Raw genomic sequence first — 57,671 nt, forward strand, 5'->3', positions numbered from 1 at the left:
GCCCGGCGGCGTTGTCGTCGGGCGCCGACGCTCCGCGTTGCCTTCCTCCTCCGCCTTGCCGGGCTTGCCCCTCGCCCCGCTCCTTCCTCCACCCCACCTATCCGCGCGGCCTCTTAAGACGGCGGCTATGCGCCTGCCACCCGGCCGTGGTGATCACGTCGTCTTCCGGCCACCCCCTGCTGCGAGCCTCCACAGATGCTCGCCCTGAACGCTGATGTGGACCCGAACCGATGCCGGACGCTGGGGCTCGCGGGGTCCGTCGCGCTCACCATCGGCGGGCTGACCGCGGGCGCTCTGCCGGTACGCGACGCGCTGCTGCCCTCTTCGGGCCGGGCCGCCCTGGGCGTGCTCTGCGCCTACTTCGGTCTCGTCCTGCTGATCGCGGCCTGGTGGTGGCTGGGCCGCGCGGTACGCCGGCCCCGCCCGCCCGCGCCCCGGGAACTGCTGGTGACGCTCGCGATCTGGGCGGCGCCCCTGCTGCTCGGACCGCCCCTGTTCAGCCGGGACGTGTACAGCTATCTCGCGCAGGGCGCGATGGTCGACGCGCGCATCGATGTGTACACCCACGGACCCGCGCAACTCGGCGGCCCGCTCGCCACCGAGGTCGCGCCCGTATGGCAGCACACCCCCGCCCCGTACGGCCCGGTCTTTCTCGCCGTCGCCGCCAAGGCCTCCGATCTCGCCCACGTCGACATGTCCGCCGGGGTGTTCGGTATGCGGCTGGTCGCGCTGCTCGGTGTCGCGCTGATGATCCTCTTTCTGCCGCTGCTCGCCGACCGCTGCGGCGTCGACCGGTCCGCCGCGCTCTGGCTCGGCGCGCTCAACCCCCTCGTACTGCTGCATCTCATCGCGGGAGCCCACAATGACGCCCTCATGCTGGGCCTGCTCGGCGCCGGACTCGTGGCGGCCCTCGGCGGCCGGCCGGCCGCGGCCGCGGCCGTCATCGCGCTCGCCGCGCTGGTGAAGGCGCCCGTGGCGCTGGGGCTGCTCGCGGTGGCCGCGCTGTGGTCGGGCCGGCTCACCGGCCGGGCACGTACGGTCAGAGCCACCGCCCTGACCTGTGCCGTCGCCCTGGCCACCACCGCACTGGTGACGGCCGCGACCGGCACCGGCTATGGCTGGCTCGGCACGCTCTCCACCCCTGTATCGCCCGACAACTGGTCACTGACCAGCGCACTCGGCCGGCTCAGCGGCGAACTGCTGGACGCCGTGGGCAGCGGACTCGCCGACCGGGCCGTACCGGCGTGGCGCTGGTTCGGCCTGCTGGCCACCGCCGCGGCCGTGGCGGCCCTCTGGCTGCGCCGGGTGCCGCTGGGGCCCGTCTACGCGCTGGCGCTGAGTCTGCTCGCGGTCTTCGCGCTCGGCCCGGCCTTCCGGCCGTGGTACGCGCTGTGGGGTCTGTTCCCGCTCGCCGCCGCCGCGCCCGACGGAGGGCGGGTACGGCGCTGGGCCGCGGCCGGCAGCGGCGTCCTCGCGCTGGGCCTGTTGCCCAGCGGATACCCGCCGGACGGCATGCAGCTGACACTCGCCGTGGGCGGCGGCGCGCTCGCCCTGATCGCGCTGTACTGGATGTTCGAGATGTCCGACTCCGGCACGGTCCACTCCCGGACGCGGGTGGCGTCATGAGACGGCTGCGTGACGCCCTGACCGCCACTGGGGGACGGCCGGCCCTCGCGGCGGTGCTCATCGTGGCCACCGGCGTCTTCCTGGCCACCGTTCCGCTGCACCGCGGCTTCTTCGACGTCGGCGTCTACTACGGCACGGTCAACGACTGGATCCACCACGACGGCCGGATCTACGACTACCTCCGGCCCGGCACGCACTACGGCTTCACGTACCCGCCCTTCGCCGCCGTCGTCATGCTGCCGATGGCGCTGGTCTCCTGGCATGTGGCCATCGCGATCAGCGCCGTGCTGAGCGCCGTGGCCTCGGCGCTGCTGCTGCGCTGGCTGGCCGGTCCGGCCGTGCGGCGCGTGGTCGCGCGACGCGCGGAACCGAACCGTCACGGAGAGCCGCCGCGACAGGAGCGGCGACCGTGGTTCGTGTTCGTTGTCGCCGGGTGTCTGTTCGCCCTGTTCGAGCCGGTCCGCGACACCTTCAGCTTCGGCCAGGTCAATCTGCTGCTCGTCGCGCTCGTCTTCGCCGACGCGCGGCTGCTCGCCACCGGGCGCGGCCGGTACGCGGGCATCGGCATCGGGCTGGCCACCGCGATCAAGCTCACGCCCGCGCTGTTCATCGGCTACCTGCTGGTCACCGGCCGCCGGCGGCAGGCCGCGGTGGCGACGGGTACGGCCGGGGCGGCCACCCTGCTCGCCGCCCTGATCGACCCCGGCGCATCCCGGACCTTCTGGACCGGCGCCCTGTGGGACACCGACCGGGTCGGCTCGCTCAGCTATATCTCCAACCAGTCGCTGCAAGGCGTCCTGGCCCGGCTCCAGCCGGATCATCCGAGCCGACTGGTGTGGCTGGTGTGCGTCCTGGCCGTCCTCGGGGTCTGGGTGTACCGTGCCCGCGCGGCGGCGCGCGACGGCGACGACAGGACCGGATTCGCCCTGACCGGCCTCGCGGCCTGTCTGGTCAGCCCCGTCACCTGGGTGCATCACCTGGTCTGGCTGGTACCGGCCCTGCTCGTACTGGCGGACTCCGCACTGAGCGGAAACCCCGGCGCGCGCCGGCGGCCGCTGGCGGTGTGCGCCGCGCTGTATGTCCTTCTGTGCAGCAGCGTCGTCTGGCTGTGGCGCTGGGACTCGACCGGCCCGGCCGCCTTCCTCGGCGCGAACACCTATGTCTGGATCACCCTTGGCCTGCTGCTCGTACCCGCGAGCCCCGAGGGGAGCGCGCGCCGCGTACCCGGACCGGGCCCCGGGCGGCTGCCCGGGGCGACGGCCGCCGTCGTCACGGAGGGGGCGGCCGCTCGATCAGCAGGAGCGTGGCGTCGTCGCGCGGTTGATCCTTCCGGCGGTCGAGGACCGAGTGGATGACCAGGCGCAGCGCCTCGGGGGCCCACTCCGCCGCCGAGGCTCCGCCCGGCCGGACATGGCGCGGACCCGGTGCCCCGGCCGCCGACGCGAGCGCTCCCCGCTTTTCCGGGTATACGTACGACGGGCCCGACGGGCATACGTGCGACGCGATGGGCAGGTGAGCAGAGTGTCCGATCACTTCCAGACCTTCAGGACGTCATCCCGGGAACAGGGCCGGGACAAGGACAGCCTCACGGACCGGGAAGCGGACAGGTCACGACCGGCGCGGGCCGGCCGGGTGTGGCGGAGGGGCGCCCTGGCGGCGTCCGTGACGCTGCTGGCCGTCGCGACCGCGGCGTGCGGAAGCGGTGGCGGCTCCGGCGGCTCCCCGGCGTCAGCCCCCGAGGGCTCCGGCGGGTCCGCGTCCTCGGCCCCGTCCGTTTCCGCCCCCGCGGAGAGCGGCGGGGACGGGGCCCCCGGCGTCTCCAGCACGCCGCCCTCGTCCACGGCCCCGGTCCAGGCGGCGCCCTCGGCGGGGCAGAGCGGCACCGGGCAGGCGGCCGCCGCGTCGTCGCGGTGTACGGCGAACCAGCTGGGGCTGAGTCTGAGCGCCCCGGACGCGGGCGCCGGCAATATCCGCTACGACCTGCGGCTCATCAACAAGGGGGCGGGAGCGTGCGTGCTGCGGGGCTTCCCCGGCGTCTCCCTGCTCGCGGGTGACGGCGCCACCATAGGCAGGCCGGCCGCGCGCGAGGGCGAGCAGCTGCCCGCCGTGACGCTCGCTCCCGGCGGCACCGCGGATGTCACCCTGCATACGCTGAACAAGGGCATCAAGGGTTCCTCCTGCTGGGCCGCGCCCAGCCTCCTCAAGATCTATCCGCCCGGCTCCAAGGACGCCATGACGCTGCGGACTTCGGCGCCGGTCGTCTGCGGCGACACCTTCACCGTGACGGCGGTGCGGTCCGGCTGAGCTGTCCGGACGGTCGTGGCTCTCAGGGTCAGGTCCGGCCGAAGAGCTGCGTCCAGTAGGTTCCCGCTGGGCCGCCTCCCGCGAAGCCGACTCCCAGGTGGGTGAAGTCGGGCTTGAGGATATTGGCCCGATGCCCCGGGCTGTCCATCCAGCCCCGGACCACCTCGCGCGGATCGCGCTGACCGCAGGCGATGTTCTCACCGATACCGCGGTGCGCGGCCCCCGCGGCGGCGGCGCGGTCCCAGGGCGCGAGCCCTTCCGGTGAGGTGTGCGAGTAGAAGGCGCGCGCGGCCATGTCCGTGCTGTACGCCTGCGCGGCCGCCGCCAGCTGTCTGTCGTCGGCCAGCGGACGGAGCCCGGCGCGGGTCCGCTCGGCGTTGGTGAGGGAAAGGACCTCGGCAACGGTCCGCAGCAGACCGGCCGCGGTGAACGGAGCCGCCCACAGCGCCGTCCAGTAGACGTTCCCGGAGCGGGAGTCGTGGTGATGGGCGATGCCCGCGTCCGTCAGGGCCAGGTCATGGAGCGGGCGGCGGGTCGCCCCGTCGGTCAGGCAGTAGTCGATGAACTCGGCGGCGGTACGCGGACCGGAGACCAACTGCTGGTCGATACGGAGGTAGCGGTAGCCGCCCGCGGTGATCCGCTGGAAGACCGAAGGACCGCCGGGGCCCTCCGTGCTCAGCCGCCGCTGTCCGGCCATCACCGCCGCATGGGCCCGCGCCGCGGCAGAGAGCCGCCCGTCGAGGGTCACGGGCGCGACCCCCGCCCCGAGCCGGGCGGCCCGGACGAGCCCGGCGAACTCCGCCTCCATACCGCTCGCCGGAACCGCCGGCACCGCGACGGCCGGCGCGGGAACGGTCCGCTGCGGCGCCGGACCGGGCGACGGCGGTACGGGGCCGGTCGCCTCCTCCGCGATCTCGACGCCGAAGTCACGGGCGATTCCGGCCAGTCCGTCCGCGTACCCCTGACCGAGGGCGCGCAGTTTCCAGGTGGCGCCGCGCCGGTAGATCTCGGCCAGCAGCAGCACCGTCTCATGGGTCGGGCGCGCGGGGGTGAACCGGGCCAGGACGCGTGCGCCGGCCCCGGTGACCGTCAGCGCGGGTGCGGGCAGCCGGCCGAGAGGAGTGCCGGGCTCGGCGGGGCTGACGACCACGGTGACCCGGCTCGCGCCCGCCCGCAGCCGCCGGGGATCCACCCCGACGCCGTCGGCGCGCAGCCGGGCGCCAGGGGCCGACGGCTGGTTGTAGAAGACGAAGTCGCCGTCATCGGCGACCCTCCCGCCGTCGCCGGTGATCAGTACGGAGAGATCGAAGGGGCCCGGGACCCGGAACCACAGCTCCGTGTCCGGCAGGGGCATATTTCCGCCGGGGACCAGCTCGCTCATCAGTACCGTCCGTCCGGCTCGGAACCGTCGGGCCACGTCAGCCCGGTGGTGACACTGTCCGGGGAACGTCGCGGGAGGGCCCGACGGTTCCGCGTGGGCGTGACCGGCGCGTACGGGGGAGAATGGGAGCGGAAGACGGGGCTCCGCCGATACCGGGCCATGGGGACAGGACCGTCGGCCCTTCGCGTTGAGCCACCGTGCAACTCAACGTGCAGTTCACTCAGGAGCTGATCATGACTGTGACCCAACAGCCCGCTCGCGCGTCCGGCACGTTCCTCCTCGGCGGCGATCTGCCGGTCACCCGGCTCGGCTACGGCACCATGCAGCTGACCGGCCCCGGCGTCTGGGGAGACCCCGAGGATCCGGCGGAGGCCGTGCGGGTCCTGCGCCGCGCCGTCGAGCTGGGTATCAACTTCATCGACACGGCCGACTCGTACGGCCCCTTCACGGCGGATCTGCTGCTCAGGAAGGCTCTGCATCCGTACCCCGACGATCTGGTGATCGCCACCAAGGCCGGATTGACCCGTACCGGGCCCGATGAGTGGGTACCGGTGGGGCGTCCGGAGTATCTGCGTCAGGAGGTCGAGCTGAATCTGCGTCATCTCGGCGTGGAGCGCATCGATCTGCTCCAGCTGCACCGCATCGACCCGAAGGTGCCGCTCGCGGAACAGCTGGGCGAGCTGGTGGCGTTGCAGGGTGAAGGCAAGATCCGGCACCTCGGACTGAGCGAGGTCTCCGTCGCCGAGCTGGAGGAGGCCGGGAAGACGGCGCGGATCGTGTCCGTACAGAACCGCTTCAACCTCGCCGACCGCGCTGCCGAGGACGTGCTGGAGTACGCGCGGGCCCAGGGGCTGGGGTTCATCCCCTGGTTCCCGCTGGCCACCGGCGCCCTCGCGGCCGCGGACACCCCGCTGTCGAAGATCGCCGCCGACCGTGGTGTGGCTCCCTCGCAGTTGGCCCTCGCCTGGCTGCTGCGGCGCTCGCCGGTCATGCTCCCGATCCCGGGTACCTCCTCGGTGGCGCATCTGGAGGAGAACACCGTCGGCGCCACTCTCGAACTGACCGACGACGAATTCGAGACGCTGTCCCGCGCGGCCGGCTGACGCCTGGGCGACCGGCCGGGCGGCCGGCACGGACCTGCTCAGTCGTGATTGTGGGTGGAGGACGTATCGGCGGGAGGGACGGTGCGACCGCCGTCCCTCCCGCTGAGGACGACCGCCAGGATCGCGACGACGACGCCGGCCACGGCGAGACGTCCGACGAGCCGCAGGGACCAGCCGGACCAGACGCGCAAGCCCGCGCCACCTGTGCCGGTTCCGGCGCCCGGACGTGACAACTGCTCGGAGCGGCGGGCGGGGCGCAGCAGCCGTACCAGCAACAGGGCCGCGATGGGCAGTTGCAGCAGCCAGACCGAGGTGCGGAACCACCCGTCGTACCAGACGTTCGTTCCGTACAGCAGGGTGTGCCAGACGCTCAGGATGTAGACGACGATCACGAAGCGGTGCAGTACGCGCCAGGTCTTGGGGCCGATGCGGTGTCTGACGTAGAAGAGCAGCCCCAGCGGGATCGCCAGATAGAGAGCGGCCTGGCCGACCGGCATCGCGATCTGTCCCGTGCCCGAGTCGTAGCCGCCCGGCACGAACGCCTCGATGAAGGCCGCCCACAGCCGGGAGTTCCATCGCGCGGTGTCGTGCCGTACCAACTCGGCGGCGAACAGCAGGGCGTGAGCGGCGATCAGCGCGATCGTGTTCAGGCTCGTCGTACGGTGCAGCCGTTCCAGCCGGGGGCCTGACAGCGGCAGCCGCTTCGGGCGGGGCCCGGAGAGCAGCAGACCGAGTATCACGGTGCCCCACGCCCACAGCAGCGCCGCCCAGCCGAACGCCTGGCTGAGGAAGTACATCCAGAAGCCACCCGCGTCCGCCATGAAGGGCATGACGGTGACGGTCGACGAGGTCTTCGCCCGGATCCGGGCGTAGAGCAGCGCGAAGACGGCGGCGGTCACCACCAGCGCGATCAGACCGTCGGGTATCGAGGCCCTGAGGTCGGACCGGAGCGTGGTCCGGGCAGACCGCCGGTCCGGGGCGGTGGCGGGCTCTTCGGCGGAGGCGGCCGAGGCAGCCGATGGGGCGGAGGCGGCCGATGGGGCCGGTTCGACCGGCTCGGCCGGCTCGCTCGGCTCGGGGGCGGCGGACGCGGGGGACGACTTCATACCGGAGCAGTCGGCCGCCGGACCCGAAAAGTTCCCGCACGCTTCATGTGGCATGGATCACATTTCTTGGTGTCGTTCTATAACGGGCGAACCGTCGACGTTTCCGGATCGGCGGCTCTGTTCCTCGGCTCGGCTCCGGGTGACACGATGTCAGCCATGGGAGCCGGGCCCGCATTCCGCTTCACACGTGCCGCGATCTTCGCGGTCGTGTGCGTAGCGGTGTCCGGTCTCGGACATGCCCTGCGCTCCGAAGCCCCGCTGCCCCGGCCCGCGTTGGCCCTCGCCCTCGTGGTGGCGGGCGGCGCGGGATGGTGGCTGGCCGGGCGGGAGCGCGGGGTTCTGGCCATCGCCGGGGCGAGCGCCGTCGGGCAGTTGACTCTGCACACCCTGTTCAGCTGGACCCATACGTTTCCGCGCCTCACCGGGGCGGCGCCCGCCATCGGCGTTCCGGGCGAGGGCCGCTCCGGTAGCGCGATGGCGCACGCCCACTCCGGGATGAGTGAGGCGCCGCCGGATGTCATGGCCCAGGCCCTGGCCTACGACGGCCATTCCCTGACCTCGGGCATGGCGGTGGCCCACTTCGTCGCGGGGCTGCTGTGCGGCTGGTGGCTGTGGCGCGGCGAGTCGGCGGTCCTCCAACTGGGCCGCACACTCACGTTGTTCGTCGCCGCTCCGCTGCTGCTCGCCTGGCGGGTGCTGACCGGCACCGGGTTCGCCCCGACGCGCACGCGGATCCGAACCCCGGGCAGACCGCGGCGCGGGCCGCGCCCGCCCGTCGTCCTGGGCGGCATCACCCGCAGGGGCCCGCCTGTCCTTCCGTCCCTTCGCTGACCCTTCGGCCGTCCGCGCCGTGCTCGCGCGTGTGGCCGAGGGTCCTTCAGGCACGTACGCGTGCCTGTTCACAGGCATGCCGGTCGCCAGCGCCGCTACCGCGGGGGACCGGCCACCGATGGAGCCGCGCGGACGCCGCGTCCGGCGTGGCTCCGCGAGGACACGAAGGATCACCGCCATGTGCCCTGCTCCGACGATGAATCCCCCTGCCCGCGGCACGAGACCCGCCGCTCCCCGCGCTTCCACCACCATGTCCCGCGCCCAGGAGGGCGGCTCACCGGGCATCAGATCCGCGCACCGCGATCTCCAGATCACCGCCTGGGCGCTGGCCGCGGGCACCGGCGACCGTGAGGCCGCCGAGCGGTTCGTGCACGCGACGTACGACGACGTACGCCGGTTCGTCGCGCATCTGAGCGCCGATGTGCCCGGGGCCGACGATCTCGCCCAGGAGACCTATCTACGGGCCCTGACCAGCCTGGCCAAGTTCGCGGGCCGCTCCTGCGCGCGCACCTGGCTGCTGTCGATAGCGCGGCGTGTGGTCATCGACCGCTACCGCGGCGCCGCCGCCCGGCCCCGGCTCGCCGACACCGCCGACTGGCAGCACGCCGCCGAGCGTGTCCAGCCGCGCCATCTGCCCGGCTTCGACGAGGGCGTCGCGGTGTTCGACGCGCTGGGCGCGCTGGACCCGGCGCGGCGGCAGGCGTTCGTACTGACCCAGGTGCTCGGGCTCTCCTACGCGGAGGCCGCCGACGCCGCGGGCTGCCCCGTCGGTACGGTGCGCTCACGCGTCGCGCGGGCGCGGCGGGACCTCACCGCCGTATGGCTGGCGGACCGTGACCCCGGGCTGCTGCCCGTCCGGGCGGCGTCCCGGTAACGGACGGCCCCGGTCCGCGCCGTCCTCACGCCCGGGTACGGCGCGGATCAGGCCCGGGACGGCGCGGATCAGGCCCGGGTACGGCGCGGACCGCCGTCGGCCGCCGTCCGCTTCTCCGGCCGGGTGCGGGAGCCGCCGTACCGCCGGCGCACCGCACCCGCCAGCGGAACCAGCAGCACCGGCAGGACCAGAGCCTGGAGCGCGACCGCGAACCAGAAGCCCCGCGCCGTCCCCACGTCCTCGGCCGCCCCGTACAACTGACCGCCCGCCACCCCGCTGGCGAACGCGCCGATCCCCGCCGCCAGCCGCTGCCGGCCGAACACCACGGCGGGCGCGGCGGACGAGCGGGCCAGCGCCTCCAGATCGTTCTTGAGGAAGAGCACGATCTCGCCCAGGCAGATCAACGCGGCGCCCACGCCGATCCCCGTCCGCCCACCGGCACCGATGACCGCCGTCCCGGCGGCCATCGCGCCGAAGCCCACCCGCATCGCGCGCCGGTAGGAGAGCCCGGCGATCCACTCCGACAGCAGGGGCTGCGCGACCACCAGCAGACACGCGTATCCCATCAGCACCCCGCCGTAGAACGACGCCGATGTCCGGGGGACGGCGTAGAGCGCCAGATAGTGCTGGAAGAACATGAAGACATAGACGCTCAGTACGGTCACCAGGAACGGCGGCCCGACCGTGCCGGGACTCCCGGCCGGGGCGGCGGGATCCCCATCCTTCCGCGGACCGCTCGCGCCGGGCCCGGCGGTCTCGGCGGACACGGCCGGCAGCAGCGCGTGCCCGAGCCCGACCACCGCGAACAGCACGGTGACAGCGGCGAACAGAGCGCCCGGCGAGGTCAGTACGAAGGGCGCGGCGGCCGGCGGGCCCAGCGCGATCCCCGCGTTGAACGCCGAACCGCTCGCGGACAGCAGCCGGGGCCGCTCCGCCTCCGCCGCACCCTCCACGAGATACGCCTTGTTCGCTGGGAGATACAGCGCCGCCCCGCACGACACCAGGAACAGCGCGCCGATCGCGGCCCACGGGCTTCCGAGCCCCGGCACGAACGCGGCGAACCCCGCCGTACGCACCGCCAGCGCGACCAGCATGGTGGCGCGCAGCCCGATCCGCCGGGCCAGGGCGCCGCCCGCCACCCCGCCGGAGAACTGCACCAGCGAGGCGACGGCGAGCACGAACCCGACCGTGCCCAGTCCGAGCCCCAGCCGCTGGTGCAGCAGCACCGACATGTACGGCAGTACGGCGAAGCTGCCCAGCGTGATCAGGAACGAGCAGACCAGCAGGAACGACCGCGGACCGCTCGGCCGCCATCTCCCGGCGACGCGATCGTGCCCGGCCCCGCGCGCCGGCCCGCGCTCATGGGCCGCCATCGGCCACCAGGACAGGGCGCACGCGCGCGGCGGCGCTCGCGGCCCGGTGCAGCGCCAGCTCGGCGGTCGCCGCCTCGGCCAGCACCATCCCCGTACAGCCGCGCTGGTCGGCCACGGTGTGGATGCCGTCCCCCGGCGCCCTGACCGGATACCAGCGCACCGCCCCCGGATAGGCACCCAGCTCGTCCAGCCCCTGCCAGCCCGCGAGCGTTCCCGGCCGGTCCGGATAGACGAGCACGAAACCGCAGGCGGCGCCGGAGTGGTCCAGTGGCTCATCCATGAGCCGGGGACGACGCCCGAGCGCGGCCTCGATCATCGCCTCGTACACATTCGTCCGCAGGGACAGGCACAGCGCCTCCCCGACCAGGGCGCCGCCGATTCTCCGGTTGATCTCGACCAGTTCGGGCCCCTGGCCGGTGAGGATGAACTCCACATGGGCGAAGCCGCCGTCATGCCCCGCCGTCCGCAGCACCCGGCCCACCCACGCCTCGATCTCACCCCGCTCGGCCGGGGGCAGTGCGACGGGAAAGGCGGCGGCCTCCTCCCGTACGGCGATGTCCCGAGAGGTCTGCCGGCTGAGCACCCCCAGCAGCCGGGTCTCCCCGGCCCAGCTCAGCGTCTCCGCGCTGTAGAGCGGCCCGGCGAGGAAGGACTCCGCGAACAGCCCCCCGGCCAGGGCCTGTTGGGCCGCCTCACCGAGCGCGGCGCGCAGCTTCTCCTCGTCCCTGACCACCCAGACGTTACGGGAGGAGGTGCCCGCCGAATCCTTGAGGACGAGCGGTGGCGTGAGCGTACGAAGCACCTCGCCCGCGCTGTCCGGATCCGGCGCCACCGGCACCGCGGGGCTCTTGCTCAGCCCGTGGCGGTGCAGCAGTTCGCGTACCCGTGACTTGTCGCGGAGCAGCCGGACCGCCTCGGGATCTGGCCCCGGCAGGCCGAACTCGGCCGCGAGACCGGCGGCCGGGACACTCCAGGTGTCCGTGGTGTTGATCAGACCCGCCAGTCCGGGCAGGGCCGTCAGCGCCCGCCGGGTCTCGGCCAGATCGAAGGTGTCGACCTCGACGACCGACAGCGGCGCGTCGTCCGGCAGTGTGTCCAGCTCGTGCCGGTACACGGACCGGTCGCGGGTGAGCAGGGTCAGCCCGTGCCCGGCACCGGCGGCCGCGGCGGCCATCCGGGCCAGTCCGAACGACAGTGACTCCAGCGCGGCGATGGTCACAGCGCATCCCCCTCCGAACCGACTTCTGCCACCACGGGCTCCTTGTGCGGGCGCCGTGCCCACTCCATCACCGACCACGGCGGACCGAGGTCGTCGAGGGCGTGGATTCTGCGCGGCCGCAGCGTACGCCGGTCCAGGGCCTCGGCGTGCCGGGCGAACACCCGCTCCACGTAACGGTGTCCGGTGTCCGCTCCGATGACGAGATGCTGCCGTCCGGGATCGCGCTCCGCCTCCCACGAGGCGACCAGATGCGCGGCGCCCGTCGACAGCCCGGCGAAGACGGCGTGTTCGCGCAGCAGCCCCACCGCGCCCGCCATGGCATGCCGGAAGTCCACCCAGTGCATCGTGTCGTACAGCTCGTGCCGGACATTGCCGAACGGGATCGAGCTGCCGATCCCCGCGATGATCGCCTCCGGATCGCTGAAGCGCTCGCTGCCGAACGTCACACTCCCGAACGGCTGGATGCCCACCAGCCGCACCTCCCGCCCGGAGCCGGTCCCCGGCTCCCGCAGCGCCCTGACCAGACCGCCGGTGGAGGCGCCGGTGCCGACGGCGCCGACGACGGTCAGCGACCGGTCCGGCAGCGCCGCCGTCACCAGCTCGGCGAACTCCCGGTAGCCCGCGTAGTGCACCGCGTCGTGGTACTGCCGCATCCAGTGGTAGTCCGGCCTGCGGGCCAGCAGCTCCCGTACGTGCCGCACCCGCCGCTCCTGGTCGAGCCGCAGACTCTCCGACGGGGGCATCTGGTCGACCGTCGCGCCCAGCACCTCCAACTGAGCCCGCATCACCGCGTCGACCGTGGTGGACGCCACGATGTGACACCGCAGTCCGTACCGGTGGCAGGCCATCGCGAGCGCCAGCGCGTAGATGCCGCTCGAACTGTCGATAAGCGTCTGACCGGGCACGATACGGCCGCGCCGGAGCAGCGTACGGACCGCGCCGAGCGCCGCGTAGACCTTCATCGTCTCGAAGCGCGCGAGGACCGCGTTGGGGCTCAGCCGGATCAGGTCCGGGGCCTTCATCGCGTCGGTGACATGCTCGTGCACGCGTACGTCGGTCACTTCCGTACCCCCCTGACGATCAGCCGGCGGGAGTGCTGGTCATAGACACCGCCGTCGAAGCCCCCGAAGCACTCGACATCCGTGAAACCGGCCGCCACGAAGAGATCGTGCAGTTCGGCCGCGCTGTAGAGAAAGGAGGTGAGCGACGCCGTACGGGCCGAGGTGCCGCGTACCAGCGTCCAGTCGGTGCGCAGCCGGCGCCAGCTGTCGAGCACCACATCACGCTGCACCACATAGGAGCCGTCGGGCAGATCCACGGCCTGGGGCCGCCCGATCCAGCCGGCCAGCACCTCCTTGCCCATCACATCCACCACGAGCCGGCCACCGGGGGCGAGGGATTCGCGGGCGTTGCGCAGGACCCGCAGATTGTCGTCGGGATCGTCGAAGTAGCCGAAGGAGGTGAAGACGTTCAGTACGGCATCGAAGGAGCCCGGCTCCGTGTAGTCGAGCATGTCGGCCCGCACCAGCCGGACGTCCGCGCCGGCCTCCGCGCAGGCCGCGCGTGCCCGTTCCAGCATGGACGGGCTGAGATCGACACCGGTGACGGTGTAGCCGCGCCGCGCCAGCGGCACCAGGAACAGCCCGGGACCGCAGCACAGATCGAGCACCCGGGAGCCGGGCGGGAAGTCGAGGAGCGGTGAACTCGCCACGATGCCGGCGGCCTGCTCGGCGCGGCCGGGAGAGAACATCGTGGGCGCGAAGTCGGACCAGAGGGAGTCGTCCTCGTACCACTGCAAACCGGCTGTCCTCCTCCGGAGCCGCAACGGCCCCTGACATGAGCGCTGGTACTCGCTTTCGTGTCAGTAGTCGGCCGTCACCCCCTGCTGGTTCCCGGAGAATCCGGCAACCAGCACACTGAGGGGATGGAGACAGTGGTGTTCATGACGCTTCCCGGGCTCGTCATCGTGCTGACCGCGGTGGCCTTCCTCGATCAGTTGCTGCTGCGCGCGGGGCGCGCGGGCCTGCTGCCGTGGCGCAACAGCGTGCGGCAGGGACAGATCTCGGCCACCGGGTTCGAGCAGCTGCACGCGAGTTTCTCGCCGGGCAAGCAGAACGAACTGAAGGAGCGGCAGTCGGCGCTGCTGCTCAGGGACGACGAGGAGGACGGCGCCCCGCCGCACCGGACCACGGTGGATCTGGACGGCGGGACGGCGGTCATACGGATGCCGGACAGGGCCTAGCAACTCAACCGCGGGTGGCGGCGGCCAGCGCCGTGCGGAGCGTCGCGGCGTCCGCGCTCCTGCCCGGGTCGTCGGCGAGGGCGAGACCCTGCGGGTCCTGCGCGTACGGCACGCCGTACGCCGGTGTGCCGGGCTGGAAGCGCCAGCTGTCGGCGAGGGTTCCCACGTCGACGGCGTCGAACCCGAGGAGATCGAGCAGCCGGGTCGCGGATGCCTTCGCCTCTGGGTCGTCACCGGCGATCGGGAGGGCCGTGCGGTCGGCCGCGCCCGTGGGCCGGGCGAGTGCGGTCAGATGCTTGAAGAAGATGTTGTTGAACGCCTTGACGACGTGGGCGTCGGGCAGATGCCGCTGGAGGAGTTCGCTGCTGGTGGTTTCCTCCGCGTCCAGCTCGGGGATCCGCCCGTCACGCTCGGAGTAGTAGTTGTTCGTGTCGAGAACGACCTTCCCCGCCAGCGGTGCCACCGGCACCTGGCGGTAGTTCTTCAGCGGGACGGTCACCACGACCCAGTCCCCGGCCGCCGCCGCCTCGGCGGGCGTCGCGGCCCGCGCCCGCGGTCCCAGCTCCGCCACCAGGTCGGCCAGGGTCTCAGGCCCGCGTGAATTACTGAGGACCACATCCAGCCCGGCCGCGACGCCGAGCCTCGCGAGGGTGCTGCCGATGTGTCCGCTGCCGATCAGTCCAAGAGTGCTCATGCTGGTCCCAGCCGGACAGCCGGCCGCGGTATTCCCGCCCGCCCGCGACCGGCACCTTCTGGCTCAGCAGTTCTTGTAGTCGTACCGCGTCGAGTTGTACGCGCAGGTGTCATGGACCGCACCCGAGGAGCGGCGCAGTGTGGCCGTGTCCTTGTCGTTGTTCCACACGTACGCGGCGCGCTGCTGGAACACGGTGGCGCCCGTGTTGGTGCCCTTGCCCGTCTTCACCGTGACGGTCTTGCCCGCCTTCAGGGTGAACGTCCCGAACGTGTATGTGTGCCGGGAGGCGTCCGTCAGGGTCCAGCCTTTGAGGCTCACCGAACCGCTCGTGGTGTTCTTGATCTGCACCCATTCGCCGTTGAGGCTGGTGTTGGAGCGGGTGTCCGTGCCGGGGGAGTCGTACCAGATCTTGGTGAGATGCACGGACCCGGCGGCCTGCGCCTGGCCGGGAAACACGATCAGGGTGGCGGCGGCCGCCGCGAGCGCGGCGGCGCCGGTTATACGGGCACGGGGCATGAAAGCGCGTCCTCTTCCGGAAGGGTGCCGGTGCCGCCCGAGCGGGCGGCACGAGATGCAGACATTACGCATCCCGTGCCGATGAAAGAGGGGGTTCTGTGAAATTCGTGAAGGAAACGCGTTCACGGCCTCAGCCGTTCATATCCTCCCCGGCCGTCCAAGCGGGGCTCAGACGCAGATACTTGATGACGCGGCGATGGAGGGTGAAGGCGATGTGCAGTGTCCCGTCGGGGGACCGGGCGACGGACGGATAGGACAGTTCCCGGTTGAGGCCGGCACGGGAGTTGTTGGTGAGGCAGTAGCCGTCGCCCGTCTCCAGATCGTGGCGCACCGGCCAGGAACGGCCGCCGTCCGACGAGAAGGAGAGGGTGAGCGGGGCGCGCGGAGCGCCCCAGAAGGCGGCGCTGTCCACAGGCGGGGGCAGGGTGCCGGTTACGGTCTCGCCCGGGGGCGCGGTGTCGCTCACACCGTCGTCGTCGATCTCGTCGTACAGCGACACCCGCCGCTCGGTGGCATCGGCGGCGCTGCTGTGGTTGTGCACCAGGGCGAGCCGGCCGTCGTCCAGCGGGACGTACTGGAGGGAGGAGTTGTTGTTGGGGACGGACAGTGGCTCCGGCGCCGTCCAGGTCTCCCCGTCGTCCTCCGACCGGCAGCGGTACACATGGTCCGCCCGGCGGCTGCGGAACAGCGCGAGCACAGAACTGTCCGGCAGGGTGTGGACGTTCATGTGCACCAGCCCGGTGGAGCCGGGCACCGGCCGTTCGTCCCAGGTCGCCCCCGCGTCGTCGCTGACCATGACCGAGCTGGTGTCCCGGCCGCCCGACCACCGCTCGCCCGGTGTGCTGACACAGCGGAACACGGGCAGCAGCCAGCGGCCCGACGGCAGCACGGCCACCGGCTGCCGTACGAAGACCCCGCTCCCGGCCGCGGCCGGGAACAGGACCCGCGAGGGGCCCCAGGTCACGCCGTTGTCCCGGCTGATCCGCCGCCGTACCTCCGCCGTGTCCTGATGGCCCGCCCGCTGCGCGGTGTGCAGCAGCCACAGCTCGCCGGAGGGCGCCGGGAACAGTACGGGGTTCTGCTCGGAGCGGGTGGCGTCGTCGGAGAGCCGGACCGGCGCGGACCAGCCGGCGGCCCGCGGAGTGAGCCGGGAGAACCAGACGGAGATGTCCGCGACGCCCTCCTGCGTACCGGCGAACCAGACGCAGCCCAGATCCCCGCCGGGCAGCACGGTCAGATTCGCGGCGTGGTTCTGCGCGGCGGGCGCGGCCAGCGAGGCTTCGGTACGGCCCGGTTCGCCGGGATGCGGGCGCAGGACACCGTCGGCGACCGGGTTCGTCATGGTCACCGGGCCTCTTCGACGCCACGGGCGGCGGCGAGGTGGCTGCCGGCGATCTGTGCCAGATGCGTCAGATCACTGGAGACGGTGGCGAAGGTGAAGCCCTCCGCCAGCCGCCGGGCCGCACTGGCACCGTCCGCGTTGTGGATACCGGCGGCGATCCCGGCGGCGGCCGCCGTCTCGCGTACGGTGACGAGCGCGGCCTCGAACCGGTCATCGACGGCGGGGTCGGTGGAGGTGGCGCCACCGAGGGCGATCCGCAGATCGGACGGGCCGACATAGACACCGTCGAGCCCGTCGGTCGCGCAGATCTCCGCGACATTGGCGAGGCCGTCCGCCGTCTCGATCATCGCGAGGACGACGGTCTGCTCATGCGCGTCGGCCGGGTCGGGCCCGATCCGCAGCCCGGAGCGCATCGGGCCGTAGGAGCGGCGGCCGAGCGGCGGATAGCGTACGGCGGCCACCGCGTCGGCGGCGTCCTGGGCGGTGTCGATGAGCGGGACGATGACCCCGGCCGCCCCCGCGTCCAGCGCGCGGCCGATCGGCGCCGGGTCATTGGCCTCGGTGCGCACCAGACCGACGGCGGTGCTCCCCTTGGTGTCGATGGCGGTGAGGGAGGCGAGCAGCCCCGCGTACTCGATCAGACCGTGCTGGGCGTCCAGCGCCACATAGTCGTAGCCGAGGCGTGCGATGCGCTCGGTGGAGACGGGGGAGTCGAGGACGGACCAGTAGCCGATGAGCTGTTCGCGGGCGCGCAGAGCGGTGGCGAAGGCGGCGGGCGTACCGGACGGGGGGCGGGTCATGGAAGTCCCTTCGAGGTGGGGCGGGATGGCCGGAACAACGTGGAATGGCCGGCGCAACGTGGAATGGCCGGCACAACGTGGAATGGCCGGCACAACGGTGGGCCGGGTCCGGGGTGCGGGGCCGGGGTCAGCGGTTGTACGCGGGCATCGGGCCCCGCAGCCGGGCACCGACCTCGTCGCAGGCGGCGCTCACCCCGGCGGGCAGCGGACCGGCCTGCGCGGCGGCGATATTGGCCCGCAGCTGCTCGGTGCGAGAGCCGCCGAGCAGCAGCGCGTCGGTGGAGGGCCGGTCGAGCAGCCAGCGCAACGCCAGTTCGGTGAGCGGGATGCCGGCCTCTGCGGCGATCCCGGTGAGCTGACCGACCGCGGCGAACAGCCGCTCGTCCCAGTAGCGCTGCCGGTACATCGCGGCGAGCTTGGAGTCCCCGAACCGGCCCGATTCCGGGGTCCGCCCGAACGTGTGACGCCCGGTCAGAAGCCCGCCGCCGAGCGGGTTGTAGACCATGGTGCGCAGCCCCGTGACGGCCGCGTACTCGACGTACTCCTCCTCCAGCCGGCGCGCGAGCAGATTGTGCAGCTGCTGGGCGACCACGGGGCGCGGTGCCCCCACTTCGCCCGCCGTACGGACGAGTTCGGCGATCTGCCAGGCCGCGTGGTTGGAGACCCCGAGCGCGAGGATCTTTCCCTCGGCGACGAACTCGGCGACGGCCGCGAGGGTTTCCGCGAGCGGTGTCGCGCGGTCCGGCTGGTGCAGATAGAAGAGATCGACCCGGTCGGTGCCCAGCCGCTTGAGGCTGCCCTCCAGCGCGGCACGCATCCCGGCGGCGGAGAGCGGGGCGTGCTCGCCCTGGTCGGGGTGGGGGATACCGGCCTTGGTGGCCAGCACGATCCGGTCGCGGCGGCCCGGCAGCAGCCCGGCGAGGATACGTTCGCTCTCCCCGCCCGCGTAGCCGTTGGCGGTGTCGACACCGGTGATGCCCGCGTCGAGCGCGGTATCGAGCATGGCTGCGGCGCCCGCGCGGTCGACGGTGTCGCCGAAGGTCATGGTGCCCAGGACGAGCCGGGACAGCGGGACGGGGAACTGTGGCGGATGGATGCCGGTGGTCACGGGCGGGTGCCTTCCGATGCGTGGGTGGCCGCGTGGCCGACTGTCCGGGTGGCTGAGCCGGTCGTGCCGCTGTCGGCCGCGGCGCTGAGCAGATGCCGGGGCTTCACGCCCCGGATCGCCGTGGGGTCGAGGGCGGCGCGGCGCAGCGCCCGGGTGTAGGGCTCGGCAGGTGAGGCGAGTACGGCGCGGGTCGGGCCGCTCTCGACGATCCGGCCCGCGTTCATCACCAGCACGTCGGTGCTGATCTCCCGCACCACCCCGAGGTTGTGCGCGATGACGAGATAGGCGATACCGGTCTCGGCCTGGAGTTCGCGCAGCAGCTCAAGGACCTGCGCCTGTACGGAGACATCGAGCGCGGAGGTCGCCTCGTCGCACACCAGCAGCTCCGGCCGGGACGCGAGCGCGCGGGCGATCCCGATGCGCTGGCGCTGGCCCCCGGAGAACTCGGGTGGCCGGCGGTGCAGGGCGGTGGCCGGCAGTCCGACCCGGTCGATCAGCTCGGCCGCGCGCCGCGCGCGCTCCCCTCTGTCACCGACGCCCGAGAGGCGCAGTGGCTCGGCCACGATCTGCTGGGCGGTCAGATGCGGGTCGAGCGAACCGTACGGATCCTGGAAGACCATCTGCACGCGCCGCCGCAGCGGGCGCAGCCGCCGCTCGGGCAGCCCGGCGATATCCGTACCGTCGAGGACGATCCGGCCCGAGGCGGGCTTCAGCAGTCGTACGAGGGCGCGGGCGAGGGTGGACTTGCCGCACCCCGACTCGCCGACGACCGCGAGCGAGCCGCCGCGCTCCAGCTGGAAGCTCACCCGGTCGACCGCGCGGAACGGGCCCCGCGCGGTGGGGTATTCGACCACCAGGTCATCGACGCTCAGAAACGGACCGGCGCCGGTGGTCTGCGTACGGGTCATGTCCGTGCTCCCCCCGTCGCGGCCGGCGCGAGGGAGTCCTCGTCCCAGGCGCCGAGCCGGGGCACAGCGGCGAGCAGGTCGCGGGTGTACGGCGCGGCCGGCCGGTCCACGATCCGCGCGGCGGATCCCGACTCCACGAATCTGCCCTCCCTCATGACATGGATACGGTCGGAGACGACCCGGGCCACCCCCAGATCATGCGTGATCATCAGCATCCCGAGGGACTCCTGTTCCTGTAGTTCCATCAGCAGATCGAGAACGCTCGCCTGCACCGTGGCGTCCAGCGCGGAGGTGGGCTCGTCGGCGATCAGCAGCTCCGGTTCCCCCGCGAGCGCGACGGCGATCAGCATGCGTTGCAGCATGCCGCCGGAGAACTGGTGCGGATACGCCTTCCAGCGGGTCTCCGGCCTGGGGATACGGACCTGGGCCAGCAGATCCGTGCCCCGCTCCCTGATCGCGGCACGGGACAGCCCGGGGTGCCGCAGCCGCAGCGCGTCGCCGAGCTGCCGGCCGATCGTATGGACCGGGCTGAGGGCCGTCATCGGGTCCTGCGGGATCAGCGAGACGGTGCGCCCGCGCACCTCGCGCGCCGCGCCGGGGGCGGCGAGGACGTCCCGCCCGGCGATCCGTACGCTCCCCGACAGCACGGCGAGGCCCTCGGGCAGCAGCCGCAGCACACCCATGGCGGTGGTGGACTTGCCGGATCCGGACTCGCCGATGAGTGTCACGGTCTCGCCCCTGCCGACGGTGAAGCTCACCCCGTCCACGGCGCGGACCACCCCGTGCGCGGTGATGAGTTCGATCTGCAGGTCCTCGACGTCCAGCAAGGGACCATCCTCCGGTGGAGCGTCCTTCGGCGGAACATCCGTCATGGCTCAGGCTCCCTTCTTGAGGCGTGCGGCGCGCGTGCCACGCGGCACACGCGCCCCGCGCGGCGCCTTCGTCGTACGCGTACGGTCGCGCAGCCCGTCGCCGAGCAGATTGACGCCGACCACCAGCAGGGCGATGACCAGCCCCGGCAGGGTGACCAGCCACCAGGAGGTGGTGATGTAGTCCTGGCCGTCGGAGATGATCCGGCCCCAGGTCGCGAACGGCCGCTGAGGCCCCGCGCCGAGGAAGCTCAGCGCGCTCTCCAGCAGGACGGCCTGGGCGAGCAGCAGCAGGACCACGAGGCTCGCCGGGCGGATCACATTGGGGATGACATGCCGGCCGAGGACCGACCAGCCGCGCAGTCCCAGGACCCGGGCGGCGGCGACATACGGTTTCTCCCGTTCCACGAGAACGAGGGAGCGGGTGAGCCGCGCGACCTCGGGCCACTGCGCGACCGCGATCACACAGGTGATGACGGTGACGGACGGACCGAACAGGGCGACCACGAGCAGCAGCATCATCAGCAGGGGCAGCGCGAGCTGGGCCTCCAGCAGCCGGGAGACGACCGTGTCGACCCAGCCGCCGAAGAACCCGGCCGCGGAACCCGCCGCGATACCGATCAGTCCGGAGACGAGGACGGCGAGGATGCCGACCGTCAGCGAGACCTGGCCGCCGTGCAGTACACGGGAGAGCAGATCGCGGCCGAGCTGGTCGGTGCCGAACAGATGCCCGTCACTGAGCGGGGGCAGCCGGCGCCGGGACAGGTCCTGTGCGTCGGCGCCGGGCAGCGGCAGCAGACCCGCGAGGGCGACCGGCAGCACCACGAGCGCGGTACAGACGGCCCCCGCCCATAGTTTGAACCGGGCGCCACGCCGCTGCCGGGTGGCGGTGGCACGGGCGAGATCACGGGCGGTGACGGCGCTCGGCCGGGCGCCGGGGGCAGCCGCGCCGGCGGGCGGGGCGCCCGGGGACGTGGCGGTACGCGGGGCGGTGGTCATGTCTCAGGCCGCCTTTCCGAGGCGCACCCGCGGATCGAGCAGCGGGTAGGCGAGGTCGACGAGGAGTTGGACGAGGATCGCGAGGGTCGCCGTGACCAGCACGGTGGCCTGGATCAGTGGATAGTCCCGGGTCTCCAGCGCACGGACGACGAGCGAGCCGACCCCGGGCCAGCCGAAGACGACCTCGACCACGACCACGCCGTTGAGCAGCGCCGCGAACCGCGTACCGATGGCGGTGAGCAGCGGCACCCCCGAGTTGGCGAGGGCGTAGCGCCAGGTGAGGGCGCGCTCGGAGAAGCCGCGCGAGCGGGCGACGATGAGATACGGGGAGCTGAGTGCCGTGGTCATCTCACGCCGTACCAGCCTTGAGATCAGGGCGAGTTGCAGGATGGCCACGGTGACCGTCGGCAGGACGAGACCGCTCCAGGAGGTGAATCCGGAGGCGGGCAGCACGGGAAGCAGCACGGCGAAGACGGTCAGCAGCATCACGCCGGTCCAGAAGTCCGGCATGGACTGCCCGGTGATGGTGAGTACGTTCGCGCCGAGCTCGCGCTTCGAGTCGGCGCGGCGGGCCATCCACACACCCAGCGGTACGGCCACCACGGCGGTGACGGTGATCGCGGAGACGGCGAGTGTGATGGTGTACGGCATCCGGTCGAGGACCACATCGAGGGCCGGGGCGTGGAAGGAGTAGCTGGTGCCGAGGTCTCCGGTGAACAGATCGCGCAGGAAGATGCCGTACTGCGTGAGCAGCGGCCGGTCCAGGCCGAACTGGGCGCGGATACGCGCGAGATCGGCGGTGGTCGCGGTGGGACCCGCGTAGGCGGCGGCCGGGTCGCCGGGGGCGAGACGTACCAGCAGGAAGACGGTGGTCAGGGTGAGGAAGACGGTGAGCAGGCTCTGGCCGAGCCGTTTGGCGAGATACGTCGGCACGGCTCAGCCCTCCAGCCGTACGGCGGACAGGTCATAGGAGTTGATCGGGAGCAGGGACAGTCCCCTGACGCGCGTTCTGCGGGCGAGCAGAGTCTTGGGCGCGAAGGCCCAGAGGCTGGGCCAGGTGTCCCAGATGGCTTTCTGCACCGCGGCCAGCCGTTCGGCGCGCTCGGCGTCGTCCACCTCGGTGGAGGCGGCGGTGAGCTGCCGCTCCACGCGCGGGATCACGTACCCCATGAAGGCGTCGCGGGTACGTTCCTTCGCCGCCGTGCCCCCGTACATGCCCTGGAGTGTGGTGAGGGCCTGGCCGGTGGGGCTGCCGTAGCCGTTGCCGATGACATCCCAGTCGCCGGCCCGGCCCTGACGCCAGGTGAGGATGTCGCCGCCCGGTTCGAACTGCTGGAGCGAGGCGCGTACACCGACCGTCTTGAGCATGTCCAGGACGGCTTCCATCACGGAGGTGTCGGCGGCGAACTCCCCTGACTCCCAGATGATTTTGATCCGCAGATCCGTGGCGCCCAGCGACCTCAGCAGCGCGCGCGCCCTGCCGGGGTCGTACGCGTACGAGCCGGTGCGTACCGCGCCTTCGAGGGCGAGCGGCACCACACCGCCGGCCTCCTCGGCGGAGCCGTTGAGCACGTCGTTGACCAGGGCGTCGCCGTCGATGGCGTACGTCAGCGCGCGCCGCACCCGGGGGTCGGCGAGCGGAGTGCCCTCGGGCTTGCGGAAGTTGTAGAAGAGCTGGCACATCCGGACGCCGGAGGTCTCCTCGACCTGGACGCCGGGCAGGCCGGTGAGCTGCTCGGCGGAGTCCGGGGTGAGCGTGTCGACGACATCGAGTTCGCCACTGCGCAGCGCGACGACCCGGCTGGACTCCTCCGGTACGAAGCGGACCCGTACGGTCTCGATCCGCGGCCGGACGCCCCAGTACTCGGGATTGCGGCCGAGCGTGTACTCGCCCGCGCCCGCGTTGGCCTTGAGGACGCGGTACGGGCCGGAGCCGAGACCGGTCCGCAGCTCCTCGGGCCGGTTGGCGGCGGCGGGGGTGATGTGGATGTTGGCCATCAGCCGGTCGAGCACCGGCACGGGCTCGCTGGTGTGCAGCAGGAAGGTGCGGGGGCCGGTCTTCTCGACGCTGGGCAGCTCGGGGAAGAGACCGAGCAGGAAGGAACCGTTGACCTTCCCGTACATCCGGAGTGCCGTGGCGACGTCCTCGACGGTGACGGCGCTGCCGTCGGAGTAGCGCACACCGTCGCGCAGCCGCACGGTCCAGGCGGTGGGCCCGGCCATCTCGAACCGGTCGGCGAGGATCAGCTCCGGCTTCATCCCGGGCCCGATACGGGTGAGTGCCTGCCGTACCGCGCGCTGCACGGTGACGGCGGCGTCGAACTGGTTGAGCTTGTTGTCCAGGCTCACCAGGGAGCGGTTCAGACCGAGGGTGAGGGTACCGGGGCCGGGGGCCCCGGTCGGGCCCGCGCAGGCGGCCAGCGGGCCGAGAGCCACGCCCGCGCCACCGGCGGCGCCCCAGCGCAGCAGGGTGCGGCGGCCGAAGCTCTCACGTGCGGGCTCACGTGCGGGCTCGGGCGAGGACTCACGCGGGGGAGCGTCGGGAGGAGCGCTCTGAGGAGTAGGGGTCATCGTCGACCTTCTCGGGTGCTGGGAAGCGACCGGCTCAAGCTGTCGGTGCCGGGCCCGGCGGACGCCGGGGCGTGGTTCCCGGAGTCCGGTCTGTCCGGCAGCTACAGGTGTCGCGCCGCAAAAGGTGGCACGATTGCGCGTTCCGCGCAAGAGGTCTCGCGCACTTCGCGCAACGTATGTCATCATCAGGCACCGAGGCAGCCCGCCCGGGCCGCCCGGAGGAGGTATCCGTGGTCACCAAGCACCGCGACGGGCGTGAACCGTGCCGCGTACTCGCCCTCGCGGACGATCTGTCCGGCGCGGCCGAGACGGCGGCGGCGCTGCGCCTCCCCGGCCGGATCGACCTGGGTCCGGCGCCCGTGGCCCTCCCCGCCGAGGGGGAGGCGCTGGTGCTCGACCTCGACACCCGCCAGCTCCCCGCCGACGAGGCCGCCCGTATCGTGCGCGAGGCCGTGCGCGGCGCCGCCGCCGGCACCGTACTCATCAAGAAGACGGACTCCCTGCTGCGCGGCAACCTCGCCGCCGAGGCCGCCGCGTACGCGGAGGGCGCGGCCGGACTCGTGATCGCCCCCGCCCTGCCGGTGGCCGGGCGTACCGTCCGCGACGGCGTCGTCCAGCTGCGCGGCATCCCGCTGCACATGACCGACGCCTGGCGCGCCGAGTCGCTGCCCGCGCCGCCCTCGGTGGCCGCCGCCCTCGGCGACCTGCGGACGGCTGTCGTACCGCTCGGCGCCGTACGCTCCCCCGGCCGGGAGCTCACCGGCCGGCTCCACGACCTCGTGGCGGCGGGGCTGAGCCCCGTCTGCGACGCGGAGACGGACGCGGACCTGGACGCGGTGATCGCCGCCGCGCTTCCGCTGGGACCGGACGTACGGCTCATGGGAACCGGCGGGCTCGCCGCCGCGCTCGGCCGGGTGCTCGGCGGCGCTGACGTTCCGTCACCGCGCGGGCCGCTTGCCGTGGATCGGCCGCTGCTCGTCGTGGTCGGCACCGCGGAACCCACCGCCGTTGCGCAGATCGCGCAACTCACCGCGGCCGGAGCCCGGCACACCGCACTTCCGGCCGCTCTGCTCGCCGAGCCCGGCCCGCCGCTCTCCTTTCCCGTCGACGCGCACGGCATCACGGTCGTCAGCGTCGACAACTCGCCCGGCATCCTCGCCGGTTCGGCCCGACGCGTGGTGGCGGGGCTCGCCCGTGCCGTCGCCGCCGTGCCCCGCCCCGCCGATCTCGTCCTCACCGGGGGCGAGACCGCGCGGCGTGTCCTGGACGCGCTCGGTGTCACCCGGCTCCACCCGGCGGGTCAGATCCATCACGGAGCCGTGCACTGCCACACCGACGACGGCCGCTCCGTCGTCACCCGCCCCGGAAGCTACGGCGACACCGGGTCCCTGCTGCGGATCGCCCGCGCCCTGCGGCCGGTTCACCACGCCGTACGGGGTGATCACCAGGCCGCACGGGGTGATCAGCCCGCCGTACCGGGCGTGGGGTCCGTCGCGCCCGTCCCCTCACCGTCCGTGTCATCCGTACCGCAAGGAGAAGTCCAGTGAACGCAGCCCCGACGACCGCCCCGGTGGAGGCCCCCGTGCAGACAGAGACGGCCGGTGCGCCGCTCCCGATCATCGCGGTCACCATGGGAGACGGCGCCGGTATCGGCCCTGAGGTGATCGTCCCCGCGCTGCTCCACCCCGACACCGCGCGCCGCTGCCGCCCCGTCGTCATCGGTGATGCCGAACGCCTGCGCCAGGCGGCCCGGATCCTCGGTGTCCCCTGCGAGATCGTCTCCGTCGGGACCCCGGCCGACGCCGTGTTCGGCCCCGGCCGTATCCATGTCATCGACCTCGGACTGCTCCCCGCCGACCTGCCGTGGGGGCGGTTGTCCGCCGTCGCGGGCGACGCCGCGTACCAGTACGTACGGGTCGCCGCCGAGCTCGCCGTGCGCGGTGACGTCCAGGGCATCTGCACCGCCCCGCTCAACAAGGAGGCCCTGCACGCGGGCGGCCATCTCTACCCCGGACACACCGAACTCCTCGCCCATCTCACCGGGGTCGAGGAGGTGTCGATGATGCTGTCCACCCCCAAGGTGAAGGTCATTCATGTCACCACCCACATCGGGCTGATCGACGCCGTACGCCGGATCGAACCCGGACTCGTCGAGCGGACGGTGCGCCGTGGCCACGAGGCGATGGTGCGGGCCGGTGTCGCGAAGCCCGTCATCGGGGTGTGCGGCATCAACCCGCACGCGGGCGAGAACGGCCTGTTCGGCTACGGCGAGGAGGAGGAGAAGATCGTCCCGGCCATCGAGGTGCTGCGCGCCGACGGCATCGACGCCGTCGGACCGCTCCCCGCCGACACCGCCTTCTTCCTCGCCTCGCGCGGCGACTACGACCTGATCGTCGCCATGTACCACGACCAGGGCCACGGCCCCGTCAAGGTCATGGGCATCGAAGCCGGCGTCAACCTCACCGTGGGACTGCCGGTCATCCGCACCTCCGTCGACCACGGCACCGCCTTCGACATCGCGGGAACGGGCCGGGCCGAGGCCGGTAGCATGGTCGAGGCGCTGCGCCAGGCCGCCGAGATGTCCACCACTCCGGCTCGTTGACCACCCGATCGTCCGCACCGGAGGACAGAAGACCTGAGGACTGAAGACTGATGTCTGCGATCGGATCGAAGGCCCGGCGCGATCGAATCGTCCATCTCGCCACGACCACCGGACTGGCCAGTGTGGAGGAGCTGTCCCAGCTGTTCGGGGTGACGGCCTCCACCATCCGGCGCGATCTCGCGAAGCTGACCTCGGACGGACAGCTCGCCCGTACCTACGGCGGTGCCATGGCACTGGCCGCCCACCCCGAGGCGTCGCTGCGCCAGCGCACGGGCGAGGCGTTCGAGGCCAAGCAGGCGATCGCGCGGTGGGCGGCGGCGGAGGTACGCCCCGGGGAGTCGCTGCTGCTGGACGCGGGATCGACCGTCGGCGCGCTCGCGCACGAACTGCGCACGGCGAAGGATGTCACCGTCGCCACCACGGGTCTGACGGCCCTTCAGGAGCTGGCGGACGTCGAGTCGGTCCATGTCGAATGCCTGGGCGGTACGCTGCGCCCGCTGAGCCAGGGGTTCGTGGGACCGCTCACCGAAGCGGCCCTGGAACGGCTCACGTTCGACCGGCTCTTCCTGGGCACGGACGGCGTCTCGCCCGAGTACGGCATCTGCGAGGCCGATCTGCGGCAGACGCGGCTCAAGGAACTCATGGCCCGGCGCGCCGACCGGGTGTACGTCCTGGCCCACGCGGCGAAGCTGGGCCGCCGGCCCTTCCACACCTGGACCCCGCTCCGGCCCGACTGGACGCTGGTCACCGACGACGGAGCGGACCCCCGCGTCGTCGAGGGGCTGCGCGCGCGTGGGGTCACGGTCGTCCTGACGGAAGCGGAGCACACGGACACGCACACGGACACGCACGTGGACGCGGACACACACACGGACACGGCGGGCTGACCCCGACACCCGGTACGGCACAGGGAGGTCCCGCGGAGCGCGCTCCGCGGGACCTCCCCTTTGTGTGTTTTCGCGACGGCGGGCCGTATTCACACTCAATAAGTGCTTCTTTCCGGTTGGTTCGCCGTCCGGGAATACTGCCGGGCCGGAGGGTCGACTTTCCAAGGGGGAGTTACTAGGATGCCCAACAAGTTCTGGTCATCAGTATTGTTTTGGAAACAACCACACGCGTGCCGTCGGTCTATTCATCCGTTGGTAAAGCAATGTTAATTTCCTTTGGAGTGGCGGTACGTATCACTCCGCTGAGCTGGCTCTCATCGACGGCGATGAGTCAACTCGGCAGCGTGTCTACGGGGGAGTAGGAAATCAGTGGGGCCTGGCAGAGGTCTGTACCACAGAAGAAAGCGCGCCATTTCCGGCCACGGATGTCCTGATGTCGTGAGGTGCCCAGTATTCGGCACTTTCATGCGCCTCGGACGCGATTACTGATTCGGGGGGCGGCGGTCGCGTGCGTTTTCAGCTTTTGGGCCCTTTGAGTATTGCCGAGGGTCATGACGTTGTTGTTCTTAAACCGTCCAAACCGTCCAGTCTGCTGGCGGCTCTCCTCATTCATCCCGGATCCGTCGTGTCCACCGGCTATCTGCTGCGCGCCCTGTGGGACGAGGACCAGCCCGCCACGGCCAGGGCCGCGCTCCAGAGCTGTGTCCTCAGACTGCGCCGGATCTTCGCCAAGTACGGAGTCACCCGCAATGTCATCGAGGCGGTGCCCGGTGGCTACCGGATGAACGCCGACGCCGACACGCTCGACCTGGTGCGGTTCCGCGCGCTGGTACGGGCGGCGGACGACGCCGGCGACGCCGAGGGCGAGCTGTACCGGCTCAAGGAGGCGCTTACGCTCTGGCAGGGCCCCCTGCTGGCGAATGTGCCGTCCCCGATGCTGCACCGCGACGAGGTGCCGGGGCTGACCGAGGAGCGGCTGCGTACGCTCGAACGGGCCTGCGACATCGAGCTCGCGCTGGGCCGATGTCGTCAGGTACTGGTCGACCTCTGGGAGGCCGCTCGCCGGCACCCCGGTCGCGAACGGTTCTCCGAACAGCTCATCGAGGCGCTTTACCGCACCGGCCGGCAGTCGGAGGCGCTTTCCGAGTACCGCAGTGTGAAAGGCCGGCTGAAAGAGGAACTGGGCGTCGACCCGGGCCCGTCGCTCCAGCGGCTCGAACTGTCGATCCTGCGCGGCGACGACCTCGGCCCACCGGCGCTGGACCCGGGGCTCGACCGCACGGCGCCGCTGCCCGGCGGCCGTGGCGCGGTGGCTCTCGCGCCGCGCACCGAGCCCCTGGCGATCGCCGCCCCGGCTCCGGCCCCCGCTCCCGTAGCGCCTGTACCGGCCGTACCACTCGCGCCCGTCGTACGTCCGGTGCCGCCGGTGCCGTCCTTCACCGGCCGTACCACCGAGCGGGCGGCGATCACCGCCCGCCTCACCGCGGGATCCCCGGACACCACCGTCGTGGTCCTCTCCGGAGCCCCGGGCATCGGAAAGACGGCGCTGGCGCAGCAAGCCGCCCATGACACCCAGGACAGCTTCCCCGGCGGCGTGTTCATCCTGGCCATGACGCGTGACGACGGTTCCTCCGTCACCCCGGCCGAGGCGCTGGCGCACCTGCCGCCGCCCGGAACCGCCGACGGCGCGACGCTGCTCGTCCTCGACGATGTGACCAGCCCCGACCAGGTCCGTCCACTGCTCCCCGTCATGGCGGGCGGCGCCGCGATCGTCACCAGCAGACGCGGTCTCGCCGGACTGATGGCCACGCACGGCGGCAGTGTCCACCGGCTCTCGACCTTGGAACCGGCGGAGTCCCAGCGACTGCTGGCCGCCGCGCTCGGCGCCGAACGCGTGGGGGCGGAACCGGCCGCCGCCGCGGAACTCGCCCGTATCTGCGGCCACTTCCCGCTCAGCCTGCGGATCGCCGCCGCCCGGCTGCTCACCCGGCCCGGGCTGCGCATCGAGGACTGCGTGGCCTGGCTGGCGGAGGATCTGCCGGCGAGGCTCTCCCTCGCCGACGATCCCCGGCTCTCCGTACCGCAGGTGTTCGGCGGCGCGCTGAGCCGGCTGGAGCCGCGCTGGCGGGAAGCCTTCCACCGGCTCGGCGACCACGAGGGGCTGCTCCTCTCCTCGCACGCGCTCGGTAACTCACCCGAGGCGGAAGAGACGCTGGAGCGGCTGGCGGACGCGGGGCTGCTCGAAGAAGGGCCTCCCGGCCCGTACCGCATCCATCGACTGCTGAAAATCTACGCGCGTCAGCAGGCGCGCGAGAAGCACAACAGCCAGGCGGCGACAGCACGCCACTGACGGGCGACGCCCGAACTCCACCACGATCAGGCCACCTTGACCAAGCATCCAGGGGTGTCATTCTCATGGGCTCAGCCACCTACGAATCCGTTGCCTCGACCTGCCCGCGCATCCGTCGCGACGTGCTGTTCACCGAAACACCGGAGGGAGTGCTCTTCCACAACGCCGACGGCGGATTCCAGCTGACCGCCAAGTCCGCCTACCGGTTCGCCACACTGATCGTCCCGCATCTGACCGGCGAGCACTCGGTCTCCGAGATCTGCCAGGGCCTCGGGGACCAGCAGCGCTCCATGGTCGGCGAGCTGGTGAAGAGCCTGTACGAACGGGACTTCGCCCGGCCGGTCCCGGCGACCGCGGGCGAGGCGCACGACACACCGCCCGACGTGGCCCGGCGTTTCGCCCCCCAGATCGCCTACGTCGACCATTACTCCGACGACGCCGAGCGCCGCTTCCACCGCTTCCGTACGGCACGGGTGGCCGTGCTCGGCGACGACCTCGTGGCCCGCTGGTGCGTCCTCAGCCTGATCCGCAACGGCTGCGCGACCATCGGTCTTCAGCCGGGCCTCGGAGCCGAGAACATCGAGACCATAGAGGCCGAGGCGCGGGAGGCGGCGTCCGACGGCTGCCCCGTGGACCTCCGGCGGATCGAGGCGGACGACCCTCGGGCGCCCCTCGGCTGGGCGGACCTCGCGTCGTACGACCTCGTGGTGGTCACGGGCGGCCCCGCGGCCCCGCGGCGGCTGTTCCCGCTGCTGCGGGCCGGTGTGCCCGAGGACCGTACGCTCCTGCCGGCCTGGTCCTACGGCGAGCACGCCGTGGTGGGACCACTGATGACGTCCGACACGGCCGGCTGCTGGTCCTGCGCGGTGCTGCGGATCGGTTCCCACGACGGGGCCGCGGCCGCCGCCGACATCTGGAGCGCTCTGGCGCTGCCCGGGTCCGTACCGGCCGGTGAGCTCCCGAGCCGCCCCCTGGCGGCGATGATCGGCAATCTGCTCGGCTACGAGATCTTCCGTATCACCACGGGCGCGCTGCCCGCCGAGACCGCGGGCCAACTGATCATCCAGGACATGAAGTCCCTCGATGTCACGGCCGAACCCCTGCTGCCGCACCCGCGCTGCCCGTTCTGTGCCGGGGTGGCGGAGGGCGAGGGCGACGCCCCGGCCGGCGCCGTGGGTCTCCCGGTGGACCTCACGGCGGCCGGGAGCGGCACCCCGCCGATGCCGACGGCCGACACCGCCCGGGAGGCCGACGCCCTGGTGGAGGAGTTGAACCGCCGCTCGGTCCTGGTCCGGCCGCGCGCCGGAGTCTTCGGCCGGTTCGCGGACGAGCCCCTTACACAGATACCGCTCAAGGCGACCCTCGTCGAGTTCGGCACCGGCCACGGCGTCTCGCGCCGTATCGCCGCCTTCGACGTGCACCATGTCGCGGGCGCCCGGCTGCGGGCGCTGAACGCGGCGGCCGGGGTGTACGCGGAGCATGTCGTGCCCACCACCGGTGTTGTGACCGGCCGTCAGGCCGAGGCGGTCGGCACGAGCGTGCGCGCTCTGGAGCCCGCCGCGCTGACCCTCTTCGGCGGTACGGGTACGGATACGGGCACGGCCTCCGGCGGCCGGCGGGTGACGGCCTGGACCCGGGCCGTCTCGCTGCTCACCAAGGAGCGGACGCTCGTACCGGCCGCGGCGGTACGCACCTTCGGCCCGCACAACGCCGACCGGCTGTTCGAGCCGACGCGCGCCGGGACCGGCGCCGGAGCCACCGCGGCGGACGCCGCCGCCGACGGCCTGCTCTCCGCCCTCGCCCATGACGCGCTGTGCCGCACCCTGCGGGGCGGTACGGCGAGCAGGGTGCCGCTGAAGCCACTCGCGGAGGGGGAGGGGGCCGATGCCGAACTCACCTTCCTCATCAGGTCCGCGGCCGTCCTCGACATCGAGGTGGACCTGCTCGACCTGGGCGAGAGCGACCGTTCCGGGGTGCATGTGCTGCTCGCCCGGGGAGCCGGACACTGGGCCGTCGGCAGCGACACCGGCGCACAGCGCGCCGCGGTCGCCGCGCTGCGCGATCTGCTGGGACAGGTGCAGTTGGGCCGGGAGGAGACGGCCGCGCCGTTCGACCTCGGCGACCCGCTGCTCCGTGACCTCGACGCGACGACGATCCACGCCACGGACACCGAGGGAACCGGGGCCGTCGACTCCCGGGCGGTGACCGACTGGTCCGAAGTGCTCGACCGGCTCCGTACGGCGGGACGTGACGCCCTGATGGTGGACACCGGCTCCGCGGACCTGGGCACCGCGGGCATCAGAACCGCCCGTGTGCTCCTCACCACGGAGGCATCCCGTGGGGCCTAGCACACTGGATGTCCGTCCGGCGGAAGGCCTGCTGCGTCAGGCGCTGGGGCGGCTCGCCGGACCCGAGGTGAGCATCGGCGCGCTCGGTACACACGACGCGTTCGCCGCCGAACAGGACGGAGCCGAGCGGGACGCGGCCGGGCAGGAGACGACGGGGCGGGAGACGACCGGGCGGAACGTCACCGCGTACCCCGACACGTCGGTCCCGGTGCGTCTGTACGGCGCGCACGCCGTCATCGGGCCCCTGCCCGGTGCCGACGGCACGCCGGCCCCGGCCTGCTCCCACTGTCTGGCCCGCCGCTGGCAGGCCGTACGGTCCGTGGCACTGCGCGACGCCCTCGAACTGGGCGGGGAGACCCGGGCGGCGGGTGAGTGGCCCTACGCCACACCGTTCGCGGTGGACGCCGTCGCCGCGCTCGTCACCGCGCTGAGCGAGCGGCCACCCGCCCCCGGGGGCCCGTTCCCCGAGATCCGGCTGGTGGACCTGCGGACCCTGACCGTCCGGCACTACCCGCTGGTGCCCGACCCCGAATGCCCGCGCTGCGCCACACCTCGTACCGACACCGCCGAGGACGCCCGGATCACCCTGCGCCCCGCCCCCAAACACCGTCCCGGCTCCTTCCGGCTGCGGCCCATCGAGTCGTACGACATCGACGTCGCCGCGTTCGCCAACCCGGTGTGCGGCGCGCTCGGGCCGTCCGTGGTCCATGACGTCTCCTCCACCTCCACCTCCGCGACCATCGGCTGTTTCTCGATGCGCTCCGGTGAGTATCTGCGCGAGACGTTCTGGGGCGGCCACGCCGACTCCTTCGGCCACAGCAACCGGATCGGTGTGCTCGAAGGCATGGAGCGTTACGCCGGGATGCGGGCGCGCTCCCGGATCACCAGCGTCACCGGAAGCCTCGAACAGTTCGGTGCCGACGCCGTCGATCCCCGTGAAGTGGGCCTGTACGCACCGGACTTCTACCGCGCCAACCCACGGGTCCGCCCGTTCGCGCCCGACCGGGAGATCCCCTGGGTATGGGGCTACTCCCTGCGTGACGAGCAGCCGAGGCTGGTCCCCGAGGTGCTGACGTACTATCACGCGCCCGGCCTGGAGAACCGGTTCGTGCAGGAGAGCTCCAACGGCTGCGCCTCCGGCGGCTGTCTGGAAGAGGCGATCTACTTCGGGCTGATGGAGGTCATCGAGCGCGACGCCTTCCTGCTCGCCTGGTACGGGCAGCAGCCGCTGCCCGAGATCGACCCGGCCACCAGCACCCGTGACTCCACCCGGCACATGGTCGACCGGCTGGCGATGTACGGCTACCGGGCACGGTTCTTCGACACCCGCATCACCTTCCCGGTCCCGGTGGTCACCGCCGTGGCCGAGCGCTTCGACGGCGGCCCCGGCCGGATGTGCTTCGGAGCGGGCGCCGGACTCGACCCCGAGTCCGCGCTCGACTCGGCGCTCTGCGAGATCGCGACCGACGCGGTGAACCTGCGGGACCGTACCGAGCGCGACGGGCCCCGGCTGCGCGCCATGGCCGCGGACTTCGACCGGGTGACGGCGCTGCACGACCATCCCCTGGTGTACGGCGTCCCGGAGATGGGCGAGCACGCCGGCTTCCTGCTGGACCCCGACAGCCCGCACCGTCGCGGGGCGGCCCCCGAACCGCCGCGCGCCGTAAGCGAGTCGCGCTGGCCGGACCCCTCCGGCGCGATGGCCGCCGAGGACCTTCGCGAGGATCTGCGGCGCTGCGTCGACGCGGTGACCGGAGCCGGCTTCGACGTGGTGGTGGTCGACCAGACCATGCCCGAGCAGCGCACGCTCGGGCTCCACACCGTCAGTGTGCTCGTCCCGGGGCTGCTGCCGATCGACTTCGGCTGGTCCCGGCAGCGCGCCCGCACCATGCCCCGACTGCGCACCGCCCTGCGTCTGGCGGGACTGCGCGACCACGACCTGGGGCCGGACGACATCAACCCGGCCCCGCATCCCTTCCCGTAATCCACCGTCCAGCACAGCACCGTCCAGCAGAGAGGAGGGTCCCGTGGGCTACGCCCATGACTATGCGGCCGCGATCATGCAGCGCGGCCGGGTCCCGATGGAGCCCGCCGATTTCGTCCCCGACTGGGCGGATCGGCCGAGGAAGGCGAAGTTCTACCCAGGTGTCGAGTCCTTCCCGCTGCCGGACACGGACTTCCCCGAGGGGGCGACCGTGGCGGCCGGCTGTACGCGTACCGAAGAGCCCCACGAACAGCGGCCGTTCACGCTGGACTCGCTCTCCGGGATGCTGCGGGACTCCTACGGGCTGACCGGACGCCGGCTCGGTGTCCAGACCAATACCGACCTCGCCGCGCTGCCCCACTACACCCAGGCCAACTGGTCCCGCGGCACGGCCTCAGGCGGCGGCCTCTACCCGGTCAGCGTCTACTGGATCTCCGGCCCCAGCGGGCCGCGGGCGCCGGGCATCCACTACTACTCGGCCCCGCACCACTCCATGCAGCGGCTGCTCGCGGGCGATGTGACCGGTGAGGTACGGGCGGCGCTCGGCGAGGGGGCGGCGGGCGCGGACCGCGACCAGTTCCTGGTCCTGGGGATCAAGTACTGGCAGAACGCGTTCAAGTACAACAGCTTCTCCTTCCACGCGGTCACCATGGATCTCGGCGCGATCGTCGGGACCTGGCGCATCTGGGCCCGCGCACAGGGGCTGAGTGTCGAACCCGCGCTGTGGTTCGACGAGGAGAGGCTGAGCCACGTGCTGGGTGTGCCCAACGAGGAAGAAGGCATCTTCGCCGTCGTCCCGCTGACCTGGCAGGGCGCCGAGCCCACCCCGGGGCTCTCCACCGCCGCGCTCCCCGACGTCCCCGCCGTCCGGCACACCGACGTCGAACGTTCGCGTACGGTGCTGCGCTTCGAGACCCTTCAGCGGATCCACGCGGCGACGGTGGAAGCCGCCGCCGACCGCCCGGAGCCGGGCGGGCTCGACCCCGCGGCCGCGATTTCGCCCACCGCGACGGGCGCGCCCGTGGCTCTGCCGGAGCCCGAGCTGCCGCCGGTGAGTGTGCGTGACGCCCTACGGGAGCGGCGCAGCAGCTTCGGGCGCTTCGACGCGGCCCGCCCGGTCACCACCGCGCAACTGGCCGCCACCCTCGACGCCTGCGTCGCCGCCTCGCTCGGCGGCGACGCCGAACAGCCCGCCGCACCTGACGGCTCCGCGTCGCCCGGTCTGGTCACGCTGTACGCGTTCATCAACCATGTCGAGGGCGTCGAGCCCGGCGCGTACGCCTACGATCCCGTCGACCACGCGCTGCGCCCCGTGGTGACGGGCCCGCCGGGACCGTTCCTCCAGCGCAACTACTTCCTCTCCAACTACAACCTGGAGCAGGCGGGTGTGGTGATCGTCCCCACCATCCGCACCGCCGCCGTCCTCGACGCGGTGGGGGACCGCGGCTACCGGCTGGTGAACGGCACGATCGGGGCCGTCGCGCAGACCTTCTACACCGTGGCCTCCGCGCTCGGGCTCGGCGCGGGCGTCGCCCTGGGCTTCGACAACATCTCGTACATCGAGGAGCTGGGCCTCGAACGCACCGGTGAGAAGCCCCTGTTGATCATGCTGCTCGGCAATGAGCGGCCACGGCCCGCCGACTTCCGCTACGAGATCGGCTGACCGGGATGGGGCAACGAGTGATGACACCAGACACGCACACCGCGCCGCATACGGATACGGATACGGATACAGGTACGGATACGGATACAGGTACTGGTACGGGTACGGGTACGACGGGCGTCGGCTGGGAACCGGGCCGCCGGTTCATGCTGCGCGTCGCGGGGCTGCCCGTCGAGTCCGTCCAGGCGCTGCGCTGCGGCGACAGCCGTCAGTGGGCGGACGACGTCCTCGCGGCCGAGGACCGGCTGCGGGACCGTGCGGCCGGGCTGAGCGATCTGCTGCACGAGGTGGTGCGTACCACCGATGTCGCCCCGGACGGGGCGGGCGCCGGCCAGCGCCGTGAACTGCTCGGCCTGCGCCGCCAGATCTTCAACAACCGGCTGCCCGCCGACCCCGACGCGGCCGTCCGGCTCATCGCCGGACTCGACCCGCGCGCGGCGGAGGCGACCGCCGAGTGGCTGCGGGACCGGCGTCACCTGGAGAAGCTGCGGGCCGAGGGCGCGCCACTGGTCGCCGCCGACCTCGACAGGACCCGGGCCGCGCTGCGCGGGCTCCTCGCCGAGGACCGGCTGCGCTGCGGTCTTCTGCTGGCCTCCCCGACCCTGGAGGGGCAGCTCGACGCCTATGTCGGCAAGGCGGAGGCGGGAGCCGCGTCCGGCGTGTCCCCCGACAAGCGGATGCGGAAGATCGAGCGGTCGGTGCTGTCGTATCTGTACCGCACGGCCTGCAAGACCAGCCCGTTCAGCACCTTCACCGGTGTCGCCACCGGCGTCTTCCACGACGGTGACGGAGGCGACGGCGACGGCGTGGAGAGCGGCCGCGACGCCGCGGACGCCACCATCCGTATCGACGACGAGTGGTCCAGCCATGTGCGGCTCAATGTCGTCGTGCTGGGCCGGTTCGCCGAACTGATCCTCGCCGATCCCGCCCGGCGGGGCGATCTCCCCGTACGGCCGGCCTCCGGCTGGGAGCGGGACGACGACCGGATCCGCTACGTACGCCAGTGGATCAGCGCGGGCGACGACTCGGCCGCGGTCACCTTCGACGCGGTCAAGGACCGGCTGTTCTTCCTCCGCCGCAGCGGCACGCTGGACCGGCTGCTCGGTCTGTTCGAGGGACGGGACGAGCTGCGCTACGGCGAGCTGGTGGAATGGCTCCGTACCGAGCACGACGCCGAGCCCGCGCAATGCGAGACCTATGTGGCCGCGCTGCTCCAGCTCGGGCTGGTTCGGGTGCCGTGCCTGGACACCGATGTCCACAGCTCCGATCCACTGCGCTCCTTCCAGCGCGAGCTGCGCGCCCTCGGACGTCCCTGGGCCGTCCGGCTGGCCACCGCCTTCGACGGGCCCGTCCGCGCCATCGACCGTTTCCCCTCCGCCGGCCGCGCCGAACGGGCGGAACTACTGCGTGAACTGCGCGCCGGACTGCGCGAGGGCCAGGCCCAGTTGGGGGCGGCGGAGGCCACACTGCCGCAGACCCTGCTCTACGAGGACGTCAGCGCCGGCCGTGAGGTGAGCTGCGGGCTCGGCTCCTGGACCGGGCCGGCCGGCGGGGCGCTGCGTTCCGTCGAGCGGATACTCCCCGCCTTCGATCTGACACTCCCTCAGCGGGTCACGTTCAAGGGCTTCTTCACCGCGCGCTACGGCCGCGGCGGCCGGTGCGACGACCTCTTGGGTCTCGTCCACGATTTCCACGAGGACTTCTTCGACCAGTACCTCTCGTTCGCCGGCAAGCGACGCCCGTTCGACGACCGGGGCGAGTATGTGCCGGAGGAGAACTGGCTCGGCCTGCCGGGGATCCGCGCGATCGACGCGGCGCGGCGCGCCTTCATCGACCGGATGCGGCAGCTCTGGCAGGAGCACGCGGACGCGGCCGAGATCCGGCTCGGCGAACAGGACCTCGGGCTCGTCGCGGACGAACTCGCCCCTCTCGCGGCCGACTTCGCACCGCAGTCCCACCATCTCCAGCTCACCGAGAGGGACGGCGCCCTGCTCGTCGTGCTCAACCGCTCGTACGGTGGACTCTCCTTCCCCTTCAGCCGTTTCACCCATGTCTACGACACGAACGACATGGGCGACACCAACGACACCAACGACACCAACGACACCAACGACACCAACGACACCGACGGTCCGGTGGAGCGGGCAGAGGAGCGGTCCGGGGCCTTCTCGCGGGGTCTGCGCGACACCGCCGCGGCCGTCACCCCCGACGGAGCGGTCCTGGCCGAGATCACCGGAGGAGCGGTCACCAGCAATCTCAATCTGCACAGCCCGCTCACCGACTACGAGATCGTCTGCCCCGGAGAATCCAGCACCGTCCCCGAGGACCGGCGCATCCACCTCGACGATCTCCATGTCGAGCACGACACGGAGACGGACCGCCTGGTGCTGCGCTCCACCCGGCTCGGCCGCGAGGTCATCCCCGTCTATCTCGGCTATCTGGTGCCGCTCGCGCTGCCCGAGATCCCCCGTACCCTCCTGCTGATGTCCCCGACCTCGATGGCGCCCCTGGACGTCTGGGGAGGCGTCCCGGCGGGCGAGGGGAACGAGGGTGTGACCACGCGGCCACGGGTGCTGCACGGCGACGTCGTCCTCAGCCGGCGCAGCTGGACCACGACGGCCGGTACGCTGCCGGTCCGCCGGCCCGGTACCGGCGAGGAGGAGTGGTTCCTCGGCTGGCAGCGCTGGCGGCGCGAACACGCCCTGCCCGACCAGGTCTTCGCCACCGTGTCCAGCGGTCCCCGCGGTGGTGCGGGGGCCAAGCCGCAGTACGTGGACTTCGACAGCCTTCTCTCCCTCTCCGCCCTCGAAGCACTGCCGACACACCCGGACGACCGGGTCGTCCTGCGGGAAATGCTCCCCGGGCGCGACGGGCTGCATGTCCGCTCCGCGCGCGGCAGCCATGTGGCCGAACTGGCCGTGGAGACCTTCACCTCGACCCGACGCAGAGAGGGCGCACCGACATGTCAGAGCTGACCCCCGCGCCGAGCCCCACACCGGCCGCCGCTTCCGCTTCCGCCTCCGCCTCCGTCCCCGCCCCCGACGCGGGCGCGGCCGACTGGCAGGCCATCCACATCTTCTACGCGGCCAATCCGCAGCCCCTGCTGGTGAACTGTGTCCGCCCGCTGGTGGCCGGACTGACCGCCGACGGACTGCTGGCCGGCCACTTCTTCATCAACTACTGGCTGGAGGGGCCGCATGTCCGCCTCCGGCTCAAGCCCGTGAACGCGGCGGCCACCCCGGAGGTACGGCGCCGTGCCGAGGAGGCCATCAGCGGCTTCCTCCGCACCCGCCCCGCCCTCTACGAGGTGGACTCCGGGTTCCTCAACGAGTTCTACAACACCCTCTTCGAGATCGAGTTCCCGGAGGGCGACCGCGGCGCGTTCATGAACGAGGACGGCCGGATGAACCTGCGGCCCAACAACTCCTTCTCGTACGAACCGTACGAACCCGAGTACGGCAAGTACGGCGGCCCGGCCGGGATCGCACTGGCCGAGTGGCACTTCGCGCACTCCAGCGAGCTCGTCATGGACGCCTTCCGCACCATGAACCTGCATCTGCGCACCGTGCTGCTCGGCACCTCCGCCCAGCTGATGATGGTCATGGCCGGCTGCTTCCTGCCCGAGCGTGCGGAGCTGGGGGAGTACCTTGACCGCTACTACGAGTTCTGGCACAACGCCTTCCCCGGCACCGGCTTCATCGGGTCGAAGGAGTACGACAAGAACTACGCCGCGATGGCTCCCGGCCTCGGCCGCCGCTTCGAGGGAATCCGGCGGGCCGTCCGCACCGGTGAACTGGGCACGCTGCCCGCCTTCCTGCGTGGCTGGGCCGAACACTGTCTGGAACTGCGCACCCGCGCCGAGGAGTTGACCGTGGGCGGCGAGCTGGTGTTCCGCTCCTGGGACGGTACGCGCGACGAACGGGTCACCGATCCCGCCGTGGCGCTGCCGCTGCTGCTCTCCCCGTACATGCATATGACCAACAACCGGCTGCATGTGACGATCCGCGACGAGGCGTATCTCTCCCATGTGCTCGGCCGGGTCCTGCGCGAGGACACCGTCGCCCCACCCGCCCCGGCGGCGATCCCATGACCGCCACCCCCGGGGAACTCCTCTCGCACCGCCCGGCGCTGCGCCCGGACATCCTGCTGAGCCCCGCCCTGCTGCACGGCCCCGCCACCGTGCATCTGATCAAGGAGCCGGAGGGCGGCGCCGCCTTCGAGGTCGGGGCGAAGGAGTTCTTCCTGATCTCCCGGCTCGACGGCAGCCGCAGCCTGGCGGAGATCGGGGAGGAGTACGCCGAGACCTTCGGTAAGCGCCTCGCCGCCGCGCACTGGGAGCGGCTGCTGCGGCTGCTGGGCACCAGAAGCCTGCTGGCCGGCGCACCGCCCCGGCCGGCAGTCGCCGCCACTCCGCCGGGCACGCCGTTCCGCGGCACCGCGCTGCGGGGCACCCTGCGGCTGGTCGCCGACGCCGACGCCACCACGACACGCCTGCACAGCCTGCTGCGGCCCGTGCTGCGGACCACGGTCCTGCTTCCGCTGACCGCCGTCCTGGTGGCGATGGAGGTCCTGCTCGCGTGGGCGCTGCCCGAACTGGCCCACGACACCTGGTGGCTGTTCCACCAGCCCGTGGCGCTGATCGCGGTCTTCACCCTGCTCTGGCTGAGCACGGCCCTGCACGAACTGGCCCATGGAGTGAGCGCCCGGCACTACGGGGGTACGGTCAGCGAGATCGGGCTGCGCTGGCGGCTGCCCGTGGCCGTGATGTACTGCACCGTCGACAACTACCGCTATCTACGCTCCCGTTGGCATCAGCTCGCGGTCGCGGGTGCGGGCGCCTTCGTCAATCTGCTCTTCCTGCTGCCGTTCCTGGCCTGGTGGGCCGCGCTTCCCGAGGGGGATCCGACCCGCCGAGTGCTGTCCGGACTGCTGCTGCTCGGCAGTGTTCAGGCACTCGTCAACCTGCTGCCCCTGCCTCCGCTCGACGGTTACACGATGCTGAGCCACGTACTGCGCGTGTCCGGTCTCGCGCCGGAGAGCGGGCGTTATCTGCGGCTCCGCCTCAGCGACCGGCCGGCCGCCGCCGCGTACCCGCGCCGGGCCCGTGCCGTCTACCTCTCCTACGGGGTGGGGTCGGCCCTGCTTGTCCTTCTCCTGGTGGCGGCCCTGGCAACAGGCCTCTACTTCCTACTAGTTCACTGACCCACAATCCCCGAGGGGCGCAGAACCACATGAGCGAGGCCAGGACCATGGCGTCCGTGCCGCACGAGACGGCCACCGGAGCGGCGATCGTCGTCGAGGACGTACGCAAACGATACGGGGACCGGCAGGCCGTCGACGGGGTGTCACTCCAGGTCGGCCGCGGGGAGTTCTTCGGACTCCTCGGCCCCAACGGCGCGGGGAAGACCACCCTCGTCGAAATCATGGAGGGCCTGCGGCAGGCGGACTCCGGAACCGTGTCGGTTCTCGGCCAGTCCCCCTGGCCACGGAACGTGGCGCTGCTGCCGCGGCTGGGTGTCCAGACCCAGTCCTCCGCCTTCTTCGTGCGCCAGACCGCGCGCGAGCATCTGCGTACCGTCGCCGCCCTGTACGGGGCGAGCCGCGCCGACGCGGACCACACACTTGGCACCGTCGGGCTGGCCGATCAGCGTGATGTCATGGTCGAGAACCTCTCCGGCGGCCAGCGCCAGCGCCTGGCCATCGCCTCGGCCCTGGTCCACGGCCCCGAGCTGATCTTCCTGGACGAGCCGACCGCCGCCCTGGACCCGCAGGCCCGCCGTGATCTGTGGAAGGTGCTGCGCGAGCTGAAGAGCGAGGGCCGCACCATCGTCTACACCACCCACCATCTGGACGAGGCCGAGGCGCTCTGCGACCGGGTGGCGATCCTCGTGGCCGGCTCGGTCGTCGCGCTGGACTCCCCGCACCATCTGGTGACCGCCGCCGGGGCGCCGACCCGTCTGCTGATCCCGGCCGAACGGATGAGCCTGGGGGACGCCGCGGCCATCCCGGGGGTCGACCGGGTCACCGAGCAAGGCGGCTCCCTCGTACTGGAGACGGCCGAGTCGGGGAAGGTCCTCCAGGCGGTCGACGCGCTCGGCGGTCTGGACGGCGTCCAGACCCGCACCGCCACGCTGGAGGACGTCTACCTCGAACTGACCGGCACCACCGACCCCACCGGCACCACCGGCACCACCGGCACCACGGACACCAACGACACGGAGCAGCAGGGATGAGCGCGTACGCAGCACTGACGGGGGCCGGCTACCGGGCGCAGGTCCGGGACAAGGCCACCCTCTTCTTCACCTTCGCCTTCCCCCTGCTCTTCCTGGTCGTCTTCGGACTGATCTTCCGGGGCCAGGAGGTGGAGGAGACGGGCCGCCCCTACATCTCCTACATCGCGCCGGGCGTCATGTCCTGGGGTGTGGCCAACGCCGCCGTCTTCGGAGTCGCCTTCACCCTGATGCAGTGGCGCCGCGACGATCTGCTGCGGCTGATCCGGATGACCCCCACCCGGCTGTCGTCGGTCCTCGGCTCCCGCTATGTGCTCGCCCTCGGCGTGGGGGTCTTCCAGGCGGTGGTGTTCATCGCGGTGGCCATGCTGCCGCTGTTCGGCCTGGAGCTGAACGCCCGGTGGCCGCTGGCGCTGCCCGTGCTGGTGCTCGGCATCACGGCGTTCCTCACCATCGGCGTGGTCATCGGTTCGTACGCCAACACGCCCGAGGCCGTCGCGGCCATCGCCAACTGCCTGATGGTGCCGATGGCCTTCCTCTCCGGCTCGTTCCTGCCGCTGGACATGATGCCGTCCTGGCTCCGGACGATCTCGCGGGTGCTGCCGCTGCGCTATCTCAACGACGCGGTGTCCGCCGCCCTTTCGGGCCGGGGCGACCTCGGGGACATCGCCCTCGGATGCGGGGGACTGGTCGTCTTCACCGTCGTCTTCGGGGCGCTGGCCCTGAAGACGTTCCGCTGGAGCAACTCCACATGACCACCACCACGACGACCGACGCGACGGTGGACGGCGCTCCGCTGGAGGCCGCGCGCGAACTGCTGGGGCGGGAACTGACCGTACGGCTCGCCCCGGCCGCCGGGCCGACCGTGGTTCCCCTCGGCGCCGGCGACGTGCTCGGCCACCGGGGCGGGGACCGCCATGCCGCCGTACGCCCCGGGGCCACCGTCCATCTCACCTCGGGGGCCGTGCTGGTGGGCCCCTGGGGCGGCGACGACGCGACCGCCGCCTGTGGCCAGTGCCTGGCCATGCGCTGGCAGCGGCTGCGCACCCGCACCGAGCGGGACGCCCTGGAGACCGGATCGCGCACCCGCGCGGCCGGCCACTGGCCCCGGCTCACTCCGTACGCCCTGGACGCGGTGGAGGCGCTTCATCGCGCGGTGTTCCTCTCGGACACCGTGCTCCCGCCGGGCCCCGGCGCGGCCGACCGCTCCCTCCCGCAGGTCTCCCGCCTCGACCTCGCCACGCTCGAAGTACGCACCTATCCGCTGCTCGCCGATCCGCTGTGCCCGCACTGCGGGCCACGCGGCACGGACAGCCCGGCCGGTGAGGGCTTCGGCCGGGTGAGCCGGCCGAAGCCCTCACCGGACACCTACCGGCTGCGCCCGGCGTCCGCGTATCCGATGCCGGCCATGGCGCTCGCGAACCCGGTCTCCGGAGTCCTCGGCGCGGGTACCTGGATCAATGTCACCTCACCCACCACGGCGCCGGTCGCGGGCAGCGTCTTCATGCGCGGGTACGCGGGGCTGACCGATGTCACCTGGAGCGGCCAGGCCAACGGCTTCGACGCGAGCCGCGATCTGGCCTATCTGGAAGGCCTGGAGCGGTACGCGGGGACGCACCGGCGCACCGGCACCACCCTGCTCACCGCGGCCTACAGCGACCTCGGCGAGGCCGCCCTCGACCCCGCCACCTGCGGCTTCTACGCGCCCGAGACCTACCGTGACGACCCGATGGTCAGCCCCTTCGACCCCGACCGGCCCATTCCCTGGGTCTGGGGCCACTCGCTGCGCGACGAGCGCCCGGTCCTGGTCCCGGCCAGGCTCGTCCACTACAGCGCGGGTCTCGCCTCCGACAACTTCGTCTTCGAATGCTCCAACGGCTGTGCGATAGGCGGCTGTCTGGAGGAGGCGATCCTCGGCGGGCTCCTCGAACTCATTGAGCGGGACGCGTTCCTGGTCGCCTGGTACGGCGCCACCCCGCTCACCGAGATCGATCTCGGCTCGCTCGACAACCGTACCGTCCGCACCATGATCGACCGGGCCGCGCTTCAGGGCTATGACGTCCATGCCTTCGACAACCGGATCGATCTCGGCGTACCGGTCGTCACCGGCCTGGCCGTACGGCGCGACGGCGGCCCCGGCACCTTCTCCTTCGGCGCCGGCGCGAGCCTGGACCCGGCGGCGGCCCTGGAGGGGGCTCTCTCCGAGGTGCTTACGTACATCCCGCATCTGTCCCGGCAGGTGGCCGAACGCCGGGCCGAACTGGAGGCCATGGCCGAGGACTTCGGGAAGGTGCTGCATCTCAAGGACCACGCCCAGCTCTACGGCCTGCCGAGGATGGCGGAGCACGTCCGAACCTATCTGGAGCCTTCCGCGGTGCGGCCGATGGCGGAGGTGTACCGCGACTGGGAGGAGCGGGAGCGCCCGCGTACGGGTGACCTGCGTGACGATGTGGCCCACTGCCGCGACGCGTTGGTACGGGCGGGACACGATGTCATCGTGGTCGACCAGACCACCCCGGAGCAGCATCGCGTCGGGCTGCGGACGGTGGCCACGATCGTCCCCGGTCTGCTGCCGATCGACTTCGGCTGGTCGCGTCAGCGCGCGCCGCGTATGCCGCGACTGCGGAGCGCCGCGTTCCGGGCGGGCCTGCGCGACCGGGAACTGACGGAGGCGGAGATCCGGCTCGTGCCGCATCCGTTCCCGTGATCCGGGGCGGCGGCCGGACACAACGGAGCGGGCGGCACCTGCGAGGAAGGTCGCGGGTGCCGCCCGCCCGTCGTGCGGAGCGCGGAGGATCAGGCGCTGCAGGAGGTGGTGCTGGTGGTGGAGGAGCAGGTCGACGTCGAGCTGCAGCTGGTGGAGCCCGCGAGCACGACCTCGCTGGCGTCCGAGTAGTCCGAGATCTCGAAGGTCTCCGACTCCAGCTCCATGATCTCGTCGGCGAGGGAGGCGAGGAGGGTCTTGTCAGCCATGGTGACTCCTGAAAGGGAGGCCGGGCCACCGGGCTTTCCCCGGCGGTCCCTTGTCGTGCCACAGGTATTCCAGCCGACCCCACTTCCACATCGGCAGGTCTTCCACTGACCGGTCGTGTCAGCGGTCTGTAGGTCACCCGCCGTGCCCGTGCCGCACGATGGGCCGGGTGAACCATGTACCCGTCGAGTACCCCGGTGAGAACACCCCCGTCCTGGACGGGGTGCGGCGGATTCTCCGTCCGGCGGTCGCCTTCTATCTGGACCTGCACCGCCATCCCGAGCTCTCCGGTGAGGAACGGCGCACGGCCGCCCGGCTGGGGGAGTGGCTGACGGAAGCGGGCTACGAGGTGACGGGCGGGGTCGGCGGCCACGGCGTCGTCGGCGTCCTGCGCAACGGGGACGGACCGCGCGTGCTGATCCGCGCGGAACTGGACGCGCTGCCGGTCGAGGAGCGGACCGGGCTGCCGTACGCGAGCGAGGGCCCGGCCATGCACGCCTGCGGCCACGATCTGCACCTGGCGGCGGCGGCGGGCGCGGCATCCCTGCTGGCCCGCGCCAGGGACCGGTGGCGTGGCACGGTCGTGATCGTCGGCCAGCCCGCGGAGGAGACCCTCGCGGGGGCGCGGGCCATGCTGGCGGACGGGCTGTACGAGCGCTTCGGCCGGCCCGACGTGGTCCTGGCGCAGCACTCCGCCCCGCTGCCCGGCGGCATGGTCGCCCATGGATACGGTCCGATGCTCGCCGGAAGCGTCGGCTTCGAGGCCGTCATCCACGGCCGGGCCGGCCATGCGGGCACCCCGCACCTGGCGGTGGATCCGGTGGTCACCGCGGCGGCGGCGGTCCTGCGCCTCCAGAGCGTGGTGTCGCGCGAGTCCGCCCCGACCGACCCCGCCGTGCTGAACGTCGGTTCCTTCCACTCCGGATCCGGCGGCAATCTCGTCCCCGACCGGGCGACGCTCGGCATCACCGTCCGCGCCATGTCGGAGCGGGCGCTCGACCGGATGGCGGCCTCGGTGGAACGGATCGTACGGGCGGAGTGCGCCGCGTCCGGCTGCCCCCGCGACCCGGAGATCACGGTCGTCTCCCGCTCCCCGGTGACCCATCCCGACCCCGGGGCCACGGAGCTCGTACGCGAGGCCCATCTGCGGCTCTACGGCCGTGAACGGGTGGCGCCCTGGCCGCCGGCCATGGCGAGCGAGGACTTCCCGCTGTACGGGGACGCGGGGGTGTCCGTGCACGGAATGGCGGGGATTCCGCTCGCCTACTGGATGTTCGGCGCGGTGGGCCCGCGGACCTGGGCGCGGACCCCCGGATCGGCCGAGGAGAAACTCGCGGCTCTCCCGCCCAACCACTCGCCGGAGTTCGCCCCGGACGTCCGTACCGCGCTGCCCGCCGGGATCACGGCGATGACGGCGGCGGCGCTGTGCTGGCTGAAGGGCGCCGCCACACCCGGGGATTGAGCCGCCGGACACTCCGGATCAACATGCAGAGTATTCTCTGCCTAATAGGCCGAGAACTCTATGCAGAGGATTCTCTGCAACATAGAGTGGCCGACATGCCTGACACGCCTGCCCAGTTGAGCCCGCGCGCCCCGGCGCCCGCATCCGCGCCCCGGAGCGGCGGACTGCTCCGCCGTCATCGTGACTTCAGGCTGCTGTGGAGCGGTGAGGTCGCGGGCAAGTTCGGCGCGGCCGTCACCGGAGTCGCGATGCCGCTCGCCGCCGTCTCCACCATGGACGCGGGCGCGTTCGCGGTCAGCCTGCTCAGCGCCGCGGCCTGGCTGCCCTGGCTGATCATCGGACTCCCGGCGGGCGCCTGGGTGGACCGGCTGCCACGCCGACCGGTCATGCTGGCGTCCGCCGCCGTCTCGCTCGTCCTGTTCCTCAGCGTTCCGCTCGCCCACTGGACCGGCCGGCTCAATCTCGGCTGGCTGCTCACCGTCACCCTGCTCACGGGTGTCGCCGCGGTCTTCTTCCAGACCGCGTACACCGTCTTCCTCCCCGCCATCCTCGAACCCGGGGACCTCCAGGAGGGCAACGCCACCCTGCACGGCAGCGCGTCGGCCGCGATGATCGCGGGGCAGGGCGGCGGCGGACTGCTCGTCCAACTGGTGGGCGCGGTCGGCGGGTTGCTGGCCAACGCGGGGACCTTCGCGGTCAGCCTGGTCTGTCTGCTCGCCATCCGCCACCGCGAGCCGCCCGTCGCGAAGGAGCGCCGCCCGGCGGGCGCGCTGCTGGGGGAGATGAGGGAGGGGCTGCGGCTCGTCGCCCGCGATCCGTGGTTCCGTGCGCTGTCGCTGTACGGCGCCGCCTCCAATCTCGCCCTGATGGGTTACCAGTCCCTCCTGGTCGTCTTCCTGGTCAAGGACGTCCAGCTGTCCTCGGGCGCGGTCGGCGGGCTGATCGCCGTCGCCAACGCCGGTGGTGTGGCGGGGGCGTTCGTGTCCCGGCGGATCGCCACCCGGATCGGCACGGCACGCGCCGTACTCCTCTTCGCGCTCGGGCCGTCCGCCCTCGCGCCGCTCATTGCGCTCTCGTCCCCGGGCGCGGGCGTGCTGTTCTTCGCGGTCGGCGGCTTCTGTGTCTCCGCCGGTGTGGTCGCGGTGAATGTCGTCGTGGCGGGCTTCCGGCAGCGCTACTGCCCGCCCGAACTGCTCGGCAGGGTCTCCGCCAGTTCGTCGTTCCTCAACTACGGCACGCTGCCGCTGGGCGCGCTGCTCGGCGGGGCCCTCGGCTCCGTGCTCGGTGCCCGGCCCGCGCTGTGGATCCTCACCACGGCCGTCCCGCTGGCCGGACTCCTCCTGCTCGGCTCACCCGTACGCGGCCGTCGCGACCTGCCCGCCCGGTCCCCCAAGGGCGCCGCCACACCCGGGGATTGAGCCGCCGGGCACGGGCGGTCGGCGGTCAGCCGGCCGGCTGCTCGTCCGCGTCGATGGACTCCCGCAGTCGCGCGTTGGCCATACGCATGTGCTCCGCCATCGCGTCGTTCGCCGCGTCGGGGTCGTGGGCGCGGATGGCCTCCATCACGGCGTCGTGCTCGCAGAGCGTGCCGCTGACGGTCCCCTCCAGATCGCTGACCCGCTCCATCCACACCTGGAGCAGCGCGCGGATGCTGTGCAGGATGTCGCTGAGCACCGAGTTGCGCGCGATGTTCGCCGTCTCCAGATGGAAGGCGATATCGGCGTCGATGAACGCCGCGACATCCGTACCCGCGTCCCGCATCCGCTGAAGATGCTCTTCGAGCCGCGCCACATCCTCCTCGGTGGCGCGCTCCGCCGCCAGCCGCGCCGACACGCCTTCCATGTGCGTGCGTACCTCCACCAGGTCCTGGGTACGCCGTTGCCCCAGCATCAGGCCCCAGTTGATGGCGCGCGGCAGGAACTCCGAGGTTCCCTCGCGTACATACGAGCCCGAGCCGGGCCGGATCTCGATGATGCCGAGCACATCGAGCGCCGAGAGCGCGCCGCGCACGCTGGAGCGCGCGACCCCCAGCGCCTCGGCGAGCTGGCGCTCCGCGGGCAGCCGGGTACCGGGCTTGATGTCACCCGCGGACAGATGGTCGAGAAGCCGCTTGGCGACCTCGCTGACCGAGGACTCGCGCACCACCGGGCGCAGCAGCTGGGCGAGATCCGGTGAACCGGACGGTTGCTTATCGGGCTGACTGGTCACGGTCACCAGTACACCAGACGGGTATTCCCGCTGCTCACGGGTGTCCGCAAGGAACCTCCCCGCGCGTCGTGAACGGCTTTGTCAAGAGAGACGCAGGTCACTCGAAAAGTGACCCTCGCCACATTGGTCAATTGGTGACCAATTTTCTTCCGGGGGTTACGTTGAAGACACATCAGTCGGTCGGGCGGGTGCCACGCCCTGTTTCAGTCACGATCGCTGCCGACTGTGCCCCGAGTCCGGACAGAGCTGTCCGGCGCAGCCGAGGAGTCGCCATGGGTGCCACCGCCTTGCCGTCCGCGCCATCCGCCGTGGAGAGATCAGCGATCAAGAAGGTCTCGATCCGGCTCGTCCCCTTCGTGGCCCTGATGTTCTTCGTGAACTATCTGGACCGCACCGCTGTCTCGTTCGCGGAGCCGAACGGGATGGGGACGGATCTGGCCCTCACCGCGGCGCAGTTCGGATTCGCCTCCGGTGTCTTCTTCATCGGCTACATCGTTCTCGAAGTCCCCAGCAACATGGCGCTCCACCGTTTCGGTGCCCGCCGCTGGCTGGCCAGGATCATGGTGACCTGGGGCATCGTCTCCCTCCTCTTCACCTGGGTGCAGAACAGCGACCAGCTGTACGCCCTGCGCTTCCTGCTCGGAGTCGCGGAGGCCGGGTTCTTCCCCGGGGCGATCCTCTTCCTGAGCCAGTGGGTGCCCACCCGGCACCGTACGAAGGTGCTCGCGCTCTTCTATCTCGCGCAGCCGCTCACCACCGTGATCGGCGCCCCGCTGGCCGGCTGGCTGATCGGCCACCACGGTCTGTTCGGTCTTGAGGGCTGGCGCGTGATGTTCCTGTTCGTGTCGATCCCCGCGATCCTGCTCGGCGTCGTCGCCTGGTTCTATCTGATCGACCGCCCCGCCGACGCCAGGTGGCTGTCCACCGCGGAGAAGGAGTGGCTGACCGGCGAGCTCGCCGCGGAGAACGCCACCAAGACCGGGAGTCCGGAGCACGGCCACGGCCGTGAGGCTCTGAAGGAGGCCTTCCGCAGCGGCCGGGTCTGGGTCCTCGCGATGGTCTACTTCGGCTTCATCTACGGCCTGTACGCGCTCGCCTTCTTCCTGCCGACGATCATCGAGGGGTTCCAGGAGAGCTTCGGTACGTCGTTCAGCGTGATGGACAAGGCGCTGATCACCGCCATCCCGTATCTGCCGGCCGCCGTCGTCCTCTTCTTCTGGTCCCGGCACGCCACCCGGCACGGAACCCGCACCTGGCATGTGGCGGGCCCGGCCGTCGTCGGCGCGATCTCCATCCCGCTCGCGCTCTACATGGGCTCCCCGGCCGCGACCATCTCCGTGATCACCGTGACGGCCTGCGCGATCTTCGCGGCGCTGCCGGTCTTCTGGTCGATCCCCTCCCGCTTCCTCACCGGCGCGGCAGCGGCGGCGGGCATCGCCCTCATCAACACGGCGGGCAATATCGCGGGCTTCGCCGCCGGCTATGTCACGGGCTGGCTGAAGGACTTCAGCGGCGGCTACACCCTCTCCATGTTCGTCGTGGGCGGCTTCATGCTGCTGTCCGCCGCCCTGATGGTCACCCTCTCCCGACGCCGGCCCGCCGGCCCCTCCCACCCCGCGGACCAGCCGCTTCTTGAGGTGCACTGACATGACCCGCCTGTTCAACGCTCCCGCCGCCTTCGCCGACGAGGCGCTTGAAGGCTTCGTCGCGGCCCACCGCCGCTGGGTACGGCCCGTGTCCGGCGGGGTCGTACGGAGCGCACCGGCCCCCCGGGGCCAGGTCGCCGTTGTGATCGGCGGCGGCTCGGGCCACTACCCGGCGTTCTCCGGGCTGGTGGGCCCGGGGCTGGCGCACGGCGCCGCGGTCGGCAATGTCTTCGCCTCGCCGTCCGCGCGGCAGATCCGTACCGTCGCGGAGCACGCCCACGCCGGGGGCGGAGTGCTGCTGATGTTCGGCAACTACGCCGGCGACGTCCTGCACTTCGGTCAGGCCGCCGGGCAGCTGAACGCGGCGGGCATCGAGACCCGCTGTGTCTCCGTCACCGACGACATCTCCAGCGCGGACCGGGCCGACCAGGACAAGCGGCGCGGCATCGCCGGTGACCTCCCCGTGTTCAAGGCCGCGGCGGCGGCGGCCGAACAGGGCCGCGATCTGGCCGGGGTGGTCGCCGCCGCCCGGCACGCCAACGCCCGTACCCGTTCCTTCGGGATCGCCTTCAGCGGCTGTACGCTCCCCGGCGCCGACCACCCCCTGTTCACGGTCGACGAGGGCAGGATGGCGGTCGGACTCGGGATCCACGGCGAGCCGGGCATCGGCGAGCGCGAGGTGCCCAGCGCCGACGGCGCCGCCGAACTGCTGGTCTCCGCGCTGCTCGACGAACTGCCCGAGGGCGTAACGGAGCCGTACGGCGAGCGCGCGGCCGTCATCCTCAACGGGCTCGGCACCGTCAAGTACGAGGAACTGTTCGTCGTCTACCGGCGGGTGGCCCAGCTCCTGGCCGACGCCGGTGTCGAGGTGGTCGACCCCGAGGTCGGCGAGCTGGTGACCAGCTTCGACATGGCGGGCGTCTCGCTCACCCTGTGCTGGCTGGACGACGAACTCGAACCGCTGTGGACGGCCGGCGCCGACACCCCGGCCTACCGCAAGGGCGAGGTCACCGCACCCGTCGCGGGATCCGCCCAGGAGATCCGGGAGATCCGGGAGATCCAGGAGATACGGACCGACGAGCCGGGCGAGAGCGCTCCCGCCGCCACCGAGGTCTCCCGTGCCGCCGCCGCCACAGCCGTCGCCGCGCTGCGGGCCGTCAGAGACACGGTGGACACGCACGCCGAGGAGCTGGGCCGTATCGACGCCGTCGCCGGTGACGGCGACCACGGCATCGGGATGCGCCGCGGCTCCGGGGCCGCCCACGCGGCGGCCGTCCGCGCCGCCGGGGCCGGGGCGGGCGCGGGTACGGCGCTCGGCGCCGCCGCCGACGCCTGGGCGGACAGGGCCGGCGGCACGTCCGGCGCCCTGTGGGGCGTACTGCTCCACGCGGTCGGCGGCGCGCTGGGTGACACCGAAGCGCCCACCGCCGGGACCGTGGCGCACGGCGTGTCCGAGGCGTCCGCCGCGGTACGCCGGCTCGGCGGCGCCGAGGTCGGCGACAAGACGATGGTCGACGTCCTCGTACCGTTCGCCGACGTCCTCGCCGGTGCCGTCGCCGACGGCGCGGCGCTCGACGAGGCCTGGGACCGCGCCGCGACCGCCGCCGAAGACGCGGCGAAGGCCACCGCCGGTCTCGTACCCCGTGTCGGACGGGCCAGGCCCCACGCCGAACGGTCCCTGGGGACCCCGGACGCCGGCGCCCACTCCCTTGCCCTGATCGTCCGCGCCGTGCACGGCGTACTCGCCACGCACTGACCATCACCCACCGAGGAGCAACACCCCATGAGCGACAAGCTGCGGATCGTCGTCGGCTCGGACGACGCCGGCCTCGACTACAAGGAAGCACTGAAGAAGGACCTTCAGCGGAGCGAACTGGTCGCCACCGTCACCGATGTCGGTGTGGACGCCGACGGGCACACCGCGTACCCGACGATCGCCATCGCCGCCGCCGAACTGGTCGCGCGCGGCGAGGCGGACCGCGCGCTGCTCGTCTGCGGCACCGGCCTCGGGGTGGCGATCGCCGCCAACAAGGTCAAGGGCATCCGCGCCGTCACCGCCCATGACTCCTTCTCCGTCGAGCGCGCGGTCCTCTCCAACAACGCGCAGGTCCTCACCTTCGGCCAGCGCGTCGTCGGTCTGGAGCTGGCCCGCCGGCTGGCCGGCGAGTGGCTGACATACCGCTTCGACGAGTCCTCCGCCTCCGCGGCCAAGGTCCAGCTGATGAAGGACTACGAGACCGACGACGCGACCGGCTCCGCGACCGGGACCGGGACCGGCTCCGGGACCGACGAGGAAGCCGCCGCCTGATGTCCGCCACCACCCTGCTCGGGGTGAGTCTGAAGATGTACTTCGGACATCACGAAACCCTCAACTGGGCCCGCCGCATCGGCGACATCGCCGCCCGGCACCCGGCCGTCACCGAGGGCCGCACCGAGGTGTTCGTGCTGCCCGCGTTCCCGGCGATCGTCCCGCTCCGCTTCCTCCTCGCCGGTACGGGCGTCCGCGTCGGCGCTCAGGATCTCGCCACCGACGACCGGGGCCCCTTCACCGGCGAGGTCTCCGGCCCGTACCTCAGGGAGATCGGCTGCTCCTACGCGGAGGTCGGCCACGCCGAACGCCGCCGGCTCTTCGGCGAGGGCGACACCGTCGTCGCGGCCAAGACAGCCGCCGCCCTGCGCAACCGCCTCACGCCCGTGCTCTGCGTCGGTGAACTGGACCCGGCCGGCCCCGTCGAGGCGGCCGACCGTACCGTCGCCGAGCTGGAGCGGATCCTGGCCACCGCCCAGTACGACGGCGGCGACGGCGGCGAAGTCGTCGTCGCCTATGAACCGCAGTGGGCGATCGGCGCACCGCGGCCCGCCTCCCCGGAACACATCACCACCGTCTGCGCCGCCCTGACCTCCTGGCTGGCGGCGCGTCCCGGCTACGCGGGCAGCCGGGTGATCTACGGCGGAAGCGCCGGCCCCGGACTCCTCGGCAGCCTCGGCGAGGGCGTCGACGGACTGTTCCTCGGCCGTTTCGCCCACGATCCGGACACCGTCGCGCGGATCCTCGACGAGATGAGCGACCGCACCGCGAAGGCGAAGGCGGGCATCTGATGGCGTACGGACTCAGCACCTACGCGTACTTCTGGCGCGTCTCGTCCCGCGCGCCGAAGCCGCTCACCGTCGAGCGGATGCTCGTCAACACCCGTGAACTGGGCGGCGATGTCTTCCAGATCTGTGACTACCCACTGATCGAGACCTTTGATGACGCCCGGCTCGCCGACATCCGCGCCACCGCCGAGGATCTGGGCATCACCCTGGAACTCGGCACCCGCGGCATCGGGCGGGACCATCTCACGCGCTATCTCGAACTGGCGGACGCGCTGGACGTCACGCTCGTCCGCTCGATGATGAACACCACCGACCACCGGCCGGACACCGCCGAGGCGACCGCGCTGCTGCGCGCGAGCGTCCCCGCGTACGCGGACCGGGGCGTCACGCTCGGCCTGGAGACCTACGAGCAGGTCTCCACCGACGACCTCCTCACCGTCATCCGCGCGGTCGACGACCCCCACCTGGGTGTCGTGCTCGATCCGGGCAACTGCGTGGCACGGCTGGAACATCCCCGGGATGTGGTCGAGGCGACGGCTCCCCATGTCGTCAACATCCATGTCAAGGACTTCGCCTTCACCCGGCGGGACGGCTGGGTCGGCTTCACCTACGCGGGCTGTCCGCTGGGTGAGGGACAGCTCGACTACGCCCACATGACCGCGACCGTACGGCCGGATCAGCGGGGGATCAATCAGATCGTGGAGCACTGGCTTCCGTGGCAGGACGACGGATTCGAGACCACTGCCCGGATCGAGGACCGGTGGACCCGGCACTGCATCAGCACACTTCAGAGGAGCGAGTAATGGCCATCGAGAACAAGACCGTCGCCGTCATCGGTGCCGCCGGAAAGATGGGCCGGCGCGTCTCCGACAACCTCGTCAAGAGCGACTTCCGGGTGCTGTTCGCCGAGAACTCACCGCAGGGCCAGGAGCTGATCCGCGGCCTCGGCCGTGAACTGACCGACTCCGCCGAGGCGGCCGCACGGGCGGACGTGCTCATCCTGGCCGTGCCGGACGTCGTACTCGGCGTCGTCTCCGAGCAGCTTGTCCCGCTGATGAAGCCCGGGTCCGTGCTGCTCACCCTCGACCCGGCCGCGGCCTACGCGGGTCTGCTCACCCGACGCGACGAGGTGCACAACGCCGTCGCCCACCCCTGCCACCCCTCCGTCTTCCTGGAGCGCACCACCAAGGAGGAGTACGCGGACACCTTCGGCGGTATCGCCGCGCCGCAGGAGGTCGTCGCCTCCTTCGAGGGCCCCGACCCGGCCGTCCAGGAGCTGGCCGAGTCCGTGATCCGCACCATGTACGCGCCGGTCGTGGAGGTGCACTGGGTGACGGTCAAGCAGCTCGCCGTCCTGGAACCGACCCTGGTCGAGACCATCGCCTGCATGGTCGGCGCGCTGCTCACCGAGGCGCTGCACGAGACCGTCCACACCGTCGGTGTGCCCGAGAAGGCCGCCCGCGCGATGCTCCTCGGCCACACCCAGGTGGCGCTGGCCAACACCCTCAAGGGCGACAACCCGTTCTCCGACGCCTGTCTGATCGCCATGGACTACGGCCGCGAGTCGATCGTCAAGGACGACTGGAAGAAGGTCTTCGAGGACGACGAGCTGGACAAGGTCATCACGCGCATGCTGCGGATCAAGGAGATCAAGCGCTGACCTGAGGCTGTCCCGTCAGCGGTCTCCCGGCCTCCCCGGCACGCCCACCGGGGAGGCCGCCGGCGCCCGCCGGCCTCAGCGTCCGGAGGACGAACCGGGGAGTTCCACCGCCTCCCGCAGCAGTTGTACGGGATGCCACGCGTCGCGGCGCGTGCCGTGGAAGATCTGCTGTCGGCAGGAGACCCCCGTCGCCACCACCACCGTCTCCGGCGGCTCGGCCTCGACAGCGGGGAGGAGCCGGTCCTGGCCGACGGTCATGGACACCTCGTAGTGCTCGGACTCGAAGCCGAAGGACCCCGCCATCCCGCAGCATCCGGCGTCCAGTTCGGATACCCGCACCCCCGGGATACGGTTGAGCAGACTCATCGTCGCGGCGGTGCCGACCTCCGCCTTCTGGTGGCAGTGCCCGTGGTAGAGCAGTCTGCGTCCGGCGAGCCAGGAGTCCTCACGCAGCCGCAGCCGGCCGGCGTCCACCGCCTCGACCAGCAGCTCCTCCACCTGGCGCACCCGCCCCGAGATGTCCTTGACGGCCGAGTCGTTCGGCAGCAGAGCCTTGTGCTCGTCGCGCAGCGTCATCAGACAGGACGGCTCGCAGCCCACGATCGGTGAGCCGGGCTCCGTTGTCTCGGTGAGCAGATGGGCGAGCGCGAACGCCTTGTCCTTGGCGTCGTCGACCAGCCCCTTGGACAGACTGGACCGGCCGCAGCAGCCCCGGCTCTCCAGCCGGACCTGCCAGCCCGCCAGCTCCAGCAGCTCGATCGCGGAGCGGCCGATGTCCGGCTCGGTGAAGGTGGTGAAGGAGTCGGCGAGGAACGTGAGCGTCCCCTGCGTGGCCGCCGCACGGCCCGATGCGGCGCCCCGCGCGCGCTTACGGAACCAGCGCACCAGATTGCGCCGTACGAACACCGGCAGCGGGCGCTCGGGCGCGATGCCCAGCCGGCGGTCCAGCAGCAGCCGCAGCGGACGCAGCCGCCCCGGCAGATTGGACAGCGGCGCCGCCACGGAACCGAGCCGGTTCAGCAGCCGGATCGAACCGAAGATCCGTGAGCGCAGCGGTACCCCGTGCAGATCGTGATGGTGCGACAGCGACTCGGCCTTGAGCGTGGCCATGTCTACCCCGAGCGGGCACTCGCTCTTGCACGCCTTGCACATGAGGCACAGATCAAGGATCTCGTGCAGCCGCTCGTCCCCGAGCGCCTTACCGGGATCGGGTTCGGAGAGCGCCTTGACCAGGGCGTTGGCCCGGCCGCGGGTGGAGTCCTCCTCATTGCGGGTGGCCATGTACGAGGGGCACATGGCGCCCGTACCGCTCTTGCGGCACAGCCCGATGTTCATGCACCGGTCCGCGGCGCCCCGCATACCGCCCACCACCTCGAAGGAGAGGCGGGTGCGCAGCGGCTCGGCGGGGGGCAGCGCCCGGTCGCGGAGGTTGTCCGTCATCGAGGGCGCGTCCACGATCTTGCCCGGGTTCATCCGGTTGTCCGGGTCGAAGACCTGCTTGACCTGGCGCATCGCCTCGTACAGCCGCTCGCCGAAGATCTCCCGGTTGAACTCGCTCCTGGCCAGACCGTCGCCGTGCTCGCTGGAGTTGACGCCGCCGTACTCCGTGACCAGGTCCTTGATCTCCTCCGCCACCGCGCGCATGGTGTCGACCTGTCCCGGGTCGGTCAGATCCACGAACGGCCGGATATGCAGACAGCCGACCGAGCAGTGACCGTAGAAGCCGGCCGTCAGCCCGTGCCGGTCGAGCACCTCCTTGAAACGCTTGGTGTACTGGGGGAGATGGACCGGATCGACGGCCGTGTCCTCCACGAAGGCCAGCGGCCGGCGCGTGCCCTCACCGGCCGCCATCAGCAGACCGAGGCTGGACTTACGGACCTTCAGCAGGGAGGACCGCTGGTCCGGGGTGATGGCCTGGAGGGTGTGATAGCCGTGGCCGTGCCGGGCCCAGAGCTTGGTCAGCCGCTCCATGCCGGCGAGCAGTTCCCGCTTGTCGTCCCCAGTGAAACTGACGAAGAGCAGCGCGTCGGGATCGCCTTCGAGGATGGTGCTCAGCGAGGCGTACTCGATCTTCTGCCGGGACAGGTCCAGGATCGTACGGTCCATCAGCTCCACCGCGGCCGGGTCGCAGGCCAGGGCGTCCTCGGTGGCCTCGATGGCGGCGGCCGTGCTGGTGAAGTGGCCGACAGCGATCATGGTGTGGCGCGGCTTGGGTACGAGATCGACCAGCGCCTCGGTGGCGATGACGAGCGTGCCTTCCGAGCCCACGACGAACTTGGCCAGGTCGAACGGGGTGTCCGGGCGCGCCATCCGGTCCAGCCGGTAGCCGCACGCCCGGCGCCAGAACTCCGGGAAACCCTCCGCGATGGCAGCGGAGTTGGCGCGCACGATCTCCGGCAGCCGCTTGTAGAGGCTTCCCTCCAGTGTGGGCTGCGCGGCCCGGCGCGCGCGCTCCGCCTCGTCGACCGGCGCCAGCAGCGCCCGGCTTGCGTCGGAGAGGACGACATCGAGCTCCCGGACATGGTCGATGGTCATGCCGTAGCGCAGTGAGCCGCTGCCCGCCGAGTTGTTGCCGATCATCCCCCCGACGGTGGCCCGGTTGCTGGTGGAGGTGTCAGGCCCGAACATCAGGCCCAGCGGCGCCGCCGCCCGGTTCAGCTGGTCCTGGACGACCCCGGTCTGGACGAGCGCCGTGCGG

At 71.9% G+C, this 57,671-nt stretch carries 47 protein-coding genes (1 of these 47 running past the window's edge); 28 read left to right on the top strand and 19 right to left on the bottom strand.

The genetic code is table 11. From position 1 onward, the window contains the following. Positions 1-195: 195 nt before the first annotated feature. The 3 genes from mptB to ACFRMN_RS12180 all read left to right on the top strand — a co-directional run bounded on the left by mptB (position 196) and on the right by ACFRMN_RS12180 (position 3,930). Positions 196-1,626 (top strand): polyprenol phosphomannose-dependent alpha 1,6 mannosyltransferase MptB, encoded by a 1,431-nt coding sequence (mptB, locus tag ACFRMN_RS12170; protein ID WP_383017265.1) that lies wholly within the window; start codon positions 196-198, stop codon positions 1,624-1,626. Next, positions 1,623-2,981: a glycosyltransferase 87 family protein gene (locus ACFRMN_RS12175; RefSeq protein WP_383017268.1), complete on the top strand. Its 1,359-nt coding sequence runs from the start codon at positions 1,623-1,625 to the stop codon at positions 2,979-2,981. Before mptB ends, ACFRMN_RS12175 begins: the two co-directional genes overlap by 4 nt. Before the next feature lie 157 nt (positions 2,982-3,138). Continuing rightward, positions 3,139-3,930, top strand: coding sequence for a DUF4232 domain-containing protein (locus tag ACFRMN_RS12180; protein WP_383017271.1), 792 nt, complete (start codon positions 3,139-3,141; stop codon positions 3,928-3,930). A 28-nt stretch (positions 3,931-3,958) separates the two neighbouring features. On the opposite strand, the gene ACFRMN_RS12185 is transcribed toward ACFRMN_RS12180, so the two are convergent. Beyond that, positions 3,959-5,311, bottom strand: coding sequence for a CAP domain-containing protein (locus ACFRMN_RS12185; protein WP_383017274.1), 1,353 nt, complete (start codon positions 5,309-5,311; stop codon positions 3,959-3,961). 233 nt (positions 5,312-5,544) lie between these two features. On the opposite strand from ACFRMN_RS12185, the gene ACFRMN_RS12190 reads away from it, so the two are divergent. After that, positions 5,545-6,414, top strand: coding sequence for an aldo/keto reductase (locus ACFRMN_RS12190; protein ID WP_383017277.1), 870 nt, complete (start codon positions 5,545-5,547; stop codon positions 6,412-6,414). Between the two features lie 38 nt (positions 6,415-6,452). On the opposite strand, the gene ACFRMN_RS12195 is transcribed toward ACFRMN_RS12190, so the two are convergent. Continuing rightward, positions 6,453-7,520, bottom strand: coding sequence for a ferric reductase-like transmembrane domain-containing protein (locus ACFRMN_RS12195; RefSeq protein ID WP_383017280.1), 1,068 nt, complete (start codon positions 7,518-7,520; stop codon positions 6,453-6,455). Positions 7,521-7,676: 156 nt separating this feature from the next. Here ACFRMN_RS12195 and ACFRMN_RS12200 point away from each other — a divergent pair, with 156 nt between their 5' ends. After that, positions 7,677-8,351 (top strand): hypothetical protein, encoded by a 675-nt coding sequence (locus tag ACFRMN_RS12200; RefSeq protein ID WP_383017283.1) that lies wholly within the window; start codon positions 7,677-7,679, stop codon positions 8,349-8,351. Positions 8,352-8,601: 250 nt separating this feature from the next. Then, positions 8,602-9,225, top strand: coding sequence for a sigma-70 family RNA polymerase sigma factor (locus tag ACFRMN_RS12205; protein ID WP_383017837.1), 624 nt, complete (start codon positions 8,602-8,604; stop codon positions 9,223-9,225). Positions 9,226-9,293: 68 nt separating this feature from the next. Here the strand turns inward: ACFRMN_RS12205 and ACFRMN_RS12210 are convergent, their stop codons facing one another. Genes ACFRMN_RS12210 through ACFRMN_RS12225 form a run of 4 tightly spaced genes read right to left on the bottom strand, consistent with a single transcriptional unit; the run spans position 9,294 to position 13,615 of the window. Beyond that, on the bottom strand, positions 9,294-10,598 hold the full coding sequence (locus ACFRMN_RS12210) for an MFS transporter (RefSeq protein ID WP_383017286.1): 1,305 nt from the start codon (positions 10,596-10,598) through the stop codon (positions 9,294-9,296). Next, the gene (locus ACFRMN_RS12215) at positions 10,585-11,817 is read right to left on the bottom strand and encodes an ATP-grasp domain-containing protein (protein WP_383017288.1); all 1,233 of its coding nucleotides are present in this window, start codon (positions 11,815-11,817) and stop codon (positions 10,585-10,587) included. The genes ACFRMN_RS12210 and ACFRMN_RS12215 overlap by 14 nt, the downstream gene beginning before the upstream one ends. Continuing rightward, entirely contained in the window at positions 11,814-12,839 is a 1,026-nt protein-coding gene (locus tag ACFRMN_RS12220; protein ID WP_383017840.1) for a pyridoxal-phosphate dependent enzyme, read from the bottom strand. The genes ACFRMN_RS12215 and ACFRMN_RS12220 overlap by 4 nt, the downstream gene beginning before the upstream one ends. Positions 12,840-12,874: 35 nt before the next feature. Further along, on the bottom strand, positions 12,875-13,615 hold the full coding sequence (locus tag ACFRMN_RS12225) for a class I SAM-dependent methyltransferase (RefSeq protein WP_383017291.1): 741 nt from the start codon (positions 13,613-13,615) through the stop codon (positions 12,875-12,877). A 126-nt stretch (positions 13,616-13,741) separates the two neighbouring features. On the opposite strand from ACFRMN_RS12225, the gene ACFRMN_RS12230 reads away from it, so the two are divergent. Further along, positions 13,742-14,059: a DUF6191 domain-containing protein gene (locus ACFRMN_RS12230; protein WP_383017294.1), complete on the top strand. Its 318-nt coding sequence runs from the start codon at positions 13,742-13,744 to the stop codon at positions 14,057-14,059. Between the two features lie 4 nt (positions 14,060-14,063). Here ACFRMN_RS12230 and ACFRMN_RS12235 read toward each other — a convergent pair whose 3' ends face one another. The 10 genes from ACFRMN_RS12235 to ACFRMN_RS12280 all read right to left on the bottom strand — a co-directional run bounded on the left by ACFRMN_RS12235 (position 14,064) and on the right by ACFRMN_RS12280 (position 23,866). Next, positions 14,064-14,753: an NADPH-dependent F420 reductase gene (locus tag ACFRMN_RS12235; RefSeq protein WP_383017297.1), complete on the bottom strand. Its 690-nt coding sequence runs from the start codon at positions 14,751-14,753 to the stop codon at positions 14,064-14,066. Between the two features lie 63 nt (positions 14,754-14,816). Continuing rightward, positions 14,817-15,269: a lamin tail domain-containing protein gene (locus tag ACFRMN_RS12240; protein ID WP_383017300.1), complete on the bottom strand. Its 453-nt coding sequence runs from the start codon at positions 15,267-15,269 to the stop codon at positions 14,817-14,819. 130 nt (positions 15,270-15,399) lie between these two features. Continuing rightward, entirely contained in the window at positions 15,400-16,611 is a 1,212-nt protein-coding gene (locus tag ACFRMN_RS12245; RefSeq protein ID WP_383017843.1) for an exo-alpha-sialidase, read from the bottom strand. Between the two features lie 2 nt (positions 16,612-16,613). After that, a complete protein-coding gene (locus ACFRMN_RS12250) occupies positions 16,614-17,411 on the bottom strand; it encodes an HpcH/HpaI aldolase/citrate lyase family protein (RefSeq protein ID WP_383017303.1) in 798 nt (265 codons plus the stop codon). A 127-nt stretch (positions 17,412-17,538) separates the two neighbouring features. Beyond that, the gene (locus ACFRMN_RS12255) at positions 17,539-18,519 is read right to left on the bottom strand and encodes an aldo/keto reductase (RefSeq protein WP_383017306.1); all 981 of its coding nucleotides are present in this window, start codon (positions 18,517-18,519) and stop codon (positions 17,539-17,541) included. Beyond that, positions 18,516-19,427 (bottom strand): ATP-binding cassette domain-containing protein, encoded by a 912-nt coding sequence (locus ACFRMN_RS12260; protein WP_383017309.1) that lies wholly within the window; start codon positions 19,425-19,427, stop codon positions 18,516-18,518. Before ACFRMN_RS12260 ends, ACFRMN_RS12255 begins: the two co-directional genes overlap by 4 nt. Beyond that, on the bottom strand, positions 19,424-20,299 hold the full coding sequence (locus tag ACFRMN_RS12265; RefSeq protein WP_383017312.1) for an ABC transporter ATP-binding protein: 876 nt from the start codon (positions 20,297-20,299) through the stop codon (positions 19,424-19,426). Before ACFRMN_RS12265 ends, ACFRMN_RS12260 begins: the two co-directional genes overlap by 4 nt. Positions 20,300-20,302: 3 nt before the next feature. Further along, positions 20,303-21,295 carry an ABC transporter permease gene (locus ACFRMN_RS12270; protein WP_383017315.1) on the bottom strand — a complete coding sequence of 331 codons (993 nt, stop codon included), beginning with the start codon at positions 21,293-21,295 and terminating at the stop codon, positions 20,303-20,305. A gap of 3 nt (positions 21,296-21,298) precedes the next feature. After that, positions 21,299-22,228, bottom strand: a complete 930-nt coding sequence (locus tag ACFRMN_RS12275) for an ABC transporter permease (RefSeq protein WP_383017318.1) — start codon at positions 22,226-22,228, stop codon at positions 21,299-21,301. Positions 22,229-22,231: 3 nt separating this feature from the next. Further along, on the bottom strand, positions 22,232-23,866 hold the full coding sequence (locus tag ACFRMN_RS12280; protein ID WP_383017321.1) for an ABC transporter substrate-binding protein: 1,635 nt from the start codon (positions 23,864-23,866) through the stop codon (positions 22,232-22,234). A gap of 230 nt (positions 23,867-24,096) precedes the next feature. Between ACFRMN_RS12280 and ACFRMN_RS12285 the strand changes: the two genes are divergently transcribed. From ACFRMN_RS12285 to ACFRMN_RS12345, 13 genes are all read left to right on the top strand, one after another. Continuing rightward, positions 24,097-25,413 (top strand): four-carbon acid sugar kinase family protein, encoded by a 1,317-nt coding sequence (locus tag ACFRMN_RS12285; protein WP_383017324.1) that lies wholly within the window; start codon positions 24,097-24,099, stop codon positions 25,411-25,413. After that, positions 25,410-26,468: a 4-hydroxythreonine-4-phosphate dehydrogenase PdxA gene (gene pdxA, locus ACFRMN_RS12290; protein WP_383017327.1), complete on the top strand. Its 1,059-nt coding sequence runs from the start codon at positions 25,410-25,412 to the stop codon at positions 26,466-26,468. Before ACFRMN_RS12285 ends, pdxA begins: the two co-directional genes overlap by 4 nt. Before the next feature lie 50 nt (positions 26,469-26,518). Next, positions 26,519-27,355, top strand: a complete 837-nt coding sequence (locus tag ACFRMN_RS12295; RefSeq protein ID WP_383017330.1) for a DeoR/GlpR family DNA-binding transcription regulator — start codon at positions 26,519-26,521, stop codon at positions 27,353-27,355. 508 nt (positions 27,356-27,863) lie between these two features. Further along, the gene (locus ACFRMN_RS12300) at positions 27,864-29,705 is read left to right on the top strand and encodes a BTAD domain-containing putative transcriptional regulator (RefSeq protein WP_383017333.1); all 1,842 of its coding nucleotides are present in this window, start codon (positions 27,864-27,866) and stop codon (positions 29,703-29,705) included. Between the two features lie 65 nt (positions 29,706-29,770). Next, positions 29,771-32,053 carry a TOMM precursor leader peptide-binding protein gene (locus ACFRMN_RS12305; protein ID WP_383017336.1) on the top strand — a complete coding sequence of 761 codons (2,283 nt, stop codon included), beginning with the start codon at positions 29,771-29,773 and terminating at the stop codon, positions 32,051-32,053. Next, positions 32,043-34,037 carry a TOMM precursor leader peptide-binding protein gene (locus tag ACFRMN_RS12310; protein ID WP_383017339.1) on the top strand — a complete coding sequence of 665 codons (1,995 nt, stop codon included), beginning with the start codon at positions 32,043-32,045 and terminating at the stop codon, positions 34,035-34,037. Before ACFRMN_RS12305 ends, ACFRMN_RS12310 begins: the two co-directional genes overlap by 11 nt. 43 nt (positions 34,038-34,080) lie before the next feature. Further along, positions 34,081-35,700 (top strand): nitroreductase family protein, encoded by a 1,620-nt coding sequence (locus ACFRMN_RS12315; protein ID WP_383017342.1) that lies wholly within the window; start codon positions 34,081-34,083, stop codon positions 35,698-35,700. Positions 35,701-35,720: 20 nt separating this feature from the next. Then, a complete protein-coding gene (locus ACFRMN_RS12320) occupies positions 35,721-38,675 on the top strand; it encodes a lantibiotic dehydratase (protein WP_383017345.1) in 2,955 nt (984 codons plus the stop codon). Continuing rightward, the gene (locus ACFRMN_RS12325) at positions 38,663-39,790 is read left to right on the top strand and encodes a lantibiotic dehydratase C-terminal domain-containing protein (RefSeq protein ID WP_383017348.1); all 1,128 of its coding nucleotides are present in this window, start codon (positions 38,663-38,665) and stop codon (positions 39,788-39,790) included. Before ACFRMN_RS12320 ends, ACFRMN_RS12325 begins: the two co-directional genes overlap by 13 nt. Beyond that, positions 39,787-40,902, top strand: coding sequence for a peptidase M50 (locus ACFRMN_RS12330; protein WP_383017351.1), 1,116 nt, complete (start codon positions 39,787-39,789; stop codon positions 40,900-40,902). Before ACFRMN_RS12325 ends, ACFRMN_RS12330 begins: the two co-directional genes overlap by 4 nt. A gap of 29 nt (positions 40,903-40,931) precedes the next feature. Continuing rightward, entirely contained in the window at positions 40,932-41,933 is a 1,002-nt protein-coding gene (locus ACFRMN_RS12335) for an ABC transporter ATP-binding protein (RefSeq protein WP_383017354.1), read from the top strand. After that, on the top strand, positions 41,930-42,685 hold the full coding sequence (locus tag ACFRMN_RS12340; protein WP_383017357.1) for an ABC transporter permease: 756 nt from the start codon (positions 41,930-41,932) through the stop codon (positions 42,683-42,685). Before ACFRMN_RS12335 ends, ACFRMN_RS12340 begins: the two co-directional genes overlap by 4 nt. Next, positions 42,682-44,637, top strand: coding sequence for a TOMM precursor leader peptide-binding protein (locus ACFRMN_RS12345; protein ID WP_383017360.1), 1,956 nt, complete (start codon positions 42,682-42,684; stop codon positions 44,635-44,637). The genes ACFRMN_RS12340 and ACFRMN_RS12345 overlap by 4 nt, the downstream gene beginning before the upstream one ends. 89 nt (positions 44,638-44,726) lie before the next feature. Here the strand turns inward: ACFRMN_RS12345 and ACFRMN_RS12350 are convergent, their stop codons facing one another. Next, positions 44,727-44,903, bottom strand: coding sequence for a thiazolylpeptide-type bacteriocin (locus ACFRMN_RS12350; protein WP_249950498.1), 177 nt, complete (start codon positions 44,901-44,903; stop codon positions 44,727-44,729). Between the two features lie 158 nt (positions 44,904-45,061). On the opposite strand from ACFRMN_RS12350, the gene ACFRMN_RS12355 reads away from it, so the two are divergent. After that, positions 45,062-46,363, top strand: a complete 1,302-nt coding sequence (locus tag ACFRMN_RS12355) for an amidohydrolase (protein WP_383017364.1) — start codon at positions 45,062-45,064, stop codon at positions 46,361-46,363. 95 nt (positions 46,364-46,458) lie between these two features. Further along, positions 46,459-47,781 carry an MFS transporter gene (locus ACFRMN_RS12360; protein WP_383017367.1) on the top strand — a complete coding sequence of 441 codons (1,323 nt, stop codon included), beginning with the start codon at positions 46,459-46,461 and terminating at the stop codon, positions 47,779-47,781. Positions 47,782-47,806: 25 nt separating this feature from the next. Here the strand turns inward: ACFRMN_RS12360 and ACFRMN_RS12365 are convergent, their stop codons facing one another. After that, positions 47,807-48,577: a FadR/GntR family transcriptional regulator gene (locus ACFRMN_RS12365; RefSeq protein ID WP_383017370.1), complete on the bottom strand. Its 771-nt coding sequence runs from the start codon at positions 48,575-48,577 to the stop codon at positions 47,807-47,809. Between the two features lie 266 nt (positions 48,578-48,843). Between ACFRMN_RS12365 and ACFRMN_RS12370 the strand changes: the two genes are divergently transcribed. The 6 genes from ACFRMN_RS12370 to ACFRMN_RS12395 are packed head-to-tail and all read left to right on the top strand — an operon-like array spanning position 48,844 to position 54,973. After that, positions 48,844-50,217, top strand: a complete 1,374-nt coding sequence (locus tag ACFRMN_RS12370; protein WP_383017372.1) for an MFS transporter — start codon at positions 48,844-48,846, stop codon at positions 50,215-50,217. A gap of 1 nt (position 50,218) precedes the next feature. Then, entirely contained in the window at positions 50,219-51,973 is a 1,755-nt protein-coding gene (locus tag ACFRMN_RS12375; RefSeq protein ID WP_383017375.1) for a dihydroxyacetone kinase family protein, read from the top strand. 27 nt (positions 51,974-52,000) lie between these two features. Further along, positions 52,001-52,525: a ribose-5-phosphate isomerase gene (locus tag ACFRMN_RS12380; RefSeq protein ID WP_383017378.1), complete on the top strand. Its 525-nt coding sequence runs from the start codon at positions 52,001-52,003 to the stop codon at positions 52,523-52,525. After that, entirely contained in the window at positions 52,525-53,316 is a 792-nt protein-coding gene (locus ACFRMN_RS12385; protein WP_383017381.1) for a triose-phosphate isomerase family protein, read from the top strand. The genes ACFRMN_RS12380 and ACFRMN_RS12385 overlap by 1 nt, the downstream gene beginning before the upstream one ends. Then, a complete protein-coding gene (locus ACFRMN_RS12390; RefSeq protein ID WP_383017384.1) occupies positions 53,316-54,116 on the top strand; it encodes a sugar phosphate isomerase/epimerase family protein in 801 nt (266 codons plus the stop codon). Before ACFRMN_RS12385 ends, ACFRMN_RS12390 begins: the two co-directional genes overlap by 1 nt. Beyond that, on the top strand, positions 54,116-54,973 hold the full coding sequence (locus ACFRMN_RS12395) for a phosphogluconate dehydrogenase C-terminal domain-containing protein (protein WP_383017387.1): 858 nt from the start codon (positions 54,116-54,118) through the stop codon (positions 54,971-54,973). Before ACFRMN_RS12390 ends, ACFRMN_RS12395 begins: the two co-directional genes overlap by 1 nt. Before the next feature lie 75 nt (positions 54,974-55,048). On the opposite strand, the gene ACFRMN_RS12400 is transcribed toward ACFRMN_RS12395, so the two are convergent. Next, positions 55,049-57,671 carry the 3' portion of an FAD-binding and (Fe-S)-binding domain-containing protein gene (locus ACFRMN_RS12400; RefSeq protein ID WP_383017390.1) on the bottom strand. It continues 341 nt past the right edge of the window, so the window shows 2,623 of its 2,964 coding nt (coding positions 342-2,964); the start codon falls outside the window, past its right edge; it ends in the stop codon at positions 55,049-55,051.

It is taken from the genome of Streptomyces sp. NPDC056835 (genome assembly GCF_042789485.1).
Lineage (GTDB): Bacteria > Actinomycetota > Actinomycetes > Streptomycetales > Streptomycetaceae > Streptomyces.

Coding starts and splice junctions, on each gene's coding strand:
- ACFRMN_RS12320 (WP_383017345.1), top strand. CDS start 35,721: ATGACACCAGACACGCACACCGCGCCGCATACGGATACGGATACGGAT.
- ACFRMN_RS12380 (WP_383017378.1), top strand. CDS start 52,001: ATGAGCGACAAGCTGCGGATCGTCGTCGGCTCGGACGACGCCGGCCTC.
- ACFRMN_RS12360 (WP_383017367.1), top strand. CDS start 46,459: ATGCCTGACACGCCTGCCCAGTTGAGCCCGCGCGCCCCGGCGCCCGCA.
- ACFRMN_RS12185 (WP_383017274.1), bottom strand. CDS start 5,311: ATGAGCGAGCTGGTCCCCGGCGGAAATATGCCCCTGCCGGACACGGAG.
- ACFRMN_RS12175 (WP_383017268.1), top strand. CDS start 1,623: ATGAGACGGCTGCGTGACGCCCTGACCGCCACTGGGGGACGGCCGGCC.
- ACFRMN_RS12245 (WP_383017843.1), bottom strand. CDS start 16,611: ATGACGAACCCGGTCGCCGACGGTGTCCTGCGCCCGCATCCCGGCGAA.
- ACFRMN_RS12350 (WP_249950498.1), bottom strand. CDS start 44,903: ATGGCTGACAAGACCCTCCTCGCCTCCCTCGCCGACGAGATCATGGAG.
- ACFRMN_RS12195 (WP_383017280.1), bottom strand. CDS start 7,520: ATGAAGTCGTCCCCCGCGTCCGCCGCCCCCGAGCCGAGCGAGCCGGCC.
- ACFRMN_RS12210 (WP_383017286.1), bottom strand. CDS start 10,598: ATGGCGGCCCATGAGCGCGGGCCGGCGCGCGGGGCCGGGCACGATCGC.
- ACFRMN_RS12375 (WP_383017375.1), top strand. CDS start 50,219: ATGACCCGCCTGTTCAACGCTCCCGCCGCCTTCGCCGACGAGGCGCTT.
- ACFRMN_RS12395 (WP_383017387.1), top strand. CDS start 54,116: ATGGCCATCGAGAACAAGACCGTCGCCGTCATCGGTGCCGCCGGAAAG.
- ACFRMN_RS12220 (WP_383017840.1), bottom strand. CDS start 12,839: ATGAAGGCCCCGGACCTGATCCGGCTGAGCCCCAACGCGGTCCTCGCG.
- ACFRMN_RS12355 (WP_383017364.1), top strand. CDS start 45,062: ATGGGCCGGGTGAACCATGTACCCGTCGAGTACCCCGGTGAGAACACC.
- ACFRMN_RS12390 (WP_383017384.1), top strand. CDS start 53,316: ATGGCGTACGGACTCAGCACCTACGCGTACTTCTGGCGCGTCTCGTCC.
- ACFRMN_RS12330 (WP_383017351.1), top strand. CDS start 39,787: ATGACCGCCACCCCCGGGGAACTCCTCTCGCACCGCCCGGCGCTGCGC.
- ACFRMN_RS12335 (WP_383017354.1), top strand. CDS start 40,932: ATGAGCGAGGCCAGGACCATGGCGTCCGTGCCGCACGAGACGGCCACC.
- ACFRMN_RS12305 (WP_383017336.1), top strand. CDS start 29,771: ATGGGCTCAGCCACCTACGAATCCGTTGCCTCGACCTGCCCGCGCATC.
- ACFRMN_RS12230 (WP_383017294.1), top strand. CDS start 13,742: ATGGAGACAGTGGTGTTCATGACGCTTCCCGGGCTCGTCATCGTGCTG.
- ACFRMN_RS12345 (WP_383017360.1), top strand. CDS start 42,682: ATGACCACCACCACGACGACCGACGCGACGGTGGACGGCGCTCCGCTG.
- ACFRMN_RS12205 (WP_383017837.1), top strand. CDS start 8,602: ATGTCCCGCGCCCAGGAGGGCGGCTCACCGGGCATCAGATCCGCGCAC.
- ACFRMN_RS12280 (WP_383017321.1), bottom strand. CDS start 23,866: ATGACCCCTACTCCTCAGAGCGCTCCTCCCGACGCTCCCCCGCGTGAG.
- ACFRMN_RS12190 (WP_383017277.1), top strand. CDS start 5,545: ATGACTGTGACCCAACAGCCCGCTCGCGCGTCCGGCACGTTCCTCCTC.
- ACFRMN_RS12240 (WP_383017300.1), bottom strand. CDS start 15,269: ATGCCCCGTGCCCGTATAACCGGCGCCGCCGCGCTCGCGGCGGCCGCC.
- ACFRMN_RS12385 (WP_383017381.1), top strand. CDS start 52,525: ATGTCCGCCACCACCCTGCTCGGGGTGAGTCTGAAGATGTACTTCGGA.
- ACFRMN_RS12340 (WP_383017357.1), top strand. CDS start 41,930: ATGAGCGCGTACGCAGCACTGACGGGGGCCGGCTACCGGGCGCAGGTC.
- ACFRMN_RS12325 (WP_383017348.1), top strand. CDS start 38,663: ATGTCAGAGCTGACCCCCGCGCCGAGCCCCACACCGGCCGCCGCTTCC.
- ACFRMN_RS12265 (WP_383017312.1), bottom strand. CDS start 20,299: ATGACGGATGTTCCGCCGAAGGACGCTCCACCGGAGGATGGTCCCTTG.
- ACFRMN_RS12295 (WP_383017330.1), top strand. CDS start 26,519: ATGTCTGCGATCGGATCGAAGGCCCGGCGCGATCGAATCGTCCATCTC.
- ACFRMN_RS12235 (WP_383017297.1), bottom strand. CDS start 14,753: ATGAGCACTCTTGGACTGATCGGCAGCGGACACATCGGCAGCACCCTC.
- ACFRMN_RS12260 (WP_383017309.1), bottom strand. CDS start 19,427: ATGACCCGTACGCAGACCACCGGCGCCGGTCCGTTTCTGAGCGTCGAT.
- ACFRMN_RS12270 (WP_383017315.1), bottom strand. CDS start 21,295: ATGACCACCGCCCCGCGTACCGCCACGTCCCCGGGCGCCCCGCCCGCC.
- mptB (WP_383017265.1), top strand. CDS start 196: ATGCTCGCCCTGAACGCTGATGTGGACCCGAACCGATGCCGGACGCTG.
- ACFRMN_RS12370 (WP_383017372.1), top strand. CDS start 48,844: ATGGGTGCCACCGCCTTGCCGTCCGCGCCATCCGCCGTGGAGAGATCA.
- ACFRMN_RS12250 (WP_383017303.1), bottom strand. CDS start 17,411: ATGACCCGCCCCCCGTCCGGTACGCCCGCCGCCTTCGCCACCGCTCTG.
- ACFRMN_RS12200 (WP_383017283.1), top strand. CDS start 7,677: ATGGGAGCCGGGCCCGCATTCCGCTTCACACGTGCCGCGATCTTCGCG.